At 67.5% G+C, this 57671-nt stretch carries 50 protein-coding genes (2 of these 50 running past the window's edge); 12 read left to right on the forward strand and 38 right to left on the reverse strand.

What is annotated here, in order from left to right; all coding sequences use genetic code 11:
• The 15 genes from A6745_RS05465 to A6745_RS28940 all read right to left on the reverse strand — a co-directional run.
• Positions 1 to 198, reverse strand: the beginning of a protein-coding gene (locus tag A6745_RS05465) for a YcxB family protein (protein WP_082852901.1). It extends 312 nt beyond the left edge of the window; the window shows 198 of its 510 coding nt (coding positions 1-198); it begins with the start codon at positions 196 to 198; its stop codon lies beyond the left edge, outside the window.
• A gap of 18 nt (positions 199 to 216) precedes the next feature.
• Positions 217 to 1353 carry a DKNYY domain-containing protein gene (locus tag A6745_RS05470; RefSeq protein ID WP_082852902.1) on the reverse strand — a complete coding sequence of 379 codons (1137 nt, stop codon included), beginning with the start codon at positions 1351 to 1353 and terminating at the stop codon, positions 217 to 219.
• On the reverse strand, positions 1331 to 1951 hold the full coding sequence (locus A6745_RS05475; RefSeq protein ID WP_066124565.1) for a DUF6985 domain-containing protein: 621 nt from the start codon (positions 1949 to 1951) through the stop codon (positions 1331 to 1333). Before A6745_RS05475 ends, A6745_RS05470 begins: the two co-directional genes overlap by 23 nt.
• A gap of 126 nt (positions 1952 to 2077) precedes the next feature.
• On the reverse strand, positions 2078 to 3418 hold the full coding sequence (locus A6745_RS05480) for an amidase (RefSeq protein WP_066124567.1): 1341 nt from the start codon (positions 3416 to 3418) through the stop codon (positions 2078 to 2080).
• A 21-nt stretch (positions 3419 to 3439) separates the two neighbouring features.
• On the reverse strand, positions 3440 to 3640 hold the full coding sequence (locus A6745_RS05485; protein ID WP_066124569.1) for a hypothetical protein: 201 nt from the start codon (positions 3638 to 3640) through the stop codon (positions 3440 to 3442).
• Between the two features lie 33 nt (positions 3641 to 3673).
• A complete protein-coding gene (locus A6745_RS05490; RefSeq protein ID WP_197488098.1) occupies positions 3674 to 5092 on the reverse strand; it encodes an amidase in 1419 nt (472 codons plus the stop codon).
• Between the two features lie 11 nt (positions 5093 to 5103).
• Positions 5104 to 6507, reverse strand: a complete 1404-nt coding sequence (locus A6745_RS05495; RefSeq protein ID WP_066124572.1) for an amidase — start codon at positions 6505 to 6507, stop codon at positions 5104 to 5106.
• The gene (locus A6745_RS05500; protein ID WP_066124573.1) at positions 6504 to 7601 is read right to left on the reverse strand and encodes an AbrB family transcriptional regulator; all 1098 of its coding nucleotides are present in this window, start codon (positions 7599 to 7601) and stop codon (positions 6504 to 6506) included. The genes A6745_RS05495 and A6745_RS05500 overlap by 4 nt, the downstream gene beginning before the upstream one ends.
• Positions 7592 to 8626 (reverse strand): ABC transporter ATP-binding protein, encoded by a 1035-nt coding sequence (locus A6745_RS05505; protein ID WP_066124574.1) that lies wholly within the window; start codon positions 8624 to 8626, stop codon positions 7592 to 7594. Before A6745_RS05505 ends, A6745_RS05500 begins: the two co-directional genes overlap by 10 nt.
• 13 nt (positions 8627 to 8639) lie before the next feature.
• A complete protein-coding gene (locus A6745_RS05510; protein ID WP_231885941.1) occupies positions 8640 to 9656 on the reverse strand; it encodes an ABC transporter ATP-binding protein in 1017 nt (338 codons plus the stop codon).
• 126 nt (positions 9657 to 9782) lie between these two features.
• Positions 9783 to 10688, reverse strand: a complete 906-nt coding sequence (locus A6745_RS05515) for an ABC transporter permease (RefSeq protein ID WP_066124576.1) — start codon at positions 10686 to 10688, stop codon at positions 9783 to 9785.
• Positions 10689 to 10701: 13 nt separating this feature from the next.
• Positions 10702 to 11625, reverse strand: coding sequence for an ABC transporter permease (locus A6745_RS05520; RefSeq protein ID WP_066124578.1), 924 nt, complete (start codon positions 11623 to 11625; stop codon positions 10702 to 10704).
• A gap of 15 nt (positions 11626 to 11640) precedes the next feature.
• Positions 11641 to 13245, reverse strand: a complete 1605-nt coding sequence (locus tag A6745_RS05525; protein WP_066124580.1) for an ABC transporter substrate-binding protein — start codon at positions 13243 to 13245, stop codon at positions 11641 to 11643.
• Between the two features lie 142 nt (positions 13246 to 13387).
• Entirely contained in the window at positions 13388 to 14851 is a 1464-nt protein-coding gene (locus A6745_RS05530; RefSeq protein ID WP_197488099.1) for an amidase, read from the reverse strand.
• Complete coding sequence (locus tag A6745_RS28940) at positions 14844 to 15083, reverse strand: hypothetical protein (RefSeq protein ID WP_066124582.1); 240 nt, start codon at positions 15081 to 15083, stop codon at positions 14844 to 14846. The genes A6745_RS05530 and A6745_RS28940 overlap by 8 nt, the downstream gene beginning before the upstream one ends.
• A 317-nt stretch (positions 15084 to 15400) precedes the next feature.
• Between A6745_RS28940 and A6745_RS05540 the strand changes: the two genes are divergently transcribed.
• The 3 genes from A6745_RS05540 to A6745_RS05550 all read left to right on the forward strand — a co-directional run bounded on the left by A6745_RS05540 (position 15401) and on the right by A6745_RS05550 (position 17029).
• Positions 15401 to 16126, forward strand: coding sequence for a TetR/AcrR family transcriptional regulator (locus A6745_RS05540; RefSeq protein WP_066124584.1), 726 nt, complete (start codon positions 15401 to 15403; stop codon positions 16124 to 16126).
• A 331-nt stretch (positions 16127 to 16457) separates the two neighbouring features.
• Positions 16458 to 16865 carry a hypothetical protein gene (locus A6745_RS05545; RefSeq protein ID WP_066124585.1) on the forward strand — a complete coding sequence of 136 codons (408 nt, stop codon included), beginning with the start codon at positions 16458 to 16460 and terminating at the stop codon, positions 16863 to 16865.
• 29 nt (positions 16866 to 16894) lie between these two features.
• Complete coding sequence (locus A6745_RS05550; protein ID WP_066124587.1) at positions 16895 to 17029, forward strand: entericidin A/B family lipoprotein; 135 nt, start codon at positions 16895 to 16897, stop codon at positions 17027 to 17029.
• A 68-nt stretch (positions 17030 to 17097) separates the two neighbouring features.
• Here A6745_RS05550 and A6745_RS05555 read toward each other — a convergent pair whose 3' ends face one another.
• The 6 genes from A6745_RS05555 to A6745_RS05580 form a co-directional block, all read right to left on the reverse strand.
• Positions 17098 to 18033 carry a 2-hydroxyacid dehydrogenase gene (locus tag A6745_RS05555; RefSeq protein ID WP_066124589.1) on the reverse strand — a complete coding sequence of 312 codons (936 nt, stop codon included), beginning with the start codon at positions 18031 to 18033 and terminating at the stop codon, positions 17098 to 17100.
• Between the two features lie 59 nt (positions 18034 to 18092).
• Positions 18093 to 18479 (reverse strand): Hsp20/alpha crystallin family protein, encoded by a 387-nt coding sequence (locus A6745_RS05560; RefSeq protein ID WP_066124591.1) that lies wholly within the window; start codon positions 18477 to 18479, stop codon positions 18093 to 18095.
• A 24-nt stretch (positions 18480 to 18503) separates the two neighbouring features.
• Positions 18504 to 18950 carry an Hsp20/alpha crystallin family protein gene (locus tag A6745_RS05565; protein WP_407922718.1) on the reverse strand — a complete coding sequence of 149 codons (447 nt, stop codon included), beginning with the start codon at positions 18948 to 18950 and terminating at the stop codon, positions 18504 to 18506.
• A 242-nt stretch (positions 18951 to 19192) separates the two neighbouring features.
• Positions 19193 to 20224 carry an NADP-dependent oxidoreductase gene (locus A6745_RS05570; protein ID WP_066124594.1) on the reverse strand — a complete coding sequence of 344 codons (1032 nt, stop codon included), beginning with the start codon at positions 20222 to 20224 and terminating at the stop codon, positions 19193 to 19195.
• A gap of 116 nt (positions 20225 to 20340) precedes the next feature.
• Positions 20341 to 21468: an alginate O-acetyltransferase AlgX-related protein gene (locus A6745_RS05575; protein ID WP_066124596.1), complete on the reverse strand. Its 1128-nt coding sequence runs from the start codon at positions 21466 to 21468 to the stop codon at positions 20341 to 20343.
• A gap of 13 nt (positions 21469 to 21481) precedes the next feature.
• The gene (locus A6745_RS05580; protein WP_066124598.1) at positions 21482 to 22891 is read right to left on the reverse strand and encodes an MBOAT family O-acyltransferase; all 1410 of its coding nucleotides are present in this window, start codon (positions 22889 to 22891) and stop codon (positions 21482 to 21484) included.
• 85 nt (positions 22892 to 22976) lie between these two features.
• Here A6745_RS05580 and A6745_RS05585 point away from each other — a divergent pair, with 85 nt between their 5' ends.
• A complete protein-coding gene (locus A6745_RS05585; protein ID WP_082852908.1) occupies positions 22977 to 23843 on the forward strand; it encodes a polysaccharide deacetylase family protein in 867 nt (288 codons plus the stop codon).
• Between the two features lie 43 nt (positions 23844 to 23886).
• Here A6745_RS05585 and A6745_RS05590 read toward each other — a convergent pair whose 3' ends face one another.
• Genes A6745_RS05590 through bcsD form a run of 11 tightly spaced genes read right to left on the reverse strand, consistent with a single transcriptional unit; the run spans position 23887 to position 40855 of the window.
• Positions 23887 to 24561: an alginate O-acetyltransferase AlgF gene (locus A6745_RS05590; protein ID WP_066124602.1), complete on the reverse strand. Its 675-nt coding sequence runs from the start codon at positions 24559 to 24561 to the stop codon at positions 23887 to 23889.
• The gene (locus tag A6745_RS05595) at positions 24558 to 25214 is read right to left on the reverse strand and encodes an SGNH/GDSL hydrolase family protein (RefSeq protein ID WP_066124603.1); all 657 of its coding nucleotides are present in this window, start codon (positions 25212 to 25214) and stop codon (positions 24558 to 24560) included. The genes A6745_RS05590 and A6745_RS05595 overlap by 4 nt, the downstream gene beginning before the upstream one ends.
• A 43-nt stretch (positions 25215 to 25257) precedes the next feature.
• The gene (locus A6745_RS05600; RefSeq protein WP_066124605.1) at positions 25258 to 25917 is read right to left on the reverse strand and encodes an SGNH/GDSL hydrolase family protein; all 660 of its coding nucleotides are present in this window, start codon (positions 25915 to 25917) and stop codon (positions 25258 to 25260) included.
• Positions 25918 to 25949: 32 nt separating this feature from the next.
• The gene (locus A6745_RS05605) at positions 25950 to 30110 is read right to left on the reverse strand and encodes a cellulose biosynthesis protein BcsC (protein ID WP_066124607.1); all 4161 of its coding nucleotides are present in this window, start codon (positions 30108 to 30110) and stop codon (positions 25950 to 25952) included.
• Positions 30086 to 31321, reverse strand: coding sequence for a cellulose synthase complex periplasmic endoglucanase BcsZ (gene bcsZ / locus A6745_RS05610; protein ID WP_197488101.1), 1236 nt, complete (start codon positions 31319 to 31321; stop codon positions 30086 to 30088). The genes A6745_RS05605 and bcsZ overlap by 25 nt, the downstream gene beginning before the upstream one ends.
• Before the next feature lie 4 nt (positions 31322 to 31325).
• Positions 31326 to 33689 carry a cellulose biosynthesis cyclic di-GMP-binding regulatory protein BcsB gene (gene bcsB / locus A6745_RS05615; protein WP_231885912.1) on the reverse strand — a complete coding sequence of 788 codons (2364 nt, stop codon included), beginning with the start codon at positions 33687 to 33689 and terminating at the stop codon, positions 31326 to 31328.
• A 38-nt stretch (positions 33690 to 33727) separates the two neighbouring features.
• Positions 33728 to 36181, reverse strand: a complete 2454-nt coding sequence (gene bcsB / locus A6745_RS05620; protein WP_231885913.1) for a cellulose biosynthesis cyclic di-GMP-binding regulatory protein BcsB — start codon at positions 36179 to 36181, stop codon at positions 33728 to 33730.
• Between the two features lie 14 nt (positions 36182 to 36195).
• Positions 36196 to 38391 (reverse strand): UDP-forming cellulose synthase catalytic subunit, encoded by a 2196-nt coding sequence (gene bcsA / locus A6745_RS05625; RefSeq protein ID WP_066124610.1) that lies wholly within the window; start codon positions 38389 to 38391, stop codon positions 36196 to 36198.
• Positions 38388 to 39164, reverse strand: coding sequence for a cellulose biosynthesis protein BcsQ (gene bcsQ / locus A6745_RS05630; protein WP_066124612.1), 777 nt, complete (start codon positions 39162 to 39164; stop codon positions 38388 to 38390). Before bcsQ ends, bcsA begins: the two co-directional genes overlap by 4 nt.
• 2 nt (positions 39165 to 39166) lie before the next feature.
• The gene (gene bcsP, locus A6745_RS05635; RefSeq protein WP_156513289.1) at positions 39167 to 40189 is read right to left on the reverse strand and encodes a cellulose biosynthesis protein BcsP; all 1023 of its coding nucleotides are present in this window, start codon (positions 40187 to 40189) and stop codon (positions 39167 to 39169) included.
• Positions 40190 to 40246: 57 nt separating this feature from the next.
• On the reverse strand, positions 40247 to 40855 hold the full coding sequence (gene bcsD, locus A6745_RS29225; protein ID WP_231885914.1) for a cellulose biosynthesis protein BcsD: 609 nt from the start codon (positions 40853 to 40855) through the stop codon (positions 40247 to 40249).
• A 69-nt stretch (positions 40856 to 40924) separates the two neighbouring features.
• Between bcsD and A6745_RS05645 the strand changes: the two genes are divergently transcribed.
• From A6745_RS05645 to A6745_RS05655, 3 genes are all read left to right on the forward strand, one after another.
• Positions 40925 to 41110, forward strand: coding sequence for a hypothetical protein (locus tag A6745_RS05645; RefSeq protein ID WP_066124618.1), 186 nt, complete (start codon positions 40925 to 40927; stop codon positions 41108 to 41110).
• Between the two features lie 316 nt (positions 41111 to 41426).
• Entirely contained in the window at positions 41427 to 42851 is a 1425-nt protein-coding gene (locus tag A6745_RS05650; protein ID WP_066124619.1) for a mannose-1-phosphate guanylyltransferase/mannose-6-phosphate isomerase, read from the forward strand.
• Positions 42852 to 42884: 33 nt separating this feature from the next.
• On the forward strand, positions 42885 to 44306 hold the full coding sequence (locus tag A6745_RS05655; protein ID WP_066124620.1) for an undecaprenyl-phosphate glucose phosphotransferase: 1422 nt from the start codon (positions 42885 to 42887) through the stop codon (positions 44304 to 44306).
• Positions 44307 to 44369: 63 nt separating this feature from the next.
• Here A6745_RS05655 and A6745_RS05660 read toward each other — a convergent pair whose 3' ends face one another.
• Positions 44370 to 45164, reverse strand: coding sequence for a WecB/TagA/CpsF family glycosyltransferase (locus A6745_RS05660; RefSeq protein WP_231885915.1), 795 nt, complete (start codon positions 45162 to 45164; stop codon positions 44370 to 44372).
• A 318-nt stretch (positions 45165 to 45482) separates the two neighbouring features.
• Between A6745_RS05660 and A6745_RS05665 the strand changes: the two genes are divergently transcribed.
• Both A6745_RS05665 and A6745_RS05670 read left to right on the forward strand, forming a co-directional pair.
• Positions 45483 to 47087, forward strand: coding sequence for an FAD-dependent oxidoreductase (locus tag A6745_RS05665; RefSeq protein WP_231885916.1), 1605 nt, complete (start codon positions 45483 to 45485; stop codon positions 47085 to 47087).
• Between the two features lie 19 nt (positions 47088 to 47106).
• The gene (locus A6745_RS05670) at positions 47107 to 48072 is read left to right on the forward strand and encodes an NAD-dependent epimerase/dehydratase family protein (protein ID WP_066124624.1); all 966 of its coding nucleotides are present in this window, start codon (positions 47107 to 47109) and stop codon (positions 48070 to 48072) included.
• A gap of 51 nt (positions 48073 to 48123) precedes the next feature.
• Here the strand turns inward: A6745_RS05670 and A6745_RS05675 are convergent, their stop codons facing one another.
• Genes A6745_RS05675 through A6745_RS05695 form a run of 5 tightly spaced genes read right to left on the reverse strand, consistent with a single transcriptional unit; the run spans position 48124 to position 53615 of the window.
• Positions 48124 to 48507 carry a hypothetical protein gene (locus tag A6745_RS05675; RefSeq protein ID WP_066124626.1) on the reverse strand — a complete coding sequence of 128 codons (384 nt, stop codon included), beginning with the start codon at positions 48505 to 48507 and terminating at the stop codon, positions 48124 to 48126.
• Positions 48504 to 49865 (reverse strand): lipopolysaccharide biosynthesis protein, encoded by a 1362-nt coding sequence (locus A6745_RS05680; RefSeq protein ID WP_066125792.1) that lies wholly within the window; start codon positions 49863 to 49865, stop codon positions 48504 to 48506. The genes A6745_RS05675 and A6745_RS05680 overlap by 4 nt, the downstream gene beginning before the upstream one ends.
• Before the next feature lie 17 nt (positions 49866 to 49882).
• Positions 49883 to 51547 (reverse strand): glycoside hydrolase family 44 protein, encoded by a 1665-nt coding sequence (locus A6745_RS05685; RefSeq protein ID WP_082852909.1) that lies wholly within the window; start codon positions 51545 to 51547, stop codon positions 49883 to 49885.
• Positions 51540 to 52814, reverse strand: coding sequence for a hypothetical protein (locus A6745_RS05690; RefSeq protein WP_066124628.1), 1275 nt, complete (start codon positions 52812 to 52814; stop codon positions 51540 to 51542). Before A6745_RS05690 ends, A6745_RS05685 begins: the two co-directional genes overlap by 8 nt.
• Positions 52815 to 52874: 60 nt before the next feature.
• Positions 52875 to 53615 carry a polysaccharide biosynthesis/export family protein gene (locus A6745_RS05695; protein WP_066124630.1) on the reverse strand — a complete coding sequence of 247 codons (741 nt, stop codon included), beginning with the start codon at positions 53613 to 53615 and terminating at the stop codon, positions 52875 to 52877.
• 254 nt (positions 53616 to 53869) lie between these two features.
• On the opposite strand from A6745_RS05695, the gene A6745_RS05700 reads away from it, so the two are divergent.
• The 3 genes from A6745_RS05700 to A6745_RS05710 form a co-directional block, all read left to right on the forward strand.
• Entirely contained in the window at positions 53870 to 55966 is a 2097-nt protein-coding gene (locus A6745_RS05700) for a GumC family protein (RefSeq protein ID WP_066124632.1), read from the forward strand.
• 13 nt (positions 55967 to 55979) lie between these two features.
• A complete protein-coding gene (locus A6745_RS05705; protein ID WP_066124634.1) occupies positions 55980 to 56954 on the forward strand; it encodes a DUF6492 family protein in 975 nt (324 codons plus the stop codon).
• A 453-nt stretch (positions 56955 to 57407) separates the two neighbouring features.
• Positions 57408 to 57671: the beginning of a response regulator gene (locus A6745_RS05710; RefSeq protein ID WP_066124635.1), read on the forward strand. The gene runs 435 nt beyond the window's last position; the window shows 264 of its 699 coding nt (coding positions 1-264); its start codon is at positions 57408 to 57410; its stop codon lies off the right edge, out of view.

Genomic DNA, 57671 nt, shown 5'->3' on the forward strand with positions numbered 1-57671 from the left:
CATCACCCCTACCGTCCAGTCGTGCATGCCCCTGAGCAGCATGAAAATGCTCACGACGAAAATGACCAGCGCCGTCAGCCACCAGCTCCTTTCTTCACGCACGAGCCGCCGCATGACGTAGGTGCGCACGGCGTCACGCACCATTGCCTCGTCGTAGACCACCTCATAGACGCGCGGTGCTCTCGTTGTATGGTTCATCGTGAGTTCCCGAAAGGGTCAGCGCGCGCACGCCATGTCGTGCCACCACCAATCCCGCAGATCGGTATGGAACTCGAAGAAGGCCTTCCAGACCTCGAAGGCCTCTTCGGACGGCACCGGCTTGCCGTATCTGTATGCACGCAAGCGGTCCACCGCGCAGTAATGCATGCCAGGATGCGGTTCGCCTGGAACCGGCACCCGAAAGGTCGCGGCATCCGCGTCCTCGATCAGCAGCTTGGCGTCGTGGAACCACACCTGCACGCCATCGGTGCCGTAGCCATTGCCCAGGTCACGGAACGAGGGACGCGCGCCACGCAATCGCGCGCCATAGAAATAGACGTGTTCGGCATCGCGCGCGAAGACGCTGGTCTTGTACAGCGGGTCCTGGCTGATGTCGCGGAAGTTCAGGCGCACCTCGGGCACGATCTCGAAGCGGTCCACGCTCTTCGTACGCAGCGTCTTGCCGGTGATGTAGTAGCCATTGAACGCGTCCTTCGCGTAGCGCAGATTCAATGCCTGGAAGGTGGCGGGGTCGGCCCCATTGACCACATACCAGTACACGCGCCCGCCAGGTCCGCCAAGCTCGCCTTGCCCATAGATGTGCGCGCCATCCTTCAGCCATCGTCCACCCAGCCATTCGAACGTGGCGATGTCCACATCCAATGGCTGGCGATCCTTGGTGGCAAGAGGCTTGCCGAGAAAATAGACGTGTTCGCCGTCATGGCTGTAGAAGCAAAGCGTCATCTCGGGATGCGTGGCGATGTGCACGGCCGTCCACGGCACGTTGGCGAATGGACCGATATGCGGCTTGGCCCATACGGCGGGACGCACGTCGCGCACGAAGGCTTCCAGCGTGGCGTTCACGGGGTCTGAGAGGCGCCAGCGCGGACCGGTCACGCGCGCCAGGATGTCGGCCTCGTCGTCGCTGCCGAAGTAGTCCTGGTAGCCGAAATCGAATCGGCCCAGGTAGTCGTAGGCCTTGTGCAGCGCCATCCATTGCGCCTCCGAGAGGTCCAGCAGCGGCAGCACGTCGTCCAGCGCGCGGCCCGTGGCCATGAAGAAACTCGCGGCGACGTAGACGTCGAAAGGAATGACGGGGCCAGGCCCGGCGGGCGGCACGGCCTTCTTCGATCTAGCCACCCTGGTCCTGCGCATGACGCGCCGCGATCCACGACAGTACCGCGGTATCGGCTCCTCCGCGCTCGACGACCTCGGTGCCGCACAGCATCAGGCCGTAGCCGTGTTCCGGCTCCCACGCGCAGCGAAAGCCCACGCCGATGTAGGGCGCATGGCCGGCGACGGGTGGCAGGTTGATGGTCTCCAGCCAGACAAGGGACGATGCCATTGCGGCATCCCATTGCCTGGGCAGCCTGAAGTCGTCATCGCCCAGAACGACGGCATTCTCGATGTCACGCAGCCTTGGCAGATCGGCCACCAAGGTATCGAGCACGACCTGGGTGAAGTCGGCATCGTGAGCCAGCAGCCAGCGCGCGGCGTCCAGCATGACGGGATCGGGCGCGTCGCCCGCGCCGTCGTCGTTCTCGAGGTCGATGGGGATCTCGCCTTCATCGGCGATGTCGAAGCCCGGCGCGCGGCCGAACCACGGGCCGGGCGGCCGGCGCAGCGCCGCGGCGGCGCGCGGCATGGGCAGTGCGGAAGTCCAGCTGACCCACGTGTCGCCCGCGGCGAACAACGTGGGCAGGCCGGGCACATCGAGGGGACGGCGGTTGCTGCCCAGGCGTTCCAATCTCATCGGCGGTCTCGTCATGGCTGCCGCGAGGCGCGGCGTGTTCACGGCGCAATGCCGGGCCATTCTAGCAACCGCGAACGGCCTGCCCGTGTTGCGGACAGGCCGTCCTTGCAACCAATCGTACCGACGTTACGCCATCGCGGGCGCGTCCACCTTGAGCGGCGTCAGCTTGCCGTTCTGCTGCACGTGGATGGCCGGCGCGCATGCCAGCGCGATCTCCAGCAATTGGGAATCGGAGTAGCGCGGGCCCACCAGCTGAATGCCCAGGGGCAACGCGCGCGCGCTGACGCCGACGGGAATCCCCACGCAGGGTACGTTCAGCAGCGTCCACATCGCGTTGAACACGGGGTTGCCGGAGGACGCCAGGCCCTCGGGCGCTTCCCCCGGCGAGGACGGCGTCAGCACCACGTCCAGGCTGGCGCCGAACTGGCTGTCGAACAGGCGGCGGCATTCGGCGGCCAGGTCGTAGGCGCCGACCAGCCTGGCCGGCGTGATCCTGGTCGAGTTGTCCACGATGTCCAGGAAGTGCTGGGCCAGCATGTGGCGCTTCGGGCCAAGCACTTCGGGCAGGAAGGCGCCACGGCCTTCGCCGCGCATCACGATCTGCTGCGCATCGTCCAGGCGCGCGAAAGGCTCGGGCAACGTGATCTCGGTGACGATGGCGCCGGCGGCCTCCAGGCGGCGGCCGGCTTCGAACAACGCCTCGCGGGCATACGCATCGGCCAGCTCCCATGCGGGCGAACGGTACAGGCCGACCTTCAGGCCCTTCAACGGCACGGGCTTGGCGTATTCGGCATCCAGCAGGCGGAACTCGCGTGCCACCAGTTGCAGGTCTTCCACGCTGCGGCCATACCAGCCGATGGTGTCCAGCGTGTGCGAGTAGTTCTTGGCGCCTTCGCGGCTGACGGCGCCGTGCGTGGGCTTGATGCCGTAGATGCCGTTGAACGCGGCGGGACGGATGTGCGAACCGCCGGTCTGCGTGCCGAACGCCAACTGCACCTGCTTGTCGCCCACGGCCGCGCCCGAGCCCGACGACGAGCCGCCCGGCGTATGCGCGGGGTTGTGCGGATTGCGTGAAGCCGCCATGCGGCCGCCAGAGGCGAATTCGACGGTGTCGGTCTTGCCGAGCACCAGCGCGCCGCTGTGGCGCACCACGGCCACGCAGGCGGCGTCCTGGCCACTCTGGTGATCGATGTAAAGCGGCGAATTCTGCTGCGTGGGCATGTCCACGGTCTGGATCACGTCCTTCACGCCGAACGTCAACCCGTGCAGCGGACTGATGGCAGGCGTCTTGTCCAGCTCGCGCGCGCGGCGGATGACCTTGTCCTGGTCCAGATAGCTCCAGGCGCGCACGACGGGGTCGCGCTCCTCGATGCGGGCCAGCGTGGAGCGGGCCAGCTCTTCGCAGGACAGTTTCCTGGCGGCGATCAGCGCCGAGGCTTCGGTGGCGGTCAACTCATAGGGTTGCATGGCGGTTCCTTGTGGCGTGGGTTACTCGACGGGCATCTTGAAAGTCAGCGCGGGCTCGCAATCCTTGGTCGGCATGCGCGCGATGTCCATGCCGGTCTGCGATACGTTGGCGGACAGCTCGTGCATGCGCTTGATCAGCGGCTCGGGCAGCGACAGGCCGAAGCGGCGGCAATGCGCGGCGATCTCTTCGGCGGTCCAGAGTTCTTTGGGTGGGGTAGGCATGGCGAAACGATCTCCAGGAATGGACGACGGGGGCTACAGCGCCGGGCGCCTGTCGCGCCACGGCGTGGCGCGTTCGTAGGCGCGGGCAACCTTGAATACGGTGGCTTCGTCGAACCAGCGGCCGACGACCTGCGCATTGGTGGGCAGGCCGTCGGCGTCGAAGCCGGTGCATACCGTCATGGCCGGATGGCCCGAGGCGTTGAAGGGCGGGCACACGTTCTGGCTGGTGAACGTGCGCAGCACGTCGTTGTCCGCGAACCTGGGCGCGACGTGGAACGCACACGGCGCAATCAAGGCATCGACGCTGCGCACCAACTGGTCGGTGGCGTCGGCCAGTTCGCGGCGGCGGCGCTGCGCGGCCAGGTAGTCGACCGCGCGCGTCATGAAGCCGGACATCAGCTTGTCGCGCAGCGCGAACCCCATGTCGGCGCCGCGCTTCATCAGGTCGTCCTCGTGGATCGTCATGGACTCGGTCCAGTTGATCACCGACGTGACCTTGCGGTACTCATGGATGGGCGCGGGCAGCGTCACCTCGATCACGCGCGCGCCCTCGGCCAGCAGCACGCGCACCATGTCTTCCAGGCCTTCGCGGTTGGCGGGTTCGAGATGCCCGCCTTCCGCGCCGAAGTCGCGTATGACGCCGATGGTCATGCCGCGCACGCCATCTTCCAGGCCCGCCAGATAGTCGGGCACGGCGCGGTCGCCGGACGCGGGATCGCGGCTGTCGTGGCCGGCCACGGCGCGCAGCACGATGGCGCTGTCTTCCACCGTCCACGTCAACGGGCCCGGCGTGTCCATCGAATAGCAGTTGGGCAGGATGCCGTGGCGGCTGATCAGGCCATACGTCGGCTTCATGCCCTGCAGGCCGCACGCGGCGGCCGGCAGGCGCACCGATCCGGTGGTGTCCGATCCCATGGCGATCATCGCGGTGCCCGCCGCCACCGACGCGCCCGCGCCGGTGGACGAGCCGCCCGTGAAGCGGTCCAGGGCCCACGGATTGCAGGCGGGGTCGAACGGCAGGTCGAAGTACACGCCGCCGTTGCCGGTGCCGTATTCCCAGGTGTTCAGCTTGCCCAGCATCACCGCGCCCGCGCCGTCGAGCTTCTCGACCACGGCGGCATCGTGGCCGGGCACGAAGTCCATCAACAGGCGCGAGGCCGCGCAGGTGCGCACGCCGCGCGTGTAGTAGTTGTCCTTCACCGCATACGGAATGCCGTGCAGCGGGCCACGCCAGCGGCCCGCCATGATGTCCGCTTCGGCGCGGCGGGCCGCGTCGCGCGCGGCGTCGGCGGTCACCAGCAGATAGCTTTTCACGCGGCCATCGACGGCCTCGATGCGCGACAGGAATGCATCCAGCAGTTCGACGGGAGACAGCTTGCGGGCCTGCATCAGGCGGCCCGCATCGCCCGCGGTCAGGTGAAAGAGTTCGGCGTCCATATCTCGGGTTCCCATGAGGATGCCTCTCAGATCGTGGGACGGTTTTCGCGCCAGCCCGTGGCCCGCTCGTAGGCGCTGGCGATCTTGAACACGGTGGCCTCGTCGAACCAGCGGCCGACGATCTGGGCATTGGTCGGCAGCGCCTGCTCGTCGAAGCCCGTGCATACGGCCATGGCGGGATGGCCCGAGGCGTTGAAGGGCGGGCACGCGGTGTCGGCGGTATAGGCCTTGACGCGTTCGGCGTCCTCGATGGGCGCGGCGGTATGGAAGGCGCAGGGCAGCACCAGCGCATCCACGCTGCGCACCAACTGGTCGGTGGCGGCGGTCAGCTCGCGGCGGCGGCGCTGCGCGGCCAGGTAGTCCACCGAGCGCGTCAGGAAGCCGCTCATCATCTTCTCGCGCAGCGCACAGCCCATGTCCTCGGCGCGCGTCATGAACTCCTGCTCGTGCAGCGACAGCGACTCGGTCCAGTTGATGACAGTGGTGGCGCGCTTGTAGTCGGCGATCTGGGCGGGCAGGGCCACGTCCACGATACGCGCGCCCTGCTCGGCCAGCACGCGCGCCATCTCGTCCACGTTGTGGCGATTGGCCGCATCCACCAGCGATTGCGCATCGCCCAGGTCGCGCACCACGCCGATGGTCATGCCACGCACGCCATCGCCCAGCCCCGCCAGGAAATCGGGCACGGCCACGTCGGCGCTGCCGGGATCGCGCGCGTCGTAGCCCGCCAGGGCGCGCAGCATGATGGCGCTGTCCTCCACCGTCCACGTCAGCGCGCCGGGCACGTCCAGCGAATAGCAGTTGGGCAGGATGCCGTGGCGGCTGATGCGGCCATAGGTGGGCTTCATGCCCTGCAGGCCGCAAGCGGCGGCGGGCAGGCGCACCGAACCGCCGGTATCGGAACCCAGCGCCACCATCGCCGTGCCGGCGGCCACCGACGCGCCGGAACCGGACGACGAGCCGCCGGGCGAATGCGCGAGGCTCCACGGATTGCGGGCCGGCTCGAACGGCAGGTCGAAGTACACGCCGCCGTTGCCGGTGCCGTACTCCCAGGTGTTCAGCTTGCCCAGCAGGATGGCGCCGGCCGCGTCCAGTTTCTCGATGGCGGCGGCGTCGTGGTCGGGCACGAAGTCCAGCAACAGGCGCGAGGCCGCGCAGGTGCGCACGCCGCGCGTGTAGTAGTTGTCCTTCACCGCATACGGAATGCCGTGCAGCGGGCCACGCCAGCGGCCCGCCATGATGTCTGCCTCGGCCCTGCGGGCCGCGTCGCGCGCGGCGTCGGCGGTCACCAGCAGATAGCTCTTCAGGCGGCCGTCGATCGCCTCGATACGGGCCAGGAAGGCATCCACCAGTTCGACCGGGGACAGCTTGCGGGCTTGTATCAGGCGACCGGCTTCGCCGGCGGACAGGTGAAACAGTTCGGCACTCATGGGTGCGCTCCTCGGGACGATTCAGGCAATGGGTGGGGCAGTTCGATCAGGCCGATGCGCCGCATCGCGGCAAACAGCCAGGGCGTGGCGGACACCACGAGGAAGACTCGGCAGATGTGGAACCCCACGACCAGCGGCACCTCCAGGCCCAGCGAGCGCGCGGTCAGGCACATCTCGGTGACGCCGCCGGGCGCGGTGGCCAGCACCAGCGCGGCAAGCGGGGCGCCGGACGCGACGGCCAGCAGGGCGGCCACGGCGGCGCAGCCGGCGGCCAGGATGCCGACGTTCAACAGGATCGCCGGCAACGCCCGGCGCACGGCCATCAGCGCCTGCCGGCGAAACGCCAGGCCCAGTTGCGTGCCGATGCAGACCTGCGCGGCCGCAGCCAGCGCGGGAGGCATGGCGGGCGGCGCCCAACCCGACAAGGTGGCGGCAATCGCACACGCCAGCGGCACCAGCAGCCAGGCGCTGCGCACGCCGGCGCGCGTGGCCGCGAAAGTGGCGGCGGTGGAGCCGGCCAGCAGCAGGCCCAGCTCCAGCAAGCCCAGGCTGGTCAAGGCTTGCGGCGCGGGCGCCGGATCGCGCCCGGCGCCGCCGAGGGTCAGCGCGGCGGGCAGCACCATCACCAGGACCACGATGCGCAGCATCTGCGACACCGCGATGGGCACCGGCTCGCCGCCATAGCGGCTGGCCAGCATGCACATTTCCGCGGGGCCTCCCGGCACGCTGCAGAAGAATGCGGTGACGCGATCGATGCCGCTGGTGCGCGTCAGCAACAGCGACGCGGCGCAGGCGATGAGCACCGTGGCGAACACCGCCGCCAGGATCAACGGCACATGATCGAGCAGTTGCCGCGCGGCCTCCGGTGTGAAGTACAGGCCCAGCGTGGTGCCGACCACGATCAGGCCGGCGCTGCGCAGCCCGGCCCAGCCCGCCACGCGCGCACCGGACAGCGATGCGATGGCCGTGACGATGACGGGCCCCAGCATCCACGGCAGCGGCACGTGCAGGCGGGAGAACAGCCAGCCGGCCAGCGCCGCGCCCGCATACGTGGCGGCGACGCGCGCCACCAGCCCCGCGCCGATCACCGGCATGCCGCATCCATCCCGTAAGTGCCAGCGGGGCCTTGCACCCATTGCCGCGGCGCCAGCACGCAGCGCGCGCGGTGTTCGCCCACGCCGATCATGGCGGGCACGCCCGCATCGCATTCGGCGCGATGCGAGGGACAGCGCGGCGCGAAGGTGCAGCCGGGCGGCAGCGCGGTCAGGTCGGGCGGCGCGCCGGGAATCGGCACGAGGTCCTGTTCGCGGTCATCGCCCGACACCGTCGAGCGCAGCAGGCCCTGGGTGTAGGGATGCGCGGCGCGGTCCATGATGTCCTCGATGGAACCCGTCTCCGCGAAGCGGCCGGCATACATCACGGCGACCTTGTCGGACACCTCGCACGCCACGCCCAGATCGTGCGTGACGAAGATCGTGGCCATGCCCAGTTCTTTCTGCAGCTCACGGATCAGCAGCAGCACCTGGATCTGCACGGTGGCATCCAGCGCCGTGGTGGGTTCGTCGGCCAGCAGCAGCCTGGGCCGGCACGACAGCGCCAGAGCGATCATGGCGCGCTGGCGCAGGCCGCCGGACAGTTCGTGGGGATACGCCGCCAGGCGGCGCGTGGCCGACGGAATCTGCACCCGCTCCAGCAGTTCCAGCGCACGCTTCATGGCGTCGCGATGGCTCACGCCGTCGTGGCGCACGACGGTCTCGGCGATCTGCTGGCCGATGGTGTAGACCGGGTCCAGCGCCGTCAACGGCTCCTGGAAGATCATCGAGATCAGCGAGCCGCGGATGTCGGGCAGTTTCTTGCGCGGCAGGTTCAGCACGTCGACGCCGCCGACGTTCACCCTGCCCGACAACTGCGCGCTGGGCGGCAACAGGCGCATCAGCGCACGCAGCGTGACGCTCTTTCCGGAACCGGACTCGCCCAGCAGGCAGAGCACCTCGCCCTGCGCCAGCGAGAAGGACACGCCGTTGACCACCGGCACGTTCATGTCGCGGCTGACGAAGCGCACGGACAGGTCTTGCACGTCGACCAGCGGGGCGCGTGAGGCATTCGTGGAATCTTGCATCGCGGTTCTCCGGTCAGGCGGCGGCGCTGGCGCGCGGCATCGTGAGGCGCGGCGTTTCAGCACGCGTCAGCGGAAAGTGACAGGCGGCCATATGGCCTTCGACATCGGGCGACGGCATCAGTAGCGGCACTTCTTGCGCGCAGCGTTCCTGCGCGCGCGGACAGCGCGTGCGGAAGCGGCAGCCGCTGGGCGGGTTGATGGGATTGGGCGGATCGCCCGACAGCGGCGGCTGCGTGACGCGGCGGCGCGGGTCCATCGATGGCCGCGAGGCCAGCAGCGCGGCGGTGTACGGATGGCGAGCGCCGCCGTAGATCGCCTCGACGGGACCGGACTCGACCACCTGGCCCAGGTACATCACCAGCACGCGGTCGCTGACGTACTGCACCACGTTCAGGTCGTGCGAGATGAACAGATAGGTCAGCCCCAGTTCGCGCTTCAACTGCCGCAGCAGGTTCAGCACCTGCGCCTCGACGGACTTGTCCAGCGCGGACACCGACTCGTCCAGGATCAGCAGGCGCGGCCCCATGGCCAGCGCGCGCGCGATGTTCACGCGCTGCCGCTGGCCGCCGGACAATTCATGCGGATAGCGCTGCGCGAAAGTACCGGGCTCCAGCCCCACCATGCGCAGCAGGCTCAATGCGCGATTGCGCGCCTGCGTGCGCTCCATGCCGGCCACGGTCGGGCCGAAGGCGATGCTGTCGACGATGGTCAGGCGCGGGTTCAACGACGCGTAGCTGTCCTGGAACACCATCTGCATGTGCAGGCGCAGGTCGCGCACGCTGATGCCGCGCACGCCGGCCACTTCATCGCCGTCGAAGATCAGCGAACCCGAGTCCGGCTCGATCAGGTGCATCAACAGGCGCGCGGTGGTCGACTTGCCGCAGCCCGATTCGCCGACGATGCCCAGGGTCTCGCCCTTGGCGACCTCGAAGCTCACGCCGTCGACGGCACGCACCGCGGTCCTGGACCCGCCCAGCAGCGCGCCGCCGCCGATCTCGAAGTGCTTTTTCAGGTCTCGCACGATCAGCATCGGCTGCGCGGGACCGCCGCGATCGCGGCGGTCGTCTTTCTTGTCCAGCAAGCGCAATGCGTCGTCGGCGGGCGCGGGGTCGGCGGAAACGGCGTTCTTCAGGCGTGCAAACATGGCGGTCTCCGGTCAGGCCTTGACGTCCATTGCGCTGCGCAGGCCATCGCTCATCAGGCTGCAGCACATCGAAGTCACGAAAATCATCACGCCGGGCAGGATGGCGGCGACGGGCGATACGTAGATGGCCTGGCGCAGCGCATTGAGCATCAGGCCCCATTCCGCGTTGGGCGGGCTGACGCCCAGGCCCAGGAAGCTCAGGCCCGAAGAGATGACGATGCTGACGCTGATCAGGCTGGAGGCGTACACCAGGATGGGGCCGGTGACGTTGGACAGCACGTGGCCGCGGATGATGCGCAGCGCCGAGGCGCCGGTGGCGCGCGCGGCTTCCACGTAGTCCTGCGTGCGCACCTGCGTGGTGACGCTCTCGGCGATGCGCGCGATGGGCGGAATGAATACCAGCGTCAACGCGACGATGCTGTTCAGCAGGCCCGCGCCCAGCGCCCCCGAGATGGCCACGGCCAGCAGCACCGACGGGAACGCGTAGAACACGTCGATCAGGCGCATGATGACCATGTTCCAGCGTCCGCCCGCGTAGCCCGCGATGACGCCCATCGCGCCGCCGATGCAGGTGGCCAGCAAGACCGGCGCGAAGCCCAGGAACAGCGACAGGCGGCCGCCGTGGATCAGGCGCGACAGCATGTCGCGGCCCAGTTCGTCGGTGCCCAGCAGATGGCCTTGGTAGCCAAACGGCTTCAGGCGCCGGACCATGCTCATCTTGAACGGATCATCCAGGCCCAGCCACGGGGCAAAGACCGCCAGGCCGATGATGGTCAGCAGGATGAATCCACAGACCAGCGTGACGGGATCGCGCGCCAGGCGGCGGCCAACGGTATGCCAGAAGCCCCGGCTGGGCCGGCGGAACGCCACGGGCGCGGCAATGGGCGCGGCGCCGGCGGTTGCGGTATTGGAGGTCATGGTGCGCTCCCGTTCAGATGCGCTTGACGCGCGGATCGACGACCATCTGCAGCACGTCGACAATCAGGTTCATCAATACGAACAGCGAGGCCAGCACGAGGATCGTGCCCTGCAGGATGGGCAGGTCGCGGGTGAAGATGGCCGAGTTCAGCAGGAAGCCCGTGCCGGGCCAGGCGAACACGGTCTCGACCAGGATGGAGCCGCCCAGCATCTGGGCGAACTGCAGGCCCATCACGGCCATCACGGTGGGCGCCACGTTCTTGGCCACATGCATCAGCACTTGCGGCCCCCGTAGACCCTTTGCATAAAGGGTCTGCACGAATTCCTGCTTGCGGATCTCGATGACCGAGGCCCGCACCGAGCGCGCGATGATGCCCATGGGAATCACCGCCAGCGTCACGGTGGGCAGCGCCATGTGCCGCCAGTCCAGGTCTCCCATGCCCGAAGCCGGCAGCCAGCCCAGCTCGACCGAGAACAGCACGATCAACACCATGCCGACCCAGTAGTGCGGCAGCGAAACGCCCGTCACCGCCATGCCGGTGACGATGCGGTCCAGCACCCGCGAGCGCGAGCAGCCGGCCACGCCCCCCATCGCGCAGCCGCCCACGAAGGCCACCGCGATGGCGGCGGCCGCGAGGATGACGGAGTTGCCGATGGCCGGCGCGATCTCATCCATCACCGGGCGCCCGCTCTTGATCGATGCGCCCAAGTCGCCCGTGACGGCGCGGCCCAGCCACTTCAGATACTGCACGGGCAAGGGCTGATCGAAGCCGTATGCCGAGCGGATCTGGGCGATCACTTGCGGCGAAGCGTTCTCGGGCAGCACCGAGCTGAGCGGATCGCCGGGCGCCAGGTGCACCAGCGCGAAGCACACCAGCGACACGCCCAGCGCGATGGGCAGCGTGTACAGGATGCGGTGAAGGATGTATCGCAGCATGGGAGGTCTCCCGGCTTATTCGACCGACACAGGGGTCAGGTCCTGGAACCAGCTTTGCGCCTGCACGAAGCCCTTCACGTTGGGCCCCAACGCCCGCGGGTTCAGGTCATGCACGACCCAGATCCACATGGCCTGGTCGACGATGCGCGTGTGCAGCCTGGCCAGCAGCGCGTCCTGTTTGGCGGGATCGAACTCGACCTGCGCGGCGGCGGCCAGTTCATCGGCTTCCTTGTCCTTGAAGCCGCCCCAGTTGTAGCCAACCGGCGGCCGCGTCCTGGACCACGAAGGACCGATCAGGCCGATGAAGGGATCCCAATAGGCCACGCTGTTGTTCAGGCCGTTGATGCCCTTGTTTTCAGGCGCGTCGGAGCTGACGCGGCGATGCGAGCGCAGCGCTTCCCACTCCATCACGTCCAACTGCACGTCGAAGCCCACGGCGCGCAGGTTCTCCTGCACGAACTCGTTCATCGGCAGCGGCTGCATCTGGCCCGAGCCCGCGGTGGAAACGGCGAACTTCACGCGCAGCGGCTTCTCGGGGCTGTAGCCCGCTTCCTTCATCAGGCGCAGCGCTTCTTGCGGGTCGTAGCGGATCTTGAAGTCGGGCTTGCCGAACCAGGGATGCTTGGGATCGATCATGCCCTCGGCCGGGATGGCCGTGCCGCCCAGGAATTCGGCCAGGCCCTTGCGGTCGATGGCCAGGTTGGCGGCCTTGCGGATGCGGATGTCCCTGAAAGGCGAGTCCTCGGAATAGCTGAGGATGTACGGCCAGTTGTGCGGGTAGATGTTGGTGACGATCTGCATGCCGGCGGACTTCAGGCGCGGCAGCGTGTCGGGCGGCGGCGCCTCGACCCAGTCGACCTGCCCGGACAGCAGCGCGGCCACGCGCGTGTTGGAATCGGGCATGGTGCGCAGCACCAGGCGGTCCGACTTCGGCACGCGCCCGGGATCCCAGTAGTTGGGGTTGCGGACCATCTCGGCGCGCTCGCGCGGCACCAGCTTGTCCAGCATCCACGGGCCCGTGCCCGACGGCTTGAAGGCCACCTTGTTCCAGTCGTTGCCCATCTCCTTGAAGCGCGCGGGGCTGGACATCAGCACGAAGGTCATCAGGTAGGGAAAGACCGCGTCGGCCTCCTTGGTGGCGATCTCCACCGTCATCGGATCGACCACGCGGTATGACGCGATGTTCGAGATGTACTGGCCGGCCTGCGTGGCCTGACTCTGGTCGAACTGCTGCGAGTCGCGCTTCATCAGCTTGTCCAGGTTCCACACCACGGCGTCGGCGGTGAAGGCCGAACCGTCATGGAATTTCACGCCGGGCCGCAGCTTGAAGGTCCACTTGGTGTGGGTCGCTTCATCGGCCTGCCAGCTCAACGCCAGGCCGGGCGCGAGCTTGGCCGGCACGTCCGCGCGCGACAGGTCCCAGCGCACCAGGCCGTCGTACAGGGCGAAGCCGACGAAACGCAGACCTTCGCCGCCCTGGCTGGGCTGGCCGGTGGTCAAGGGAATGTCGGCCATGGTGGACGCCACGCGCAGCACCTTCTCTGCGTGGGCATCGGAAGCGTGGATCGCGAAGGCGAACAGCGCGGCGAATAGTGAAGCCGCTGGTTTTTTGAGAGCCAAGGTGATTCTCCGGTTTGCTGGCGGGATCGGCGGACGGCACGAGTCCACCGGGTACGGAAAAACCGACTGCGGAAAAAGCGGGGCCTTGCCACGCGCCTTCGCAGGCGGTGGTCGGGCAAGGGTTCGGCGGGGATGGGCGGCGCTAGGCCGCGACCGGTTCGGGCGCAGCGACCGTCCGGCGCGCCAGCGCGGCCACGTCGGGCCTGCGGTTGCGCCAGGCGGTGGCGCGTTCGTAGGCATCGCCCGCGCGCAGCACCGTGGCCTCGTCGAACAGGCGGCCCGCCAGTTGCAGCGAGAACGGCATGCCGTCGGCGTCGAAGCCGCTGCAGATCGACAGCGCGGGATTGCCCGTGACATTGAAGGGCGCGGTGTAGCTGGGCGCCTCGAACATCCATTCGGGCCGGGTGGCCGCCAGCACGCCCGCAGGCTCGGCGCAGGGCACCGCCAGCAGGTGTACCGGGCGGCCGCCCGCGGCGCCGGCGAAGACGGCCTGCGTCGCGGCCGCCAGGCGCGCGCGCATGCGCATGGCCTGCACGTAATCCTCGGCGCGCAGCAGCGAGCCGCACATGATGCGAAAACGCAGGCTGGCGCCGAACAGATCGGGCCGCGTGCGCAAGTCCTGTTCGTGGATGGAGAACAGTTCGGCCATGGCGATGACGCGCTTGCTGTCGTTGTATTCCAGGATGGGCGGCAACTCGACGCCGCGCACGGTGGCGCCCAGGTCGCGCAGCACGTCCAGCGAGGCCTCGAAGGCCAGGCGGTAGGCCGCGGAGATCGGCGCTTCTTCATCCAGCCAGCGCCACGGCACGCCGACGACCAGGCCCTTCGCATCGCCGCTCAGCGCGGCGCGGTAGTCGGGCACGGGCACGTCCGCGCAAGCCGGGTCCAGCGGATCGTGCCCCGCGGTCAGGCCCAGCAGGATGGCCAGGTCCTCGCAGTTCCATGCCATGGGGCCGGCGTGATCGTGGCTGAAACTGTTGGGCAGGATGCCGCGGCGGCTCAGGCGGCCATACGTCGGCTTGATGCCGGCGATGCCGCAGGCGGCCGCGGGCAGCCGGATCGAGCCGCCGGTGTCCGAACCCATGCTGGCCAGGCACATGCCGGCCGCGATGGCCGCGCCCGATCCCGACGACGAGCCGGCGGGGCTGCGCTCGGCATTCCAGGGATTGCGCGCGGGCGGCGCCACGACGTCCCATGACGGCCCGCCATGCGCGAATTCCCAGGTGGTGGTCTTGCCCATCAGCACACCGCCGGCGGCGGCCAACGCGGCCTGCGCGGCGCAGTCCTGGCCGGGCACGTTGTCCGCCAACAGCCGTGATTGGCCCGTGGTGCGGATGCCGGCCGTCTCATAGATGTCCTTCAGTGAATACGGGATGCCATGCAGGGGCCCGCGCGGACCGCCGCGCAGGATCTCGGCCTCGGCCTCGCGAGCCTGGCGCCGCGCCAGGTCGGGGGTGGGCGTGATGAAACTGTTCAGCACGCCATCCACGGCCTCCATGCGCGCCAGGCAGGCATCGGTCAGCTCGACCGGCGACAGCGTCCTGGCGGCGATCATGCGGCCCGCCTCGGCCAGGGTCAGGAAAGTGGGATCGTTCACATCAGCCATGGCGGGCCTCCGGCGCGGGCAGGAAGGCGCGGGGATCGAACACGTGGGCGGGTTCCGCGCCACGCGGATAGCCGCGGTGGATGCGCGCCGCCAGGCGCTCGACGTAGCCGTAGGCCGCGATGACCTCGGGCACATAGGCATCCGGCAGACAGAACCGGGCATTTTTCAGCAGAACATGGATGTGTTCCGCGGAAGTGGGGGAATCCCCCTCGGGTACGGCCGTGTGCGACATTCGTAAACCCCTTGTCTGGCCGGACGCTGCGCTATGCTGCAAGCGCACAGGCCCGTGATTTCAGCCACTTGGACTGATCTTCAGTGTTTAAACACTTGTTTTCATTCTAGGTGGCGAAGAATGAGAGTCAAGGCAACAAGATGGGGAATGCTGCACCACGATGAAGAATCTCGGCTATAAAATGGTGAAATCAGCCTATTTTTCAGGGTAAATACTGATGAACAAAAAATGCTCGTCTTCCCTGAGTGCCGTTGCCCGGCGACAACTTGTACTATCGACCGATTTTTATAAAACAACTATTTGAATTCAGGCGAGACATGGCTACCTCCGACCTCATCCCGGCGTCGCCGGACCTGGAAGACGACGACACCGCCGACATGCCGGTGCCGGACCGCATTCTGAGGGTCGCCAGGGAACTGATCGCCCGCAAGGGTCCCTCGGCCACCACGGTGCGCGACATCTGCGATGCGGGCAACGTCAACGTGGCCGCGATCCACTACTACTTCGGCTCGAAGGATGCGCTGGTCAAGACAGTGCTGCTGACCATCCTCGAACCCGTCAACATCGAACGCCGCGTGATGCTGGACGAGGCGCGGCGGCAGTTCCAGCCCGGCCCCCTGCCTGTACCGACGATCCTGGAAGCCCTGTTCCGCCCCCTGGTGATGGCCGAGCGCAGCCTCGACGGCGGCCGCCTGTTCGTGCGCGCAGAGAGCCACCTGCGCGCCGCGCCCGACAGCGACTACACGCTGTTCGTCGGCCAGCACATGGATGGCTACGCGCAGATGTTCATCGACGCCCTGGAGGCCAGCCTGCCGCGCTTCACCCGGGCCGAGATCATCTGGCGCTACGAGTTCGTGCGCGGATCGGCCATGCACCTCCTGGCCAACTGCGATCCGTTATCGCAGAAATTCCAGGTGCTGACAGGCACGGGGCAGATGATCGACCTGGACGACAACGAGTTGGTGCTGCGCGAATTGCTGGGCACGGCGCTGCTGGGCCTGAGCGCGCCGGCGGCATGGACGTCGCAGGATATCGGGCGGTAGCAGGCCCTCGGGCCGGGCCGCGCGGCTTGCCATCGCGGACATCCCACCGGCCGGCCGCGCCGGCGCATCGCGCCCAGCGGGCCCGGCGTGAGCAAACGGCGCAACGCCGACGGCAAAAACTACCAGGCGTGTGCCCGCGCCGCCACCCCATGGCGCCATGGCCGCCGCCACGCCCCCCATGCCCTGCCATGCCCTGCCATGCCCGCCGCTGCCCCACCGAAGCCATGCCAGCGCCCCGCGCGGCGCCGGCAAGCCCCCGGGCACCCAGGCACGCCTCTTGCTGATAGCTGCCGTCCGCACTTCGCGGCGCCATCATCGAGGACGACCATTCATGAAGAACGTCACGCGCTTCCTCGGCTGCCTGCTCATCGGCATGGGCGCAGCCACGACCGCCGCGCATGCGCAGCAGGCCCAGCAGCAACAAGGGCAAGGCCAGCAACAGGCACAGCCCCAGATCCTGACGCCCGATCAGATCGACGCGCGCTATGACGCCGCGAAGAAGGAATGCGACGCGATCAAGGGCGACCAACGCCAGATCTGCCTGAAGCAAGCCACGGCGGACCGCACCACGGCCAGGGCCGATGCCAAGGCCGCGAAGGAAAAAGCCGAAGCCGACCACGATGCGGCCAAGACCAAGCGCGACGCCAATTACGACGTCGCGATGAAGAAGTGCGATGCCTTGTCGGGCGATGCCCAGGACAAGTGCGAAGCCGATGCAAAGACCCAATACGGCAAATAAGCCGTCCAACCCCGAGAAAGGAGCATCACATGAAACACTCCCGCAAACTGCTCGCCGCCGTGCTGGCCATGGCCGCGATGGTCGCCGGCTGCAACACGATGGAAGGCGCCGGCAAGGACATCGAACGCGGCGGTGAAAAGATTCAGGACAGCGCCCGCAAGTAAGCCGCGAGGCGCAAGAGACCGCGCCGGGCATATGCCCGGCGCGTTTTTCCGTCCACGCCGGGCGCGGACTAGAGCGGCGAGATCATCGGCTGCCCGGCGAAATGCCGCTGCGCATTGTCGATGAAGCGCTGCACCGACATCGCCATCGCGCGCGGCGAGTTGCCGCCCACGTGCGGCGTGAGGACGATGTTGTCCAGGCCGATCAGTTCGGCGGGCGCGTCGGGTTCGCTTTCGTAGACGTCCAGCCCCGCGCCGGCGATCACGCCTTCGCGCAGCGCCACGGCCAATGCCTGGGTATCGACCACGCTGCCGCGCGCCATGTTCACCACATATCCCTTGCTGCCCAATGCGCGCAGCACCTCGGCATTGACCATGTGCCGCGTGGCCGCGCCGCCCGGCGTCATCACCACCAGGTAATCGGCCCATTCGGCCAGCGCCAGCGCGCTGCCGAAGTACGCGTGCGGCGAGTCTTCCAGCTTGCGGCGGTTGTGATAGCCGACTTCCAGATCGAACCCCCGCGCACGCTGCGCGATCTTGCGGCCGATGGTGCCCAGGCCCAGGATGCCCAGGCGCTGATGCGAGAAGTTCGGCAGCGGCGGCAGGCCATCGCGCCATCCGCCCGCGCGCGTATGCGCGTCCAGGCCGCGCAGGTTGCGCACGGCGGCCAGCAGCAGGGCGAAGGCGTGATCGGCCACGCAATCGTCGTTGGTGCCCGCGCCGTTGGCCACGGCGATGCCCCGGTCGCGCGCCGCGTCGACGTCGAGGTTTTCGTAGCCCGCGCCCAACGCACAGGCCAGTTCCAGGCTGGCCAGGCGCGCCATTTCGTCGCCAGTCAGGCCGACCGCGCCATTGGTCAGGACCACCCGGATGTCGCCGGCGCCGGCATGGCCGATAGCCGCGGCGCGCGCGGCGGCGGTGGGCGCGTAGCGCACGTCGTAGTGCTCGCGCAGTTGATCGAGGTAGACATCGGCAAGCGCATTCAGGACCAGCAGTACGGGTTTCATCGGGTACGGCGCAAGAGTGGACGGGAACGCCCGTATGCTAACGCCAACCGCCTGGGCGCCTATCCCAGTTGCACCTCGACACGGCGCGGCAGCGCCGCCTGCGCGCGGGGAATACGCAGCGTCAGCACCCCGTCCTTCAGCGTGGCCTCGATGGCGGCGGTATCCAGTTCGGCGCTCAGGTGGAATGCGCGGCGGTAGCGCGGCTGTTCGACCTCGGTATGGAACGCCTGCACACCGGCCGGCGCGTCGATGCGTGCGTCGGCTTCGATGACCAGGCGCTCGGCCTGCACGCGGATCTGCAACTGCTCTTTCGAGACGCCGGGCAGATCGGCGATCAGGGTGATGCCCTTGGGATCCTCGATGATGTCCACCGGCGGCACGAGGGTGGCGACACGCGCTTCGGTACGGTTGCCGCCGCGCACGGCGACGGGGCTTTCGATAGTCATGATGTGCTCCTTGGGGAATGGCGGTTACTGCACCGGAATGGCGCGGGGTTGGGCGCAGGCCTTGCGGCCCACGGTGATGCGCAGGCAACCGTCCGCATAGCGGGCCTGCACGCGATCGGCATCGGCGTCGCGCGGCAGTTCGACGGCGCGGCGGAAGGTGCCGGACAGGCGTTCGCGCGCGTAGACCTTGGCGCCTTCGGGAAGGTCCGCCAGCGCGCTCTTGCGCTCGCCCGAGATGGTCAGCAGGCCGCGGTCGACGGTGACGTCCAGCGTGGCCGGATCGAGCCCCGGCGCGAAGGCCACGATCTCGACGGACTCGTCGGTGGTGCCCACGTTCAGGGCGGGAAAGCCGCGGCCGCCGGCGCGTGCATGCGGGGGCGAACCGGCGCCGCGCAAGGCGTCATCCATCTGGTCCCACAGGCGGTCGAAAGCCCGGAAGACCTCCGGACGAAACAGTTGCTGCATAGTCATGATCGATTTCTCCATGCGTGACGACGCTGGCGGTCTCGCGTGTGCAAGATCGCCGCCGGCCTGTGCCGGCATATCGGATGAGGTTGATGGGCGGCGGGAGGCGCCGCCCATGCACCCAAGTTGGAGATGCGTCGGAGGATTTCAAGAGGGCGGTTTCACGAAGCCGCGCGATGCCTCGCGCACGCCGACCGCGGGCCGCGAGCCGTGAGCCGCGTGCACCGCACGCGGGTGTTCGCGCGCCCCTACTGAGGCTGCGAAACCCGGATCAGCAACTTGCCGAAGTTGCCGCCCTTGAGCATGCTCATGAAGGCGCGCGGCGCGTTCTCCAGGCCATCGACGATGTCCTGCGCATAGCGGATGCTGCCATCGCGCACGATGGGCGGCAGCTCTTGCAGGAATGCGGTGCGGTGCTGCTCCAGGTCGTAGTTGATGAAGCCGCGCAGGGTCAGCCGCTTGGACAGCACCGCGCGCATCAAGGCGGGCACGGTCAGGTCGCCGGCGTTGGCCGTGGTGCCGTTGTAGTCGGCGATCACGCCGCATACCGGCACGCGCGCGAAGGTGTTCAGCAGCGGAAAGACCGCCTGCCACACCGCGCCGCCCACGTTCTCGAAATAGACGTCCACGCCTTCCGGGCAGGCCTCGGCCAGGGCACGCGCCATGCCGGGCGCGCGGTGGTCGATGACGGCATCGAAGCCCAGTTCATCGCGCACATAGGCGCATTTCTCGGCGCCGCCCGCGATGCCCACGGCGCGCGCGCCGGCACGTTGCGCCAGTTGGCCCACCAGCGAACCCACCGGACCGCTGGCCGCGGCCACCACCACGGTCTCGCCGGACCGGGGTTGGCCGATCTCGCGCAGGCCGGCGAAGGCGGTGAAGCCCGGCATGCCCAGCACGCCCAGGCGCGTCTCGATGGGGGCCAGTGCGGGATCGACGCGATGCACGCCGTTGCCGTCCGACAGCGCATGCGTGGTCCAGCCGCAATGCGCCAGCACGTAGTCGCCCGGCCTGAAGCCTTCGAGCCTGGACTGGACGACCTGAGCGATGACTTCCCCCACCATGGTGCCGCCCAACGGTACGCTGGGCGCGTACGAGCGCGTGGCGTTCATGCGGCCGCGCATGTAGGGATCGAGGGACAGATAGATGGTGCGCAGCAGCATCTGCCCTGGCCCGGGTTCGGCCAGCTCGTACGTTTCAAGGCGGAAATCGGTATCCACCGGTTCCCCGGCGGGATGCGCGGCCAGCACGATGCGGTGCGCGGCGGTCTGCTTGGGCATGATGTCCTCGCGAAGAGTGGCCGCACGCGCGCGCGCGATACGGCTCGGGGGAGGATCATTATGCGTGCGCGGCGGCGCCTGCCACAAGCAGGCCGCCCGCCGGGGGCGCAACCTTCTTACTTGACGTGGACCGCGTCGGCGTCCGTCAGCGGCGTCTGCAGATCGCGCTCGTTGATCTCCCAAACGATCAGCTTGGGCGGCGTCTGCGTGTAGGCGGTGCTGGGGAAGTATGCCTGCGCGGCGCCGCCGAACTGGCCGCCATCGCGCGCGAAGTTGCCCACCGCGCCGCCCAGGGCCTGCGACAGCTGCGGGACGAAGTTGGAAGTGCGCGAATACGAGGTGCCCAGCACCGCGATGGTGGGCAGGCCCGCATCGCCGAACAGGTCGTCGGCCGACGAGGCGGACTGCGCCTGGGCGGTATAGACGTGCTCCTGCACGATCTCGCCCCTGGGCTGCCAGCGGGCGGGCAGCCAGTCCAGGCCGGCCAGGCGCACCAGGTCGCCGGGACGCGGCCCCTCGGGCTTGGCCTCGACCTTGTAGGCCGCGGGTTGCAGGGGCGTGCCCAAGGCGCGGATACGGTCGGCCACGGCGCGTGCCGCCGCGCCCGCGCCGGCCTCGTTCCAGTGGGTGTCGGTACGCAGATAGGCATCGCCGGGCACGTTCTTCATCACCGGCGCCAGATCCACCACCGGCACGCCTTGCGCGGCCAGGCGCGCGATCCAGCCGGAGGCCCGGTTCTCGAACTCGGCGGGCCGGTGCAGGCCGCACAGATGCTCGGACTCGATACGCGTCTTGTCCGGCACCACGGCCACCAGCAGCCCGATGTCGCGCTTGGCCAACGCCTGCCGGACCTGCAAGACGGTATCGGCGCGGGCCTGCGCGTGACGCTGCGCGTCGCGGTGCACCAGCAGTTCATCGCGCAGGAACAGCCATCCTTCGCAACCCTGGCGCACGCGCGGGCCCAGGTCGCGCAGCGTCATCCAGCCCAGCCCGCGCTGCAGGCGAGCGGCCTCGGCGGTCAGCGGCGCATCGGACATGTGGTTGGCGATGTCGCGCATGGCGGTGCCGTCCAGCACGCGGTCCAGCGACGGGTCGTCGCGCATCAGCCGCATGTTCTGCATCAGCACGCCCCAGCCGTTGGAGAAGAAGCCGGCGGCCAGGAACGCGATCAGCCCGACCGCGGCCAGCTTGCTGGTGCGCGTGGCGGGCGCGTAGGGCGGCGTGGTGTTGGTATTGGCGTTCATCGGGACCGGGCGCTCAGAACTGGAAGTAGAGGAAAGGCACCGCGCCGCGCGCGGCGATCAGGCCGAACGACAACAGGAAGCCCGCCAGCGGCCACGCGGACCGCCACAACTGGCGCAGATGCGTATCGGGCCGGCTGGCCCACCAGGGGTTCAGGGCCGGCAGGATCACGCAGGCGACGCCCAGCGCCGCGGCCAGCGCGTGCACGGGCCGCACGATCACGGCCAGCGCATCGGACAGGCCGATGCCGTTCAGGCCGAACTGGCCGCGATACATGTTCATCGCCGATTCGAAACCCACGGCGCGGAACAGCGTCCAGGCCAGCATCACGAACAGCAGCGTCAGCACGTGCGACAACCCGCGTGGCACGGCGGGCAAGCCGCCTTCGTTCCAGGCGCGCGCCACGGCCAGCGCCAGGCCGTGCGCGATGCCCCACAGCAGGAAGTTCCAGCTGTCGCCGCCATGCCAGAGCCCGGCGATGGCCATGGTGAGCAGCAGGTTGCGATAGGTGGCCCAGCGGCCTCCCCGGTTGCCGCCCATGGGGATGTAGAGATAGTCGCGGATCCAGCTGGACAGCGACAGGTGCCAGCGGCGCCAGAAGTCCTGGATGCTGCGGGCAAGATAGGGATTGTCGAAGTTCTCGGGAAAGTGGAAGCCCAGCATCTGCCCCAGGCCGATGGCCATGGCGCTGTAGCCCGCGAAGTCGAAGAACAGCTGCAGCGTATACGCGCCGCACCCCAGCCACGCATCGGCCAGCGTGGGGTTGGGCAAGGCGAAGGCCGCGTCCACCAGCGGCGACAGCGTATCGGCCACCAGCACCTTCATGCTGACGCCGATCATGAAGCGGCGCGCGCCCGACGCGAAACCTGCCCAGTCGACCAGGCGGCTTTCCAGCTCGCGCTTGACCCACTGGTACCGGATGATGGGGCCGGCGATCAGGTGCACGAACATGGCCTGGTAGGCGCCGTAGCTGATGAAGCTGCGGTCCGCCGGCACGGTGCGGCGCTGCACGTCGATCAGGTATGACACCGATTGCAGCACGATGAAGGACAGTCCGATCGGCAGCACCACGCGCTGCCATTCGATGGGCATCGCGCCCATCATCTGGCCCACGTGGCTGGCGCTCTCGACGACGATGTTGGCGTACTTGAACCAGCACAGCGTCGCCACGTTGATGCAGATGAACAGCACCAGCCGCCGCATGCGTCCACGGTCGGTCTGCGCGCCTTCGATGACCATCCCGCCGATCCAGCCCAGCGCCGTCAACGCGATGAACAGCAGCAGGTAGACGGGGCTCCACCAGCCATAGAAGATCCAGCTGGACACCAGCAGGATGGCGTTGCGGTGGCGTGGCGCGCCCAGCGCGTACACGAGCAGGAACGCCGGCAGGAACAGCGTCAGGAACTCCAGCGATGCAAAGACCATGCTTGATTATTCTTTTGTGTCAGTGAAGGGGCGGACGCAACCGCGCGATGGCGGGGGACGGTAAAGCAGGATTAGAATCGGCCGCATGCGTAGCCAGCCGAAGCCGAGATTCTTGCCGCGGATTCTTTCCGCAATATGCCGCTTGCTGGCGGCCGCGCTGCTTTGCGTGCCGGCGTGGCGGACCTCGGCGCAAACCGTGGCCATCACCTTCGACGATGGCTTCGACCCGCGCGGCGAGCCCCGGGCCGCGCAATGGAACCAGCACTTGCTGGACACGCTGGCCAGGCACCACATCCGCACCATGTTCTTTCCGGCGGGCTTCATGGTCGACAGCCCCGAGGGCCTGGCCCTGGTGCGCGCCTGGGGCGCCGCCGGCCATGCGATCGGCAACCACACCTACACGCACAAGGGCTATGTGGATGGGACGTCGCCCGCGGCCTTCCTGCAGGACGTCCTGCAGGAGCAGGACCTGGTCGGCGGCATGCCGGGCTGGTGCCCCCGGCTGCGGCTGCCCTACCTGAACGAAGGCAGCACGCCCGAGCGCAGCAACCAGCTGTATGCGCTGCTGGCCAGCCGGGGCTACGCGCTGGCCCCCGTCACCATCACCATCGACGACTGGAACTACAACGAACGCTTCATGGCGGCCGCCAACAAGAATCCGGCGCTGGACGTCGAGGCGTTCCGCAAACCCTATCTCGACAGGCTGTGGCAGGAAGTGCAGCGCCAGGAAGCGGAATGGAAGCAGCGGCTGGGACGCAGTCCGGTACACGTTCTGCTGCTGCATGCCAACGGCCTGAACACCATCGTGCTGCCGGACATCCTGGCGAAATTCGAAGCCAACGGCTGGTCGTTCGCCGACCCGGCCGTCGCATTCACCGATCCGATCTACCAGCGCGGCTACACCGACGCCGCCGGCGCGCAGCACGCGCTGCCGGTGCCCGCCTGCCGCTGACCTGGCACCCGGAGGGTGCGCCGCGCCAGGCCGGGCCGTCATCTCAACGCGCCACCGTGTCGGTCGCGGCGAAGATGCGCGAACCCTGTCCCGCGGGCACCAGGAACACCGTATAGCGCTGGCCGGCCTCCAGCGTGCCCAGGTTCAGCGCCTCGCCCACGGGCTGGCCGCCGCACGCCAATTGCACGGCCAGCATGACGGGATTGACCTGCCGGCGCTTGGCCTGGCCTTGCGGCACGCCGTCCAGCAGGGTGATGTCGCGGCCCGCCACGCGCAGCGCGGCCGAGGCGCAACGCGCATCCAGGTTGTAGAACGCCACCGAAGCCTTCAGTGCATTGAAGTCATCGGGCTGCTCGCGCACGATCGTGGCCGTGAACGCGCCCGCGGCGTCCTCCAGGCCCACCACGCTGGCGAATTCGCCCGGTTGCACGGTGACCGACACGTTCTGCTTCGTGCCGCCGTCGCGCACCAGCGCACCCTCGATGGCGCGGCCAGCGCGAATCGGCAGGAAGTCGGAGGCCGGCTTGGCCGCGTCCAGCTTCAGCCGCGCATTCGAGCCGGAGGCGACGACCTCCACCGGTTTGCCGCCGCCATTGACGAAGCGCACGAAGGACGAATCCTCGGCCGGCCCGGTCTCGTAGAGCGGGACCTCGGCGGCGCCCGCCGTCACGCAGGACAGCGCCCCCAACAAGCTCAACAGTATCAGCGATGTCTTCATTTCTTCAGTTTCAGGATGGCGGGAGAGGTGGCCAGCGCGTCGACGATGGCCTTGCTCCAGGAGGCATAGCCCGTCTGCGTGAAATGCTGCCCATCCAGCGTCTGCCACTGGCCGGGCTTGGAGAACTTGAGGGAATCGACGTAGGTGCACGGCGCCACATTGGAGGCCAGGAACTTGGACAGTTCCATCGTGCGCGGGGCGTTCTTCGAGAAAGGCCCGCCTTCGGTGCCCCAGGCCGGACCGATCCAGATGCAGGTGGTCTTGGTGGCGGCGATGGCCTTGGTCAGGCCGGTGACTTCCTGCCAGGCCCAGGTCTTGGGAAACACCGGCTTGTCGTACGAGCCCATGGTGTCGCCCATGATGACGACCACGACGTCGGGCTTGTCTTTCTGGATGAGCTCGGTGATGGGCGTGGTGCGCGCTTCCTTGCCCTGCAACACGGCAGGGCTGGTGCCGACCTGGTCGGCGCCGCAATCCACGGGCACCGACGTCAGCCAGCGCGAGGGGCTGGCGCCGCAGGCTCCCACGGAATGCACTTGCGCCCCCTGCGCCAGCAGCGCCTTGTGCAGCGGCTCGCGCAGATAGTTGGACAGGGTCATGTGGCTTTCGCCGATGACAAGCAGGGACAGTCCCGCCAGGGCGGACAGGGGCATTGCGTATCCTTCGTCTGGATGCCGCGCGGACGCGCGCGGTTGCTTAAGGCTTCGGTTTCGTCACGCCGGGAAGCTGGATGATCGCATCGGCAATGTCCTTGCCCCAGTACTTGTAGGCGGTGGTCGTCAGGTGCTGGCCGTCGGTGCTGCCCCACTCGCCGGGCTTGGCCATCTTGGTCGAATCGATGTACGTGCATGGCGAGACGTTGGTCGCCAGGAACGACGACACCTGCTGCACGCGCGAGAACGTCTTGTTGTACTTGCCGCCTTCGCTGCCCCACGGCGGACCGACCCAGACGCAGGCGGTCTTGGTGCTGGCCAGCGCCTTGGTCAAGGCCGTGGTCTGTTGCCAGGCCCAGGTCTTGGGGAACACGTCCTTGCCGTAGCCGCCGATGGTGTCGCCCATGACGATGACGACCAGGTCGGGCTTGTCGGCGGCCACCAGTTGCGTGATGGGGGTGGTGCTGGCGCTCTGCTTCTGCACCAGCGGCGCCTTGCCCAGACGTTCGGCCCCGCCGCAATTGCCCTGCGTGGCGGCGACCCAGTCGCCCGGGTTCGAGCCGCACACGCTTACTGTGTGCACCTGCTTGGCGCCGTTGGCCAGCAGGTTGTCGTGCAGCGTGTCGATCAGATAGCCGGGATAACCGAGATGACTGTCGCCGACGACCAGGATGGTGAGACCGGCAAGGGCGGATGCGAGCATGATGATGAGTTCCTGAAAATTCGAAGTGTGGACTACCGGCTGTACGGCGAGCGATACGGCACGACCGGCAGCTCCATGGACTGTTTCTGCGGATAGAACGAGTACCGCAGATACAAGCCGCCGGCCACTTGCCGGTAGTCGCTGGCGTTATCCATCGACACTGTTGCGCCCACGTGCAGATTCTTCGACAGCTGGTATTCGCCCGTGGCGCCCAGGTTGTAGCCCACGCCGGTCTTGGACTGGCCGGGGTACACGGCGCCATCGTTCAGGCCGGCGGCCCCGGCCGACAGGGCCGCCACGCGCTGGCGTTCACCGCTGGTCGGGAAGTACTTGGCGTTGCTTTCGCGGAAATGCTGGACGCCGACCGAGCCCTGCACTTTGTAGCTGAAGCGGTCCGAACGCTGCGCCCACGTGACGGGCAGGCTGAGCGAATAGAATTCCTGCGGGCTGAAGTAGCCGCCATTGCCGTACGTGGCGAAACGCTGGTTGTTCCTGTAGAACGTGCCGCCCACGTTCACGCCGGCCGTCAACAGGCTGTCCTTGTCGCGATGCAGATACACGTAGGAACCGCCGCCGATCTCGGTGCGCGTGTTCGACGCCACGTTGCGGCCGTTCAGGGACTGCCACGAGCCATAGCCATATACGCCGTGGGTGGGCCGATCGATGCCGATCTGGCCCTGCACACCGGTGGCCGTCACGCCGCCCCACGTGTCGCCCGTACGGGCATCGCGCGCGCCGGCGAACGACGCCAGGCTGTCGGTGACCGCGCGGCGGGACGCGCCCGCCGAATACCAGGTGCCGGCCTTGGGATCGATGGACCCCTTGATCTCCACGCCCCCGACCACGTTGCTCTTGAGAAAGCCCAGCGGGGTCGTGCCGATGTCGGCCTTCAGGCGGTTGGTCTCGTAGCCGATCGACAGCCCGACGCCGCTGTCCTTCTGCGCACCCGGCCCGCCTGTGGCGCCCGCCTGCTGCGCCAGCGCGGCCACGGGGCCGCCGCCGAACTGGCTGCGGCTGACCATGTCGTCGCGCACCGAACGGGCATTCAGTTGCACGGGAGTGGCGCGCAGCGACAACTTGCCTTCGCCCAGGGGCAGGCGCGCCTCGACGGGCTGCTGCATCATCGTGAGCTTGCTGGTGCCGGGCTGACCGTTGTTGGACTGCGCGAAGGCGCCAGCAAGGATCTGTGGCGAGCGCTCCGCGCGCAGATCCTGCAGTTCGTTCTGCATGGCGCGCAGATCGGAAGGCGAGTCGGCCGGCTGCGCGGCTCGCGCCGGCGCGGTGGCCACGGTACGCGGCACGGTGATGCTCTGCGAGGCGCTTCCCGGCCGGCCCACCAGCAGATCCTGCGACCCCGGACCGGCGGTACCCGCGGCCACCGCGCGCTTGGCCGACGGGCCCGGCGGTTCGCGGGTCGCCACGACGGGCTGCACGATCGCCGACGGCGCGTTGCGTTGCGGCGGAGCCAGGGGCGCCGACGGCGGCGCATCGCCGACGGGCCTGGGCGAAGGAACGGCCAGCAATTCGACCGTAGGCGGCTGCCGGCCCGGTGCCACGGCCGGATAAGACTCCTGCATGCCCTCGTACGGCACCGAGTACTGCGAAGTCCGGCCAGCGAAGGGGTTGTCGTACGCGGCGGGCTGGGTATCCGCCATGGCCAGCTGCGTCTGTCCGCGCGCCTCCTTGACCTTGATGGCCTGGGCCAGCAGGTCGAGCGCCTTGCCGCTCTTGCCGCGCATGCGGTAGACACGTGCCGCGCCGGCCAGAATGTCGGGATCGTCCGGCGCCGCCGCGACGGCGCGTTCGAGCGTCTCATCGGCATAACGGCTGTCCTGCCCCTGCGCGGCGACCTGCGCGGCGCCCAGCAGCAGATTGGCATTGTTCGGCTCGCGCTCCACCAATTGCCTGTACAGGTCCAGCGCCTTGGCGTTGTCGCCGCTGTCGGCGTACATGCGCGCCAGCGTGCCCACGGCCAGGGGATCGTTGGGACGCTTGTTCAGCACGGGAGACAGCGTGTCGTAGGCGTTGGCCAACTGGCCGCGCTGGCGCAGCAGATCGGCCTGGCGCACGGTGTAGAGCATCACCAGGTCTTCCTGCTGGCGGGCCTGGTCGGGCGTCAGCGGCTGCGCCTGGATCTGGCGCAACACCCTGGCCGCCTCGACATCCTGTTCGGTCTTCAGCAGCAGGCCCGCATAGGGCAGCAGGGCATCGGGGCGGGAACCGCCCGGGCCGCTCTGCAATTGCCGCATCAGGCTCATGCCGCGCGCCGTGTCGCCGGCATCGACGTAGGCCTGCGCAATGGTGCCGATCAGCGCGGGATTGCGTCCCGCCGAGGATTCGAGCCGGGCCAGCATGGCGCGCGCCTCTTCCGGGTGGCCGGCGCGGCCGACCTCGGCGGCGCGCAGCGCCTGCATCTGGACGCCCACCTGCATCTCGGTGGCCGCCATGGCCGGCGTGCGCGCGGACTCGGGAATACGCGCCAGCGTTTCCTGGGCCTTGGCCGATTCGCCCATCTGCATCGACAGCAGGGCGCTGGCGTACAGCGCGTCGGGCATGTCCGGGTGGGACGCCAGCAGGCCGTCCACGATACCGCGGGCCTCGGTGCGCTGGCCCTTTTCCAGGTACTGGCGCGCCAGGTCCAGGCGGATCCAGGGATTGTTCGGATCGTCGCGCAAGGCGTCTTCCAGCGCAAGCCGCGCGCCCTCGCTGTCGCCGCGCTGCTCGGCCGCCTTGGCGCGCCCTGCGGCGACGGCGGCTCGCAACTGGGGCAGGTCGCCCAGATCCGCTCTCTGCGAGGCGCTCATGCCGTTGACCAGTTGCATGGCCTGTTCGGAACGGCCCGTCTGGCCCAGCACGCCCACCAGGCCGCCGAGCGCCTCGGTGTTGCTCTTGTCGGACGCCAGCACCGCGCGGTAGGTCTTTTCCGCGGAGGTCAGATCGCCCTGCGCGGCATACGCGCGGGCCAGTCCGTTGCGGCCGGCCGGTTCGCGCGGATCCAGCCGCGTGGCCTGTTCGAACAGGCGGCGCGCCGAAGCCGCATCGTTGGCGGCCAGCGCGGCGGTGCCCTGGTTGTAGAGGTTCCAGTAGCGCGCCGAATTCAGCGACTTGCCCCAGTTCGCGCCGCCCGGCCGCGATACGGCGCGCGTCAGCAGGCGCTCGGCCTCGGGCAGGTTGTTCTGGCGCATGCGCACCACGCCCAGGCCACCCAAGGCGTCGGCATTGTTGGGACTGGTTTGCAGCTTGGCGGTGAATTCGCGTTCGGCATCGACCATGTCGCCCCGCCGCAGCGCGGCGTAGCCACGCGCCAGGACAGGATCCAGGGCCATCGCGACAGGCACCGAATCGCCGGCGCCGCGCGCCAGTTGGGCCGGCGCGGCGGGACGTGTCTGCTGCATCTGCGCGCGGATGTCGGCATCGTCGGGATGCGACGCCAGGTACGCCTCGAACAGCGGCTTGTCCTCGGGACGCGGGGCCCCCAGCCAGCTCAGCGAGGCGCGCCAGAATTCGGCGGCGGCGCCGCCGATGTCGCTGCGGGTGGACAACTGTTGCAGCCGGCGGATGCCTTCGGCGCGTGTGCGCTCGTTGCGCGCCATGTGCTGAGCCAGCTGCAGCTGGATGGAGGGGTTGCCCGGCTGCTGGCTGTCCAGGCGCCGCAGGCCCTGGATGGCGCGTTCCAGGCCGCCGTCGGTGTAGCCCAGGTAGTTGTAGTACTCACGCCCGACGTCGCCTTGCGGCGTCTTGCCGCCCAGCGCCAGGTCGTACTGCGCGATGGCCGCGCCCATGCCGGGGATGTCGTTCCTGTTGGCCGCGTCCTGCGCCATCAGGCGGGCTTTCTCGAGCGCGCTGCGGCCGGGATCGACGGCCAGATTCAGGTCTTGTTCGAGCTGGGGCACGAAACGGCTGTCCGGCGCCGCGGCGCGCAAGCGCGTCAGGTAGTCGCGCGCCTGCGTCAGTTGCTTGCGATCGATCGCGATGGCGGCCATGCCGTACAGCGCCTCGGGCTGGCGAGGATCGATGAGCAGCAATTTCTGCCAGGCCTGCGCGGCCTGCTCAGGCTTGCCCTGGGCGCGCCAATAGCGGCCCTGTTCGACCAGCGTGCGGGAAGCATCATCCTGCTGGGCCCAAGCTGCCGCCGGGTGCGCCAAGGCTGCGGCCAGCAGCCCTAAAACTACCGTGTGACGACGTGCGGACATAGTTTTTCCCACTGTAGTTGGATATGCCCCGTACGGAGGAAACGGTAGCGGCCGTCCATCCAGGCTGTGCTGAACATGCTGAGGACGTAATCGTAATACGGAGGTTGCTGCTGTTCCACGCGTTGCGGCGCCAGACTGGCGTCCCATTCGCTAAGCGCGCGTTCGGTCTGGGTGCGCAGCAGGGCCTGCTGGCCCGATGCCCTCAAATATGGCAGCAACGCCGCCGAGAATCCGAACGGCCCCGTACCGGACACTGTTCCGGTATACACATCCACCTTCTCGGGCGGCACGCCGGTCTTTTCGGTTGCCTGGGCCAGGCCCCTGAGCGCCTGCAGCATGGGCTTGGCCAGCGGATCGTCGGAGGCGATCATGCCGGCCCACATGTAGGTGCGGATGGCGTCGTAGCTGCCCACCGATCCCTTGGCCGGATCCGGTCCGAACTTGCCCTTGCCATCCTCGCCCACGTCGTAGGCGACCCAGTCGGCCGCATAGCCCAGCGGGCTGCTCTGCTGAAGCAGGCGCAGCGTGTTGTCGGCGATGCGGCCCCACGAGCCCTCGGGCGACTCGGCCTGCAGGCGGCGCAGCAATGAGACAGGCAGATAGCTCGGGTTGGCGCGCCACTGCCGGGGCTGCACGAAGCCCTCGGCGCCGGGCAGCAGCATCGTGCCGAATCCCTGGAATTCGGCGACCTCGCGCTCCTCGATCAACGCCATGAGCGCGCGCGCCTGGCGCGCGTACTCGGGGTTGTTCCAGACGCGCGCGGCTTCCAGCAAGGCGTACGCGAACCACAGATCGGCATCCGATGCGGAATTGGCGTCGAGCACGCCCCACGAGCCATCATCGCGCAGGCCCCAATACCACGCCGGCAGGCGCCGCGTCATATCGCCGGCCGCCAGGTTGTCGACGCTCCAGCGCCACAGGCGATCGAAGGTTTCACGGTCGCCCGCCACCAGCGCGAAGAACATGCCGTACGACTGCCCTTCCGACGAACTGTGCTGCTTCGGCGTGCTGGCATCCAGCACCCGGCCGTCCTTCTGCACGTAATGCTGCTTGAAGCCGTCCCACTTCGGCCACGCCGGCAGATCGCAGGTGGAAGCGGCCAGCGCGGCGGCCGGCGCGGCGGCCAGCGCCGCCACGGCCAGCAGCAGACCGGCGGCCGTGCGGAGCAGGGCGCGGATCGGTCGTGCGCGGGGACGGACGTCGGGCATCATGGCATCAGGCCTTCGGCAACGGTCTGGACTTGCGGCGGAACAACAGACCGATCAGCAATGCCAGCACGGCGATCAGCAGCACCAGCACGGTCGCCACGCCCGCCAGCGACAACGCGGGATGGATGGCCGACAGCGCCCAGTCGATGCGCTTGACCAGGCTCAGGCTGCCCACGTAATACTGCTGCTCGCCGACCAGCGAGTCGACCTGTTTGCCGCGGATGACGGCCAGGCTGCCCTGGATGGGGTTCTTGTAGTCCTTGCCGCCCAGCAGGGCCGACGTGGCGTCCTGCAGGCCCTCTGGCCGGTTGCTGGCGATCAGCACCACACTGCGCTGGGCCTCGCGGGGCGACTCGAAGCCGGCCACCACCGCGCTGACGCCGGTCCCGGTATAGGCCAGCGCCGTACGGCGCGGCTCGTTGTCCAGGCGCGGATCGGCGTGGAACCAGCCCATCACGCGGTACACCAGATCGGAGACGCCAAAATTCGCGGAGCCCGAATAGGCAGGCACGGAGGAAGCCCATTCCTTCAACCACGACTGGTCGGCGCCCGACGCAATCACCAGCAAGTCCTTGCCCGGGGGGACGGAGGACGCCTGCTGCGCGCGCGACACCGAAACGCCGGTGGCGGGATAGCCGGTGGACTCGCCCATGCGGCCCATCACCGTCAGATAGGCGCTGTATTCCTGGTTGGCGGCATTGGCGCCCAGCACGACCAGGGTATCGGACAGGTCGGCCATGCGCGTGAACGGGAAACCCGCCTGCGAGAAGGCGGCCAGGTCAGGCATGGCGATGAAGTGCGGATAGCCGCTGACATCGATGGTGGATTCCGGATCGATGGCGCCGCGCACGTTGTCGATGATGATGTCGCGGCACTCGCCCTGCTTGATGTAGTCGTACATGTAGCGGAATTGCAGCTGTGCCCGCGACTTCAGCGATTCCAGCGGCACGTCCAGCTGCGCCCGCATCGGCAGGCTTTCATCGGGCAGCACCTGCGCACGCAATTTCTCGCCGTCCGCGATGCGCTCCAGCGCGAACAACGGAATCGACTTCATGAACTGATCGTCGACGCTGAACAGCAGCGACGAGTTCACGGAGGTCGGCTGGGGCGTATAGCGGTAGCGCAGGTCGATCGGCACGTTCTTCTCGCGCCAGCCGAACAGGTCCGGCGCCACGCGCACGTCCATGCGGATCGTCTCCGGGCTGTACCCCGACACGCTCATCCGGCTGGCGTCCATCAGTTCGCCGAATGACACCGGACGGTCGGAGCGCAGCCACTTGGGCGCGTCGTAGGGCTTGCGCGGCTGCAGTTCCGCGAACTGCGTGATGGTGATGGCCGGGCCCGACAACGTCTGGCTGCCGGTGACCAGCGCCACGGCAGCCTGCTTCAATTCCTTCGCGTCGCGGCCCATCACCAGCAACACCTTGCCGTTGGGATCGTTGGGATTGGACGTGATGGCCAGCGTGGGGCCTTGCAGCGGATCGACCGTCACGCCCGGAATCTTGTTGCCCACGGCCAGCATGACCGCATTGCCGCGCTCGGGAAGCTGGCCCACCGATGCGCTGAAACGCGCGCCGCGATAGCTGGCCAGCGCACCGAACCACGACGACACCGCGCCCGCCGCTTCCAGCGCGGCGGCGTCGGGCTGCGCGGCGAACACGAACGGCAACTGCAGCATGCGGCGATCGCGGCGATCAAAGAACGGCTCGGGCAGATTGGCCAGATCATCGGGCAATTGCACGGCCGAGGTCACCAGTTCGAGCTGGCTCTGGTTGCTGATGTTGGTCCACAGGCTGGAGTGCAGCGGATCCTCGCAGTCCATGGTGTAGTGGCCGATGAGCTGCAGGCGCAGCGCGCTGTCGGCGGTGACCAGGTAGGGCGGGATGTCGATCGTTCGCCGCTGGTTGACGCCGCCCTGTTCCTTCGGCACGGGGATGGTCGCCGCGACCTCGTCGTTGACCAGCACATTGATGTGCGAGATGTCCGGCAGCAACGAAGGCGAATAGGTGTATCGCATGTCCAACCGCGCGGCGGTCACGACCTGGTCGTTGCGCACGCCGAAGTTGAAGGTGTTGCTGCCGTCGACCCCGCGCAGGTTCACGGGATACTGCGCGCCCAGTTGTTCGAGCGTGTAGGACACCGACGGCACGAAGGGCGGCGCGGCCGCCGGCGCCAGGGCGTTGGCGCGGGGCGCGGCGTTGGTAAAGGAAGGCGGTGCCTCAGACCCCGCGGCCGGCAGCCCTTGGAAGGGAGCCATCTGGGACTGGGCAACGGCCTGCGTGCCCAGCACGCAGCTCATCAGCAAAGCCCCCTTCACAAACGCGGGGCGCAGCGCGAAGGCACGCGGTGCACGGTTATCGGGCTTGCGCATGGCATTGGCCTTTTCTTGGCGTTTTACAGAAGGCATGTTCAGGATCCGAGGCGGCGTTGCGCACGAGCGCGCAGGGACAGATAGACCAGCACGGCCAGCACCACGGCGCTGAATACCAGCGCCAGCACCAGCAGCAAGGGGTGGTTGGCGAAGAACCACTGCACAGCCAGCCAGGGCGGCAACGTGCCGATGTAATAGCTCTGTTCGTTGGACAGCGTCGCGACCTCGGTGCCGTTCACGACGGCCAGATCGCCCTGGATCTTCTGGTCGTTGCTGCGGTTGACCAGCACGGCGCGCACCGCGGCCGCCAGGCCATCGGCGTTCGTGCCCGACACGACCACCACGCTGCGTCCGGACGACAGCGGCGACTCGATACCCTCCAGCATGCCAGCGGGGCCGCTGCCGGTGGCGACCACCTTGCCGCTGGCGGGCGCACCGCGCGTACGCGGGTCCGAGCCACGCCAGTCGAGCGTGCGCGACAGCCAATCGGAAATGCCGAAGCGGCGTCCCTCTCCCTCGGCGCCGCCGGGCAGATAGCCGTTCCAGCGCTTGATCAGCGGCTGGTTGCCGCCGGACGACAGCACCAGCAGATCCTTGTCGCTCAGTTGGTCGACCTGCGCGGCGCGCCCCACCGTCACGCCGACCGCGGGATAGCCGGTCGACTCGCCCATCGCGCCCATCAGCATCAGGTAGGCGGAATAGTCATGGGCGCCCGCCTGGTCGGGCAGCACGACGGCGGTCTCGGACAGGTCGGCCATGCGCGTGAACGGAAAGCCCGCATCGCTGAAGGCGCCCAGGTCGGGCATTGCGGCGTATCGCGGCAACCGCGAGATGTCGATCGTCGAGGCCGGATCGATGGCGCTCATGACGTTGTCGACGATGCTGTTCTGGCACTCGCCCAGCTTGGCGTATTCGTAGATGTAGCGGAACTGCAGGCCCGCCATCGGCGGCAGCATGTAGGGCGGCACCATCACGGTGGCGTGCGCCTCCGAGGGCGGCATGCCCGAGACGCGGCTGAAGAGGTCGGAACGGACATCGGGATGCAGCGACAGGGTCTGCACCAGCTGATTGCCCGCGGTCACTTCCAGCACGGACTGGCGCGCCGGACGCGGCGAATAGCGATAGCGCAGCTCCATCGGCACGCCGTCGCTGCGCCAACCGAACAGGCCCGGCGGCAATCGCAGGTTCAGGTCGATGGGCGCGGGGCGATGGCCATAGACGTTCATGCGGCTGACGGGCATCAGTTCGCCGAACTGCACGGGACGGTCGTGAGGCAGCCAGTTGGGGGCGTCGTAGGGCTGGCGAGGCTCGGGCGCCTCCAGCCTGGTGATCTGGTTGGAGGGGCCGGACAAGGTCTGGTAGCCCAGCGCCAGCGCGATGGCCGCCTGCTTGATCTCGCCATCATTGCGTCCCATCACCAGCAGCAGCTTGCCGTAGGCATCGTTGGGGTTGGGCACCATCGCCAGCGTCGGACCCGACACCGACGGCATCCGCAGGCCGGCCAGGGTGTCGCCCGGCCGGGCGAGCACCACCGCATGGCCCTGCGTCGGCAGCGTATCCAGGCTGACGGGGAAGCTGGCGCCGCGATAACTGGCCAGCGCCCCCATCCACGACGCGACGATGCCCGCGGCTTCCAGCCGGCCCGCATCGGGCGCGCCCGGCAGCATGATGGGCAATACCAAAGGACGGCCGTCATGCTTGTCGAAGAAAGGCGCCGGCAGCAATGCCAGGTCGTTCGGCAGATCCGTGGGCACCACGGTCAGTTCCAGCGCGCTGTCGGGATTGATGTTGGCCCACAGGCTGGAATGCACGGGATCTTCGCAGCTCAGCGTGTAATGGCCGATCAATTGCAGGTTCAGGCGGTTGAATTCGCGCAGGGCCGGCACCGGCAGCGGGATGACGCGCTGCTGCGGCTTGCCGCTTTCTTCCTTGGGCAGCGCCACGCTGTCGGCCACGTCGCCGTTCAATTGCACCTTGATGTGCGACAGGTCGGGCAGCAGCGCCGGCGAGTAGGTGTAGTCCAGGTCCAGGCGCATCTCCACGATGCGCTCGTCCAGCCGCGCGCCGAAATCCACCCCGTTGGAACCATCGATCCCGCGCAGGGGCAGGCCGTCACGCGCACCCAGCTGCGACAGCGGGATGCGATACGTGCGGGAGCCGCCGGGCAGGACAGCGGCCTGGGCAGGCGCCGGCGGCGCCGAGGCAACGGGCGCCGCCGGGGTGACGGGCATGGGTGCCGCGTCGGGCGTACGGGTAGCCGCGGGCACCGGATCCACGATGGGCAGCGGGGCGCTCGAAGGAGCCGCGCTCATGGCGGTCATCTGATCCGCCGCGGGGGCCGGTTCCGTAAGAAGAGGCGCATCGGCCTGCGTCCCGGCCTGCGCGGCGAACGCCGAGGCAGAGCCCGCCGCCCACAGCAACGCACCAGCCAACAGGGTCAGCATGCGCGGTCGCGCGGGCACGGTCATGCTCGGATCGGGCCTGAAGGTCATCACGCTCTCGTTGTTCAATTCTTGGGAGATGCCGGAACCGTACGGCGCAAGCGGGCCATGCCGCGATCGCGCATGTAGCGCAACAGCAGCGTGAAACCGCGCAGGCCGATGGAAGAAATATGACGCATGGCGACCAGCGGCGACGCGGGCTTGCTTTGCCCCCACATCGATGCCCAGGTGTCCGCCCGCGCGAACGTGACCTGCGCCAGCTCGCTTTCCTGATCCATGTTCAGGTTCTGGAAGCTCAGGCCCAGGCGGTTGTCGCGGCTGAACGACACGGTAGCGGGAAACACGCCTTCGAAATCACCACGGAATATGGATATGTGCACTGTCGAGCCCTGCGGCACCTGCGCCCCCTTGGGCAGCACCACGCCGACGCCCCCTTGCGAGAAGTCGCTGATGCGGCAGGCGATGCTGCGGCCGTCGGGCAGCGCCACTGCCGCGGGCAGGTCCACCGTCACGCGGTGCGTATTGCGCAACTGGCGAACTTCACCGGCAACGGCAACGGCCGCGCTGGTGATGACGATGTTGTAGAAGGTCCAGACCACGTTGATCAGGATGGTCAGGACGGTATCCAGATCCGACGCGGCCATCATGCTGACCACGCCGATCACCAGCCCCAGCAGGTTCAACCCCAGCAGCACGACATAGGGACGCGCCAGCTCCCAGTCGAAGTACGACTTGCTGATCACGCCCCCTTTGGCGGTCACGTTGAAGATGGCCCGGTTGGGGCTGATCAGCGTCTGCAGGGCGGGGCGCATGATGTACCAGGCCAGCACGGCCTCGTAGACCTCGTTCCAGAACGAATGGCGGAAACGCCCCTGCACGCGCGCGCCGCTGATGCTCGACAGGAAGATGTGGGGCAGGGCGTAGGCGGCCACCATCAGCGCCGAGGCATGGAACACGTGCGCCCCGAAGAACAGGAATGCCAGCGGCGTGGTCAGGAACACCACGCGCGGCAGGCCGAAGAAGAAGTGCAGCATGGCGTTCAGGTAGCACAGCCGCTGCCCCAGCTTCAGCCCACGTCCCAGCAGGGGATTGTTGATACGGATGATCTGCGCCATGCCCCGCGCCCAGCGCGTACGCTGGCCGATGTGGCGCGACAGGTTTTCCGTGGCCAGGCCGGCCGCCTGGGGAATGGCAAGATACGCGGTGTTGAACCCCACGCGGTTCATCTTCAGCGCGGTCAGCGCATCCTCGGTGACGCTCTCCGTTGCCACGCCGCCGACCTCGGCCAGGTGGGTGCGCCGGATCACCGCGCACGAACCACAGAAGAACGTGGCGTTCCAGAGGTCGTTGCCGTCCTGGATGATGCCGTAGAACAGTTCGCCCTCGTTGGGCACGTTGCGGAAGGTCTCGAGATTGCGTTCGAAAGGATCGGGCGAGAAGAACACGTGCGGCGTCTGCAGCATCGCCAGCTTCGGGTCCTTCACGAACCAGCCCATGCAGATCTGCAGGAACGAGCGCGTCGGAATGTGGTCGCAGTCGAAGATCGCGACGAACTCGCCATCGGTCTTGGCCAGTGCGGCGTTGATGTTGCCCGCCTTGGCGTGACGATTGTCCTGGCGGGTGAGATACCCTGCTCCCGCCTGGGCGCAGAAGTCGCGGAACTCGGCGCGACGCCCGTCGTCCAGCACGTAGACGCGCAGCTTGTCGGCCGGCCAGTCCAACGCCATGGCGGCCAGCACCGACTGCCGAACCACGCTCAACGGTTCGTTATAGGTCGGAATGAAGACGTCGATGGTGGGCCACGTGGCGGAGTCGCCCTGCATCGGCATGGGCTTGCGCTGCAATGGCCAGGCGCTCTGGAAATAGCTCAGCAGCATCACCGTCAGGGCGTAGAGCTCGGCCAGCAGCAGTCCATAGCCGAATGCCATGTCGATCGGATCCACGAAACCCAAGGTCTGGGTGACCCGCCAGTACATGTAGCGCAACGACACGATGATCGACAGCGTCACCATCACCAGCGTGACCAGGCGCCCGCCCATGCGGTTCAGAACCAGCGCCAGCACCACGCAGATACCGGTGAACATCAGTTGCTCGGCCAGGCCGAACTCGACCGTGACGGCCAGCACGAACAGCACTGCGGCCGCCAGACCCGCGAGCACCCGCACCCAGGCCTTGGACCACAGCGGCATCGCCAACAGCGTTTCGTCCCAGGCCGGGGCGCCGTCGCGGCGGCCGGCGCGCGCAGGAGACGGGTTCGTCATGCCGGCTGGCCTCCGGCACTGCGCAGCTGCTGCAGCACCCAGCCCGCGCAGGAAAGCAGGTCGGCACGGCCAAGGCTGTGCGGGTCGTGCTCGATGACCGTGCGCCCATACGCCAGCGATTCGCTGACGGACTGGTCCTGATGGATCACGCCGATCACGCGCTCGCGCAGCGACTCGCGGATCAGGCGCACCGCGTCTTTCGACAGTTGGCGGGACCCGTCGGCCTGGTTGATGACGTAGCCATGCCCCAGGTAGTCGCCGCGGTTGGCGCAGTAGCTTTGGATCAGGCCCTCGATCATGGGGATCGTGGCATACGACGCCGCATCGGCCAACGTGACGGCCATGACCAGATGGGCGATGCCCAGCGATTGGCGCAGATATTCGGACGGACCCGGTGGCGTGTCGATGACCACCACGCTGTCGTCGGTGATGTTCAGGGCTTCCAGGTGGCGCTTGAGCCACAGCGGATCCGCCACCAATTGGCGTTCGAGCGTCTGGCGGTCGGCCTCGTTGACCAGGCCGAACGGCATCATGTAGATGCCGGACTGGCCCTGCACGCAGGCGTCGCGCCACGACGTTCCGCCCACGCTGGCGCGCGAAATGCCGCCAATGTTGGTCAGGTCGCCGCCCAGGTGAAAACGCAACGCATTCTGCGGATCCAGGTCGATGGCCAGCACCGAACGGCCCGCCTGGCGCAGGGCGATGCACATATTGGCTGCGACGGTGCTCTTGCCCACTCCGCCCTTGGCGGAAACGATAGCGATGATCTTCACGGTTACTTGTTGGTGGAGAAGGAACCGGACGCCAGGCGGGCGAACACGTTCTTGAGGGACCCGGCGCCGGGAGCGGACTCGGCGGAAGGCTGGGCGGCAGGAGCCGGGTGCGCGGTGATCGGGGCAGGCTCGGGGGCGAAGGTGGAGACGGCCGGTTGCGGCACGGGATCGGCGGCGGCACTGGCCACCGGCATCATGAAGGCCGTCCCGAAGTCCGGCTGGGGCGCCGCGGGCGCCGGGGCGGCAAAGACATCGGCCACCGGCTGCGGAGGCACCGGCGCATGCACCGGTGCTGCCTGCACCGACGTATCGGCCGCAGCGGCGAAAACGGGCTGCGCATCCCAGGACGGGGAGGCGGGCGCCATGGCAGGCTGAGTCTCCCACGATGCAGGCGCGGGGGCCATGGACGAGGCGAAAGCGGGCTGCTGCGCTTCCCAAGGCGCGGGCGCCATGACCGGCGCGGCGGCCGTCTGCTGCGCTTCCCAGGACGAGGGAGCGGGTGTCATCCCCGGCGCGGCGGCCATCTGCTGCGCCTCCCAGGACGTGGGCGCGGGCGTCATCGCCGGCGCGAAAGCCGGTTGCTGTGCTTCCCAAGGCGCGGGCGCCAAGGCCGGCGCGGCGGCCGTCTGCTGAGCTTCCCACGACCCGGGGACGGGCGCGGCGACGGCAGGCGCGGCGTCCCAGGACGCGGGCGCGGGCGCCATGGACGGGGCGACGACCACCGGCGGCACCTCCACGTAGGCCGGCACGGATACTGGCGCGGCGGCCCGGGTCACCGGCGGGATGGCGCCGTCGGGCGATGCCGGGGCGGGGGTGCTGGACGGCCACGGCGACTGGGCGGCGGGCGAATCCGTACGCTCGCCAACGGAAGGCGGCAACATGGCCAACTCGGGCCGGATGGCCGACAGCAAGGGCCAACGGTCGCGTGAAGCCTGGGCCTGATTGGTCTGGCCCACTTCGAGGTATTGCTCGGGGTCTCCGCCGAATCGCCGGTAGAGACTCGAAATATCGGTTGCATCGCTCATGGTTCGACCTGCTCTGTGGTGCCCCGCCTGCCGGCCGGGACTGGCATCAAGGGAGGCTTACTTGCCGAAACGGAACACGACGGTTCCCATGGCGTCGGGTTCGCCGACCTGCGAGACGTGCAATTGCGCATCGGCGCCCAGTTCACGCATCCAGCACTCGTAGGCGCCCTCCAGGAAACCGATCGTCCATGCATGGTGGCCAGCGCCGAACGCGGCCTGCAGGGGAGCGCAGTAATGCGCCAGCATCAGATGGTCGTTCGCCTCGGAGATGTCCACCCAGCCCCAATCCTGCCCTCGCCAGATGAGGTTCATGGCCTTCTGCAGGTCGTCCACCGTGCCCGATCCCCCCAGCGCATGCTGCTGCGCAAAGCGCTCGCCGGTGCGGCGCATCATGCTGCGCAGGTTCTTCGGCGTCAGATCGTGGGTCAGCTCCCCAGCCAGGGCATTGAGGAAATCGCGCCACTGATGAGAGCAAAGACGCTGGGTGAGATGGGAGTAAACGGCGCTTTCCACGAATGTCCTCTGGATGAGCGGCATCAGAAGGCGATGCCGGAACGCAACGGGCAGGCCCCCGCGGCTCGCGATGCAGGCGCATCGCAAAGGATTGAAATTATGCGCAAAAATAAGATAGCCAGGTAGCCGGGAACCCGCCGACAGCGGGAACATGCAAGCATCCAGGAGCGCGACGGCCGTCGGCCTGGGCAGCTTCCCATCGCGGGGAGGGGACCACAGAGGATGGAATTCTTGCTGCTTGCGAACTTCGGCTTATCTGAAACCAACATGGCACTTCTGCCAATTGGCAAGGCGGAGCTGCGGGGTTCCGGCCGCGCATTCTTGAAGCATGACCTTGCGTCTCAGGTGGTGTTCTGGAGCGCCAAGCGCGGGACTGACGACCGCCGCCCTGAACTGCCCCAATTCTAATATGGGTATTGTTAAAATCTGAATTTAATTGCTACTCCCAGGTGCAATTGTCGGGTCAACCTGACGTTTTTTGACGTTTCATGCTGACTTGTTGCGCCGGCAGGTCCCCAATGTTGCTCGAATAGCGAAACCTGCCATTGCTCGCACGATTGAGGTAGCCAAGCCAACCGCTGCCGTCTAAGATGCGCCGTATGAATCTTTGTCCATTTGATACGCAAAGATTCGCAACTACGGTCAAGCTACTGGATTTTTACGATTTCGTTACTGTGGGCGGTGACGATTCTGGAAATCGGCCACAGGCAGAAGGAACTTCGCGATGTCCACCGCACCCATTGACTTACAGCCCGTGCTGCTGGCGGGCGGGTCGGGGACCCGGCTCTGGCCGTTATCGCGGGAAAGCTATCCCAAGCAGTTCCTCAACCTGCTCGACGATGCCTCCGCGCTGCAGGCCACCTGGCACCGCGTCAGCGAACTGGCCGACCACGAGCCGCTGCTGATCACCAACGAGACGCACCGGTTCATCGTCGCCGAGCAACTGCGCCAACTGGATCTGCAACACCCCGAGATCCTGCTCGAACCCGTGGGCCGCAACACCGCTCCCGCCATCGCGCTGGCCGCGCTGCATGCGCTGGCCCGCGGCGGCGATACCCTGCTGCTGGTGCTCCCCTCCGACCATGCGGTCATGCGACCGGCCGCGTTCCGGCAGGCGGTCGAGATCGCGCGCGCGCCCGCGCTGGCCGGCAAGCTGGTCACCTTCGGCGTGGTGCCGGGATATGCCGAGACCGGCTACGGCTACATCCGCGCCCGCGTCGGCGCCGATCCCCATGGTCCCGCCGACGTCGAGGCCTTCGTGGAAAAGCCCGATGCCGACAGTGCGGCCCGGTACATCGCGGAAGGAAACTATTACTGGAACAGCGGCATGTTCCTGTTCCTGGCATCCCGTTACCTGCAGGCCCTGCAACAATTCCGTCCGGACATCCTGCAGGCATGCCAGGCCGCGATGGCTGGCAAACGGGACGACGGCGATTTCGTGCGGTTCGACGAAGCGGCGTTCGCCGCATGCCCGTCCGACTCCATCGACTACGCCGTCATGGAACGCGACCCCGACGTGGCGATGGTCCCGCTGGACGCGGGCTGGAGCGACATCGGCTCCTGGGCATCGCTGTGGCAGCTGGCGGAACAGGATCAGGACGGCAATGCGTTTCGCGGCGACGTGGTGGCCGACTCGTGCCGGGACACCTATGCCTATTCCAGCAGCCGCCTGGTTGCGGTGCTGGGCATGAAGGACGCCGTGGTGGTCGAGACGCCGGATGCCGTGCTGGTGGCCGCGCGCGACCAGGTCCAGCATGTGCGCAAGATCGTGGCCAAGCTGCAGGCCGCCAGGCGCAGCGAGGCGGTGGAGCACCGCCTGGTCTACCGTCCCTGGGGATCCTACGACTCGGTCGACGAAGGCCCCCGCTTCAAGGTCAAGCGCATCACCGTGGCGCCGGGCTGCCGCCTGTCGCTGCAAATGCACCATCACCGTGCCGAGCACTGGATCGTCGTCACGGGCACCGCGCGGATCACGCGAGGGGAAGAGGTTTTCCTGCTCACCGAAAACCAATCCACTTATATTCCGCTGGGCGTGCGCCATCGCCTTGAGAATCCAGGGTCGATTCCACTGGAACTGATCGAAGTGCAGTCCGGGCCGTATCTGGCCGAGGACGATATCGTGCGCTTCGAAGACGCCTACGGCCGTTGAGGCTTCTTACCGACTCATCGCCGTCCCAGAGACATGTTCCTGCAAGACAAACTCAGCCACCACCAGAATGCCTTCATGGCGCTCGTGGGCGTGGTCAGCGCACTGCTCAATGCCCTGCCGTTCCTGGCGCTGGCCCATTTGAGCGAGGCCAACGATTCCGCCGCCGCACAGAACGTCTCGGCGCTGATCGGCGTCAGCGCCTTCTTCACCTATGCCCGCTTCAGGCTGCTTGTCAGCGCCCGGACGGGGCTCTGGATGCTGGGCCAGGGCGTCAGGCGCTGGTTCAATGTACTGTTCGTCGCGCTGGCCGGCCTGCTGTTCCTGTCGCACGGCAACCTCGATTTCCAGCAATGGCGCATCGTCCTGATCGAATGGACCGGGCTGGCGCTGGGGTTGCAGATAGGCGGGCTGGCCGTGCTGCGCCGGATCGCCTACAACATCAACAATTCCTCGTCGAACAAGCGCCGCGCCGTCTTCTTCAGCCTGGGACCAAAGGCCAGCGAACTGGCCATGCGGCTCCAGCGTTCGCCGATCCTGGGCATACACGTCGACGGCTATTACGCGCCGCAGCCGCTGCCCGGGCAGGAAGGCAGCCCGGGCGGCACGCCGCGCTACCTCGGCGGCTTTGCCAGCGCGATCAAGCAGATCGATTCCGGCCAGATCGACATCGCCTTCATTCCCCTCGACAAGCATAGCTACGAGGACGAGGCATTGCAGCTGATGAACCGGCTGTACGACTCCACGACCACCATCTACCTGATTCCCGAATCGCCCATCCCCGGCGAATCGGTGATCGACAACGCCGTCATCGCCGGCGTGCCGCTGCTGGCCCTGCACGAAACGCAGATGGTCGGCCTGTCGCGCTCGTTCAAGCGCGCGACGGATCTCGTGCTGGGCAGCCTGGTGCTGCTTCTGGTGCTGCCCGTGATGCTGCTGGTGGCCCTGGCCATCCGCCTGGATTCGCCCGGTCCCATCATCTTCCGCCAGCATCGCTATGGCGAACGCGGCTCGTCCATCACCGTCTTCAAGTTCCGCTCGATGCGCGTGGGCAGCGATCGCCTGCAGGATGGCAAGCTGCGCCAGGCCAGCGCCAACGACGACCGCATCACGCGGGTGGGCCGCATCCTGCGCCGCACGTCGCTGGACGAACTGCCGCAGTTGTTCAATGTGCTGGGCGGCTCGATGAGCCTGGTGGGCCCGCGCCCCCACGCCGTCGAACACAACGAGATGTACCGGCGCATGATCCACGGCTACATGCTGCGCCACAGCGTCAAGCCGGGCATCACGGGCTGGGCGCAGATCCATGGCCTGCGCGGCGAGACCGACACGCCGGACAAGATGCAGCGCCGTGTGCAGTACGACCGCTACTACATCACCAACTGGTCGTTGCGGCTGGACCTGAAGATCCTGGTCCGCACCACGGTGATGATCCTGTGGGATAGAAACGCGTACTGACGCGGCGGCGAGCGCCGCCCCCGCATGCGCGAACGGATGGCGTCCGGCTGCCCCCGGTCCGGGTCAGGACGATCCGCGCCCGGTACGCAACGCGCGCCACTGCTTCCAGCACAGCATCGCGAACCAGGGGTCATTGACCAGATAGCGGCGCCACAGGCGCCTGGGGTTCGTCAGCAGGCGCCACACCCACTCCATGCCGATGCGCTGGAACACCGCGGGTGCGCGGCGCTGCAGTCCGATGGCGAACTCCATCGCGGCCCCCACGCACAGCACGATGCCGCCAGGCAGAGATGAGGCGTAGTGCAGCGCCCAGTTCTCCTGCTTGGGCAATCCCACGCAGGCGAATACGACGTCGGGGGCGGATTCCCGCACCCGCTGCGCGAACGCCTCGCCTTCCGGTCCCAGCGGCTCGAACCGCATGGACGGGCATACGATGTCCACGCGCAGCGCGGGGAAGTACCGGGCGAAACGCGCGGTCAGGTCGGCCTCCGATCCCGGCATGCCTCCCAGCAGCATGATGCGCCAATTGCGCCGCTCGGCCTCTTTGCACAGCGCCACGAACAGGTCGGCGCCGGTCACGCGCTGCGGCAACGGGCGGCCGAGCAACCGGCTGGCCCACACCACCGGCATGCCATCGGCAAAGATGAAATCGGCCGTCGCGTAACGCGCCCGCAGTTCGGGCGCGGCATCCAGGCGCACGATGTGGTCGACGTTGGGTGTGACCACCACGCGCGCGCGGCCGTCGCGCCGCTCGGCCGCCCGGACCAGCGCCTCCACGGCGGCATCGAACGTGACCGCCGACATGTCCAGGTCGAACAGGCGGGCCTTGGGCAGGGCAGGGAGATCGGTGGAAGGCAAGCCGGCACCGTCGGGGCCGGAAGTATGCGGCAAGGTTTGCAAAAGAGCCCCTGAGAGGAAGTGCCATACGGTATGCGCGACGCCGGAGCACCAGGCAAGTCGGGCCGCAACATTGTATTTATAAAATTTTGAACGTGACAAAATGAGTACGCTACTATCCATGGCGACACCGTTAGTGCATGCGATGGACGTCCGGAGTGCCGGGGCTCGCTGAACAGCGTATGCCGCGAACGCATTCCAGCTTGCGTTGCCTTCCCCCTTGATTCCATGATCGACGACGCGAATAACGTACCCGCAGGCGCTGTACTGAAGGCAGATTTGTGCATCGTTGGCGCCGGTCCGGCAGGCATCTCCCTGGCCCTGGCGCTCATGGACAGCGGCCTGGACGTGCTGCTGCTCGAAAGCGGGGCCGACCGGCCCGATCCGAACGCGCAGCGGCTCTACGAAGGCACGGTAACCGATGCGCGCATGCACAGCCCGCCCGACCGCTACCGGGTACGGCAGTTCGGCGGGTCCAGCACGTTGTGGGGCGGGCGATCCATGCCGCTCGATCCCATCGACTTCGAGCAGCGCGATTACATCCCGCACAGCGGCTGGCCCATCGGCATGCAGGACCTGCTGCCGTACTACCCCCGGGCGAACCTGTTGTGCGAAGCCGGCGAGTTCTCCTATACGGCGGAAACCGCATTCGAACGGCCGATCCGTCCGATGATCGCGGGCCTGGATAGCGACACGTTCACGTCCAACACGCTGGAGCGGTTCAGTTGCCCGACCGACTTCGGCCAACGTTACCGGCGCCGCCTGCAAGACGGCTCCGTACGCCTGCTGCAGAACGCCAACCTGTGCGGCCTGCCTAGCCAGCCCGATGGCCGCATCCGGAATGCGGCGGTGCGCACGCTGTCCGGCAAGGCGTTCTCCATCGAGGCGCGCGCCTTCGTCCTGGCGGCCGGCGGCCTGGAGAACGCCCGCCTGCTGCTGGCCAGTCCCGGTCCGAGCGGCGCGGGCATCGGCAATGCGCATGATGTCGTCGGCCGCTTCTACATGTGCCACATCGCCGGCACGATCGGCACGATGGACCTGTCCGGCGCGGCGTCGGTGTGGCACGGCTACGAGGTCTCGGACGAAGGCGTCTATTGCCGCCGCCGCCTGGCGCTGAGTCCGCAAGCGCAACACCGCCTGCGGGCGGGCAATTTCATCGCCCGCCTGCACCATCCGCACATCCCCGATCCGGGCCATGGCATCGGCATCCTGTCGCTGCTCTATCTGGCGCGCCCCTTCATTCCCTACGAATACAGCAAGCGCCTGTCCGACAAAGCCGGCGAAGCGCCGGCATCCCGCACGGCCCACCTGGCCAATGTGCTGCGCGACTCGCCGGCCACGGCCCGGTTCCTGTGGCATTGGCTGACCCAGCGCACGCTGGCGGCACGCAAATTCCCGTCGGTCATCGTGCATCCCCGCAATCGCCGCTACAGCCTGGATTTCCATGCCGAGCAGATACCCAACCCCGACAGCCGCGTCACCCTGGGCCGCGATGCCGACGCGCTGGGAATGCGGCGGCTGGTCGTGGACTGGCGCTATACGGCGCAGGACGTCGCAACGGTAAGCGCCGCGCTGCAGGCGCTCGCGGACACCATCAGCGGCAGCGGCCTGGGCCGTTTCGAATACGACCCGGCGGGCATCGAGGAGCAGATCACGCGCTACGGGGCCTACGGCGGCCACCATATCGGCACCGCGCGCATGGGCACGGATCCGCGCAGCAGCGTGGTGGACGCCGATTGCCGCGTGCACGAGGCCCCCAACCTGTATGTGGCGGGCTCCGCCGTATTTCCCACTTCCAGCCAGGCGAATCCCACCCTGACGATCGTCGCGCTGTCGCTGCGTCTGGCGGATCACTTGAAGACGCGCCTGTCGCACGAAGACTGATACCCCCCTTGGAAACGAGATGACGGCACCCCATTCGGCAAGGCAAGTACTGGTTCTGGGCGCGCAGGGCTATATCGGACGCGCCGTGTCGCGCGCGCTGGCCGCCGAGCCCGCGCTGGCGCCTCGCACCGCGGGCCGCCGCGCCGATGCCCAGATCATGCTCGACGCCACCGACGCCCACGCGCTGGCGCGGGCCGTGGCGGACACGGACGCCGTCGTCAATTGCGTCGCGGGATCGCCGGACACCATCGTGCGCAATGCGCAGGCGCTGAAACACGCACTGCAACAGCATCCCCGGCCGCTGGTGCATTTCAGTTCGATGGCTGCCTACGGCGGCGTGCGCGGCACGATCGACGAACAACATGCGTTGAAAGGCGACCTCGGGCCGTATTCGGCCGCCAAGGCGCAGGCCGAACACATTCTTGCCGACCTCCCCGGCCGCATGGTGCTGCGGCCAGGATGCGTCTATGGCCTGGGCAGCCCGCAATGGAGCGAGCGCATCGCCCGCCTGCTGCGCGCCCACCGCATCGGCGATATGGGCAGCGCCGGCGATGGCTGCAGCAACCTCGTGCACGTGGACGACGTGACGCGGGCCGTCATCGCCTGCCTGCTGCGTCCCGAAGCCGCCAACGGCGCCTATAACCTGGCGATGCGGGACGCCCCCGACTGGAACACGTATTTCCTTGCCTATGCGAAAGCGTTGGGCGCCGTGCCGCTATCCCGCATCGGTGCGCGCAGGCTGAAGCTGGAGACCAAACTGGCGGCGCCCGCCTTGAAGATCCTGGAAATCGCGGCGGGCAAGGCACGCCTGCGCGGCCTGACGCTTCCTCCGCCGATTCCACCATCCCTGGCGCGCCTCTGGCAGCAGGACATCCGCCTGGACAGCCGCGCCGCCGAAGACCGGCTCGGACTGGCCTGGACACCCCTGGCTGAAGGCCTGCGCCGCAGCATGCCGCCTGACCTCACCAGGACGCCGGCATCGTAGAACGCGCGCTGCCGGCGCGCCCGCGCCGATGCGGCAGTGCCCGACGCCGCATCAACGCGACGTCGGCGGATCGTCGTCGGGCGACAGTTCCACTTCGGGCGCGGGCGGAATACGGCGCTTCTGCGCCTCGATGCAGCTCTGCATGGCCACATAGTTCATGGGATCGCGGCTGCGCGTGAATTCATCGCAACCCGTCTGGATCTCTTCGGGCAGTTCAAGCCATTCCCTGCGGATCCGCTCCAGCGCATACCGCTGGCTGGCCAGGCAACGGGCTTGGGCGTCATCCGAAAACCCATCCGGGGTGTTGGCCCGCAGCCTGCAGAACAGGTTCGAGTCGTAGCGGGGCGGGTCGAGTTGGGCCCACGCGGAGGCGATCGTGCAGGCTTGCACGACGCCCAGCACCAGTGCTGCCGGCCAGGTTCGGGAAAAACTCATCGGGTATCTCCACCAGTGCGGCGGCGCACATGACCCGACACCTCGCGCCGCAAGCGGCACAACGGCGATACGTCCAGCAGACGATGCGCCAGCCATGCCGCGGCCACGCCGTTGACGACCGTCGCAAGCGCCGTCGCCAGCGCGGCGCCGGGGCTGCCGGCCAGGGGAACGAGCGCCACCAGGCCGACGGACAACACCGCCAATGTGCAGGCGTTGATCCTGTACAGCACCCGCAAGTGCGACGTCATGCCCAGCATCTCGGGCATCGCGGTGAAGCACGCCGCCGCCAGTTGGCCCACCGCCAGGATGCGCAGCGTGTTGGCGCCCTCGCCGAACCCCGGACCGAACAGGCTCAGCAACTGCTCGGGCGCGAGCAGCATGACGAGGGTTGCCGGCAACGCCAGGCAGAGCACGATGCCGATGGCCTGCGCTGCCGACTTCTCCAGGCCACGGATGTCGCCGCGCGCATACAGCGCCGCGAATCGGGGCACGGCCATGCCGGCCACGCCGCTGATCAGGATGTTGATCACCAGCGCCATGCGCCAGGTCAGGGCAAACAGGCCGGTCTCGTAGGCCGTGGCCACGATGCCCAGCACGATGGCGGGCGCGGAGGTGAGAAGCAGCTTGGTCAGGTCCAGGGAGAACAGCGACAGCCCAGGACGCAGCAGTCCCTGGATTTCCGGCGCACGGGAGCCGGGGCAAGGCAGGGTGGCCAGCCCGCGATGCAGAAGCACGGCCCCGACCACGGCGGTGACCGCGAAACTTGCCGCGATCAGGATCAGTATCTGGGACACGGTCAGCGTGCCGGTGAGCGTGACCGGAATGGCGACGGCACAGAAGATGGCCGGCCAGAGCCACGAATAGACCATCTGGCTGTATCCGACGCGTTGCAGGCCGGCCAACGCGCCGGCCAGGCCCGCGCCCAGATTCTGGGGGATGAGGGTCAACGCCCCCAGGGCCAGCGGCACGGCCAGCTCATCCTTGCTCAGCACATGGTGGGCCAACGGCCAGGCAAGCGCCGCAAGCAACACGGCGACCGCCGTGGAGGCAAGCAGGATCAGTCCCAGTGCCCGCCGGATCGCCGGGCGTACCGTCTCGTGCCGGTCCGTCGCCACGGCCGCGGCCAGTTGCCGGGTCAGCGCCTGGTCCATGCCCAGCCTGCCAAAGCCCGCCAGGCCGATCATGAAGCTGAACACGATATAGAAACGGCCGGTATCCGCCACGCCCAGCGTCGCCGCGACCAGCAGGTGAAAGCCGTAGCGGCATGGCAGGTCGAGCATGCGCACGCCCAGGCTGACGAAGGCGCCGCGGAGGACGGAACCGCCTTTATCGGGCTCTGCTCGCCTGGCAGCATCCATGTCGCCTCCCAGTCCCGTCATTTGGGCGCCGCGCCGCGCAAGACGAACAGCGTGACGCTCTGCGGCGGCAGGACGGCCTCCATCTGGCTGCCGGCATACGGTGCGTCAGGCAGCCGGACCAAGGCATTGTTCGCCAACTGCCAGGTCTCGGCCTGGCCATCGGCCGCGAAGTTGCCGATTTTCAGCGTGGCCGCCGCCATGCGGTCGAGCTGCTTGTTGATGACGACCACGGTCAGGGTACGGCCCTCGTCACGCAAGGCGGCGAACGACGAGACCTGGTCCGGATCGGCGGTCACCGCGGCGACGCTGGTCGACCCGAAGCCCGAGCCCTGGCCGTCGTAGTTGCGGTAGAGCTTGAACGCCTTGTACACCGGGGTCGCGGCATCGGGCGCGCCCCAGCGGGTCGCGATGTCCAGCCCTTCGCGCCCGAAGATGCCCAGCAGGTCGGCCTGCGCCGTGGCCCCGTTCATGATGGCGTCGCCGCCCCAGTTGTATTCCGTCAGCGCGATCGGCGTGCCGGGGTGGTAGTAGCTGTCCACCCACTGCCGCATGCGCGGGATCAGCGACACGACGCTGTTGATCCAGGTCGGATCCTTGTAGGCCGGGTCCCAGAGATTGCGCGTGGAACGGTTGCGCGCCAGTGCGATCTCGGGCGTATCCGCCGCCCCCGCTTCGCTGTACTCGCCACCTTGCGGGTAGAAGTGCAGGCTGAACACGTCGATGGGCCGTCCGGCCGCCTTCCATTGCGACAGCAGCCAGGGCACATAATCCATGCCGCCGGTTTCGTTCTTCCTGTCGGGGGCGCCATCCAGGCCGTTCTGGGCCGAATATTGCTGATCGAACCCGCTGTAGTGATAGCCGAACCATCCCCACTCCTCGGGCGCCACCACCAGCCCCCCCGGATCGGCCGTCTTCACCGCGCGCGAATAGGCGAGGACTTTTTCCGCGACTTCCGAGGCATGCGCGCCAACGGGATGGATGTCGCGATGGATGAGATGCCAAAGGCTCGGCTCGTTGTCCATCACGTAATAGCGTGGCGCACCCGGGCCCGCCGGACCGAAGCGCTGGACCAGTTGCTCGACGCGTGCCTGCTCGTTGCGCGGGTCGTTGGGCACGGTGGCGTCGTTCGGGTCGTTGTCGACGATCAGCGTTCCATCGGGCAGGACCCCGTTGCCGGCATCGCGCAGGCCGTCGACGTCGTAGGCCAGTTGCCGGCCATACTTGGCCATGGAAAAACTGGCCAGGGCCGTGCGGTCCTGGCCCAGCTTGGCGACCCTGCCGATCATGGAGATAGTCACCATCGGGATGGCGCCGCCATCGCGGGTAAGCGCCACGAAGCGCTCGCCGAACTGATCGTTGATGGCGGCGGGATCGGCCGCCAGGCTTTCGAAGAACCAGTCCTTGCCCGCATTCCGGGCGTCGAGCCGCCAGTTGTAGGCCGAGGCGCTATTGCCGCCGGAACGGTTGATGGGAATACGCAGGTCGCGCAGCATCTGCGTCGTCGCGAAGTTCATGCCGTAGACCAGCGGACTGATGGGCCGGCGGTTGGCCGCCGCGTCGATGGACACGACGGCGGGTAGCGGCGAACGGTCTGTGGCCATGCCGCGCGCGACGATGATGCCCCCCAGCAGCAGGGCCGCCGCCAGCAGGAACCAGAGAATGAAACGTCCGAGACTAGGCATGCGCGGGCGATGAAACAGAGGAGGGGGAATTCTCCAACCCGCTGGCGCGCCATACGTAGACGAAGACGGCGAGAATCACCGCGCTTTCACCGGGCGTGAGCGTCAACGGATAGAGAAAGGAAATCAGCAGGACATAGATCAGGTAGTCGGACAAAGCCCCGAGCAGATCGTCCTCGATGTGGGCACGCAACTGCCGGTAGACGCGCAGGCCACGCAGTTCGATCAGGATGAACAGCACCGCCCCGAACAGGCCGTACTCGAACACGATGCCCAGCCAGGTGATGTCCGCCAGGAAGAAGAAATGGTGGAAATACTTCATCAGGCTCTGGCTGCTGGTCGGACTGATCGTGCCCACGCCGAACAGCCATCCCAGCGGGTTGTCGCCCAGGAAGCGGGTGGCCAGTTCAATGCTGGTCCTGCGCACGTCGAAACCGCTCTTGGCGCTGGTGTCGAACACCGAGGCCAGGTAATCGACGGAGAACATGGACGCCAGCAGGAAAGGAACGGCGAATGCCAGTCCCAGCCTGGCCCGGGGCGAGGCCCAGAGCAGGGTATTGATGGCCAGCACGCCGGCGATGCCCAGGATCATGGCGCGCGTCTTGATGATCAGCAGCGTGATGGCGAACAGGATGACCACGCCCAGGAGATAGCGCCCGCTGCGTTCGAAGAACGCCCTGCGATAGCAGAAGAACAGCAGGATGATGGGGAAGTACATCGACATGCGGATGCGATGGCCGCGGCTGTCGTCGCTGAACAGCGGCGCCGTGCCCACGACATAGGTGCCCTTGTACCAGCTGCTGGGCACCGCGATCCACAGCACGATCAGCACGACCGCGACGGTGATGCCCAGCGCGACGAAGCTGCGCTCGAGTTCGTACAGCGTCGGCCGCAGCATCTGCAGGAGGGCCAGGAACGAAAAGAAGTACAGGAAGGGCAGCAGCTTCACCTGCGCGGTGATGCTGGTGAAGAAGCTCTCGTTGAAATAGACCATCGACGCCAGGCTGGGTACCAGCAGCAGCCAGGCGAAACTGAGCAGCAATTGCCGGGTGACAGGAAAGCGCGCCTGGCTCATCAGCCGCAGCGCCAGCGGCAGCGACAGCAGGGGAAAGGCCTTGGACAGCGCCCATAGCGGGCGTATGTCGGTCATGTAGTGGAACGTCTGGCCGAACAGGGGCAGCAGGATGACCAGCCACCAGCGCACGCGCGACCTGACGGGCTCGGTCGAGAAGATCGCGGGGAGCCGACCGTCGGGCTTGGCCTCTTCCATCTCGTGCCGTCCGTTACGCCACGTGGACGCCGGCGACCCTGGGATTTCCTGGGAAGGCCATCAGGGGTTGCCGTTGATCGTATTGGTGTACGAGTAGTTGATGCCCTTGTTGAAGGGCAGCGCCTGATTGATGTACTGGTCCACCCACTGGTTGACCTCGGCGATGGACGACTTCGGCACGAAGATCATATCGGACGACTGCAAGACCACCGCCTGCGCGGGGTCGCCCCGGCGCGTCAGGGCCTTGGTGTCGATGGTGCGCAGCATCGGCCTGCCATCCGGTGCGCGGCGGATCAGCACCACTTCGTCGGTGCGCGCGGTATCGCGCATGCCCTGGGCCGCGGCAATGGCCTGCATGACGGTCATGTTCGGCCGCAGGACGATTTCACCCGGCTTGCCGACCTGGCCGTCGACGTAGACGGCTCCCCCGTATTGCACGACGCTGACCGACGACCGCGCGTCGGCGACCACGCCGTTGGCCAGCAGCGCCTTGTCCACGATACCGGAGAGCTGGGCCGCGGACCGCCCGGCCGCGGGCAGAGGCCCCGCCAGAGGCATGGAGAACGTGCCGTCGGGGGCGACCAGCGCCTTCTGGTTGAGCTCGGCGTTGAACGGCAGCGTGATGGCGATCTCGTCGCCAGGCTGGATCACGTAGGCGGCGGGAGCGGCATCCACCCACGTCGCGAAGCGCTCGGGCTGGCGGTATTCGGACGGCACCCAGGTAGGCGTGCACGCGGTCAAGTTGACCAGTGCCAGCGCGAGGCCCAGACGCAGCATCAGTGTGGCGCGTAACGACAACATGCGCGGCCAACCTCTTGGAAAGAAAAACAAAAAGTCCAGGGCGGCAACACACCCGTAGCCTCCCGATTATATACTTGCAAACGGTAATTCAACGTATAAAATCTATACCCTGCCACCCGCCTGGGCGGCAGGCGGCGGTTGGTAGTGGCTGGTCATGGATCCGATCCGACAGCATCGCGGCGCATCCCGAACCTCAAGGTTGTATGGTTATTTCCACGAGAACTAGGCCTGACCGCAACAGCGCCGTCACCAGTTTGACCATCCGAGATCATCTCAACACCTTCTTCTACTACCACAAGGTCGCCGCGACGACGTTCCTGGTAGTGGCCGTGCTGGGACTGATCCTCGCCCTGACCGTGCCCATCCCCTATCGGGCCCAGTCGACCCTTCTGGTGCTTTTTGCCGGTTACTACGACCAATCCGCCGGGGGGCGGGGCGGCGTTCCCGTGGCGCCGGCCATCGGCGAGCTCGTCAGCGTCGAAGCGCAGATCCTGGACAGCCCCGAACTGCACCGCGAAGTCGTCATGGCCCGGCTGGGGCCCAACAATACCGACCCGCAGGTGTTCGACAAGCAGGTGCGCGAGTTCGAGTCCCGGTTCCATCTGGAACAGAACGATCTCGCCAACACCCTCAATCTGTCCTATTACGACGTCGATCCGAAACGGGCCGCGGCCACGCTGGAAGACCTGCTGGCACGCTATTTCAAGCAGCGCGCGACGATCTTCACCTCGGGCCGCACCGCGATGCTGGCCGGGCAGCGTGACCAGGCACGGAGCCAGCTCGACCGCGCCAACGCCGAACTGCTTGCTTTCCAGCAGGAACACGGCGTCGTCAACATCACCGACCAGATCTCGCGTGCAGTGGCGCTGGAGAATCTGCTGGTCCAGCGCAAGATGGAGAACGAAGCCGCGCTGGCCCAGGATCGCGCCGGGCTGGCGGCGCTGCAGGCCAGCACCGCCCACGTCAAGTCGGACATCCTGCTGTTCAACGACAACGCCGAGATCGCGCGTGCGCTGGCCACCATGCAGATTTCACTGCTGGACCTGCAGGCGCGCCGCGCCGAGGTGGCCTCGCGCTACATGGACGGTTCGCCCTTCGTCCAGCAGCTCGACAAGCAGATCGCCGACCTGAAGGCGAACATCGCCAGGAACAAGCAGCAGATGATCTCCGCCAGCCGGGTCGGCCACAACAGCTACTACGACACGGTCCAGGATCGGCTGTCGGGGCTGCTGACCACCATCGCGGGCCAGGCCGCCCGCCAGAAAGAGCTCGAGGCGCAGGTTGCCGAAGCGCGCAGCCGTTCGGAAAGCCTGATCTCCGTGGCGGGCAAATTGCGCCAGATGCAGGCCGACCGCGATCTGCTGGCCGAGAACTTCAATACGGCCGCCCGCCTGTACGAACAGGTCAACATCCAGCAAGAACAGGCCAGCAAGGTCAACAGCACCAACGTCCGCGTCATTCAACCCCCGGTGACGCCCTCGCAGCGCAACATATCGCGGGGACTGCTGGTGGCGGCTGCCCTGGTGGCGGCCGTCGTCATCTCCGGCCTGACCGTGCTGCTGCGAGCCACGATGCGCGAGACCTTCCTCAGCCCGGAACAGATCGAACGCTCGCTCTTGCTGAGCGTGCTTTGCGCGCCGATCACGTCGCGCCGTGCCGCGCCCAGGGGCACGGCCGCGCCCCCGCCCCGCAGGCTGACGGCCTCGGTCGCGCATGCCGACTACGGGCGTCTCGCTTCGGCCATCCATTTCAGTTCCAACGCCGCGTCCAAGACGGTCGTGATGCTCGCCGCGAACGATGGCGAGGGCATGAGTCGCCTCATGCGCGGCCTGGCCCTCGAACTGAGCGGCCGTTCGGCCCGGCCCGTACTGGTCCTGGACATGACGGCAGCCAAGAGCCGGCCCTATGGCGAGCCCAATGCCCAGGGGCAGATCGAGTGGCCCGACGTGGAAGGCGCCGAGCAGGAGCTGATCGTATACGTGGCCAAGCCAGTGCTGGATCTCGAATTCAGCCAGGTCTCGCGGCAGAACATCGTGGTCGCATGGGCCTCGGACTCGACGCAGCAGGCCTCGTGGCAATATGCCTCGGGCCTGTTCGAAAGCCTGAAGCGGGACTATGCCTACGTGCTGGTCCACGCGCCATCTTCCACACGCTCCTTCCATGGCATCGAGAACGCCGCGCGGGCGGATGCCGTGGTCCTGGTGATCCAGGCCGAAAACACGCGCAAGCCGGTGGCGCAGACCCTGAAGGATCAGGTGCTCGACTCGGGCGGCAACATCATCGGCGTCGCCATGACGAACCGCCGCGCCTACATCCCCGGCTTTTTCTACCGGCTTTTCCTGAACAAATGAACCGGAGCATGCGATGACGCAGATCAGTGCGATTCTGCCTATCAAGACCCGTGGCAGGCATTACGCTGACAATATCGCCCGCTGCGACATCCTCTTTGCCTCGCTGCGCCATTTCGCGGCGCCCGGCCTGTTCGCCCGGTTCGTCCTCGTCGTGCCCCACGAAGAGGTCGAGGAAATCCAGGGCTATGCCAAGGCCTGGTCGGACTTTCCGATCGTGGTCGTCGACGAGTCCCTGCACATGGCCGTGTTCTCGGAATTCTCGCAACGCCACCAGATCCGCAACTGGCATCGCCAGCAGATCATCAAGCTGTATGCGCCGGCCCTGATCGACACCGAGTACTTCCTGGTGTTCGATCCGGACTGCTTCGCCACGCATCCGTTCTCGGCCGAGACCCTCGTCCCGGGCGGCCGTGCGCTGACGCACTACATGCCACGCAGCGCCGAGCCCCGTTACTGGGAAGCCTCGTCCAAGGTGCTCGGCGTCGACCCGCACCTGGACCGCGACGGCCTGTGGTGGACGCCGACCGTCCTGTCGCGCACGCTGTGCCTGAGCCTGCACAACAAGCTGGAAACCCTGTACGGGGAAGACTGGCGCCGGGTGCTGCTGAGCAAATACACGGTCGACTGGACCGAGTACACGCTCTACTGGCTGAACGCCGAGAACGAAGGGCTGCTGGACCGCTATCACACGGCACGCCAGCCTGGCCAGCCGGCGCTGCACACCGACCAGAGCGTGTGGCATGCGCAGCAGATGAAGGAATGGAACCCCGAACACTACTTCGGGCCCGGCAGCGACGGCCTGTTCGCGGTCGTGCAGAGCAACACCCACATCTCCCCGCAAAGCGTGGTGAAGATGCTGTCGCCGTATTTCCCCATCACCATCCAGCCTTACCAGCGCAACATCGACTGGAAACTGAAGGCTGCCGAACTCTATTCGGCGGTCGTACGCCGCGGCCTCAAGGCCTTGCGGCGCGCCTTCGGCCGCTGATCCCTCGACCCCCGCCGTACCGCAGCGGTACGGCGGGCGGCTCCACCTCCCCTTCACCTCATCGCGCCGCACAGGGCAGCGCCCGTCCACGGGCCTGCCCGGTACGCATTTGCGCGTCCGCGCCGCCTGTCCGATGCACTATTCTGCATCCGTCGCGGCAGGCCTCCCTGTGGATAACTGCTATGAGACGGAGTTGTGCACAGCGTGTGGACGTGAACTGAACAAACCCGGCTTTTCGGCGGCTGTGGAAAAGTTGTTCAACTTCGACTTATCCCCAGAACAGAGTTCATGCACAAGCAAAAACTTCGGCAAGCCGATGAAATAGAATCGCTTTTTAGGGTTGATGCAGTTATCCACAACCCTTATCCATTACCAATCTTTATATAAAGAACAAGATAAGAGAAAACCGTAACCCATGTCAGCCAGCCGCCACCCCCTCCCGGGCGAACCTTCATGCGTATCCTCCTGATAGAAGACGAAGCCGAGCTTGCACATTGGCTGGCTCGCAGCCTCGCCCGCCATGCGGGCTTCGTGGTGGAATGGGCCAATGACGGTGTCGTGGCCGAACGCCGCCTGACCCTGGAGGAATTCGACGCCGTGGTGCTCGACCTGGGGCTGCCTGGCATGGACGGGCACAGTCTCCTGGCGCGCATGCGCGCCAGGGACGACCGCACGCCCGTACTGGTGCTGACCGCCCGCGACTCGCTTGCCGAACGC

Origin of the sequence: Bordetella ansorpii (assembly GCF_900078705.1) — a bacterium.
Lineage (GTDB): Bacteria > Pseudomonadota > Gammaproteobacteria > Burkholderiales > Burkholderiaceae_B > Bordetella > Bordetella ansorpii_A.

Bases quoted from the DNA above. Each gene is read 5' to 3' on its own strand.
- A6745_RS05470 (WP_082852902.1), bottom strand. From the start codon at position 1,353: ATGCGCAGGACCAGGGTGGCTAGATCGAAGAAGGCCGTGCCGCCCGCC.
- A6745_RS05475 (WP_066124565.1), bottom strand. From the start codon at position 1,951: ATGAGATTGGAACGCCTGGGCAGCAACCGCCGTCCCCTCGATGTGCCC.
- A6745_RS05480 (WP_066124567.1), bottom strand. From the start codon at position 3,418: ATGCAACCCTATGAGTTGACCGCCACCGAAGCCTCGGCGCTGATCGCC.
- A6745_RS05485 (WP_066124569.1), bottom strand. From the start codon at position 3,640: ATGCCTACCCCACCCAAAGAACTCTGGACCGCCGAAGAGATCGCCGCG.
- A6745_RS05490 (WP_197488098.1), bottom strand. From the start codon at position 5,092: ATGGGAACCCGAGATATGGACGCCGAACTCTTTCACCTGACCGCGGGC.
- A6745_RS05495 (WP_066124572.1), bottom strand. From the start codon at position 6,507: ATGAGTGCCGAACTGTTTCACCTGTCCGCCGGCGAAGCCGGTCGCCTG.
- A6745_RS05500 (WP_066124573.1), bottom strand. From the start codon at position 7,601: ATGCCGGTGATCGGCGCGGGGCTGGTGGCGCGCGTCGCCGCCACGTAT.
- A6745_RS05505 (WP_066124574.1), bottom strand. From the start codon at position 8,626: ATGCAAGATTCCACGAATGCCTCACGCGCCCCGCTGGTCGACGTGCAA.
- A6745_RS05510 (WP_231885941.1), bottom strand. From the start codon at position 9,656: ATGCTGATCGTGCGAGACCTGAAAAAGCACTTCGAGATCGGCGGCGGC.
- A6745_RS05515 (WP_066124576.1), bottom strand. From the start codon at position 10,688: ATGACCTCCAATACCGCAACCGCCGGCGCCGCGCCCATTGCCGCGCCC.
- A6745_RS05520 (WP_066124578.1), bottom strand. From the start codon at position 11,625: ATGCTGCGATACATCCTTCACCGCATCCTGTACACGCTGCCCATCGCG.
- A6745_RS05530 (WP_197488099.1), bottom strand. From the start codon at position 14,851: ATGGCTGATGTGAACGATCCCACTTTCCTGACCCTGGCCGAGGCGGGC.
- A6745_RS28940 (WP_066124582.1), bottom strand. From the start codon at position 15,083: ATGTCGCACACGGCCGTACCCGAGGGGGATTCCCCCACTTCCGCGGAA.
- A6745_RS05540 (WP_066124584.1), top strand. From the start codon at position 15,401: ATGGCTACCTCCGACCTCATCCCGGCGTCGCCGGACCTGGAAGACGAC.
- A6745_RS05545 (WP_066124585.1), top strand. From the start codon at position 16,458: ATGAAGAACGTCACGCGCTTCCTCGGCTGCCTGCTCATCGGCATGGGC.
- A6745_RS05550 (WP_066124587.1), top strand. From the start codon at position 16,895: ATGAAACACTCCCGCAAACTGCTCGCCGCCGTGCTGGCCATGGCCGCG.
- A6745_RS05555 (WP_066124589.1), bottom strand. From the start codon at position 18,033: ATGAAACCCGTACTGCTGGTCCTGAATGCGCTTGCCGATGTCTACCTC.
- A6745_RS05560 (WP_066124591.1), bottom strand. From the start codon at position 18,479: ATGACTATCGAAAGCCCCGTCGCCGTGCGCGGCGGCAACCGTACCGAA.
- A6745_RS05565 (WP_407922718.1), bottom strand. From the start codon at position 18,950: ATGACTATGCAGCAACTGTTTCGTCCGGAGGTCTTCCGGGCTTTCGAC.
- A6745_RS05570 (WP_066124594.1), bottom strand. From the start codon at position 20,224: ATGCCCAAGCAGACCGCCGCGCACCGCATCGTGCTGGCCGCGCATCCC.
- A6745_RS05575 (WP_066124596.1), bottom strand. From the start codon at position 21,468: ATGAACGCCAATACCAACACCACGCCGCCCTACGCGCCCGCCACGCGC.
- A6745_RS05580 (WP_066124598.1), bottom strand. From the start codon at position 22,891: ATGGTCTTTGCATCGCTGGAGTTCCTGACGCTGTTCCTGCCGGCGTTC.
- A6745_RS05585 (WP_082852908.1), top strand. From the start codon at position 22,977: ATGCGTAGCCAGCCGAAGCCGAGATTCTTGCCGCGGATTCTTTCCGCA.
- A6745_RS05590 (WP_066124602.1), bottom strand. From the start codon at position 24,561: ATGAAGACATCGCTGATACTGTTGAGCTTGTTGGGGGCGCTGTCCTGC.
- A6745_RS05595 (WP_066124603.1), bottom strand. From the start codon at position 25,214: ATGCCCCTGTCCGCCCTGGCGGGACTGTCCCTGCTTGTCATCGGCGAA.
- A6745_RS05600 (WP_066124605.1), bottom strand. From the start codon at position 25,917: ATGCTCGCATCCGCCCTTGCCGGTCTCACCATCCTGGTCGTCGGCGAC.
- A6745_RS05605 (WP_066124607.1), bottom strand. From the start codon at position 30,110: ATGTCCGCACGTCGTCACACGGTAGTTTTAGGGCTGCTGGCCGCAGCC.
- bcsZ (WP_197488101.1), bottom strand. From the start codon at position 31,321: ATGATGCCCGACGTCCGTCCCCGCGCACGACCGATCCGCGCCCTGCTC.
- bcsB (WP_231885912.1), bottom strand. From the start codon at position 33,689: ATGCGCAAGCCCGATAACCGTGCACCGCGTGCCTTCGCGCTGCGCCCC.
- bcsB (WP_231885913.1), bottom strand. From the start codon at position 36,181: ATGACCTTCAGGCCCGATCCGAGCATGACCGTGCCCGCGCGACCGCGC.
- bcsA (WP_066124610.1), bottom strand. From the start codon at position 38,391: ATGACGAACCCGTCTCCTGCGCGCGCCGGCCGCCGCGACGGCGCCCCG.
- bcsP (WP_156513289.1), bottom strand. From the start codon at position 40,189: ATGAGCGATGCAACCGATATTTCGAGTCTCTACCGGCGATTCGGCGGA.
- bcsD (WP_231885914.1), bottom strand. From the start codon at position 40,855: ATGTTCCCGCTGTCGGCGGGTTCCCGGCTACCTGGCTATCTTATTTTT.
- A6745_RS05645 (WP_066124618.1), top strand. From the start codon at position 40,925: ATGGAATTCTTGCTGCTTGCGAACTTCGGCTTATCTGAAACCAACATG.
- A6745_RS05650 (WP_066124619.1), top strand. From the start codon at position 41,427: ATGTCCACCGCACCCATTGACTTACAGCCCGTGCTGCTGGCGGGCGGG.
- A6745_RS05655 (WP_066124620.1), top strand. From the start codon at position 42,885: ATGTTCCTGCAAGACAAACTCAGCCACCACCAGAATGCCTTCATGGCG.
- A6745_RS05670 (WP_066124624.1), top strand. From the start codon at position 47,107: ATGACGGCACCCCATTCGGCAAGGCAAGTACTGGTTCTGGGCGCGCAG.
- A6745_RS05675 (WP_066124626.1), bottom strand. From the start codon at position 48,507: ATGAGTTTTTCCCGAACCTGGCCGGCAGCACTGGTGCTGGGCGTCGTG.
- A6745_RS05680 (WP_066125792.1), bottom strand. From the start codon at position 49,865: ATGGATGCTGCCAGGCGAGCAGAGCCCGATAAAGGCGGTTCCGTCCTC.
- A6745_RS05685 (WP_082852909.1), bottom strand. From the start codon at position 51,547: ATGCCTAGTCTCGGACGTTTCATTCTCTGGTTCCTGCTGGCGGCGGCC.
- A6745_RS05690 (WP_066124628.1), bottom strand. From the start codon at position 52,814: ATGGAAGAGGCCAAGCCCGACGGTCGGCTCCCCGCGATCTTCTCGACC.
- A6745_RS05695 (WP_066124630.1), bottom strand. From the start codon at position 53,615: ATGTTGTCGTTACGCGCCACACTGATGCTGCGTCTGGGCCTCGCGCTG.
- A6745_RS05705 (WP_066124634.1), top strand. From the start codon at position 55,980: ATGACGCAGATCAGTGCGATTCTGCCTATCAAGACCCGTGGCAGGCAT.